General features: G+C 67.4%; 55 protein-coding genes and 1 riboswitch (1 of these 56 only partly in view). Of the genes, 31 read left to right on the forward strand and 24 right to left on the reverse strand.

Features of this window, described 5'->3' with window-relative positions; all coding sequences use genetic code 11:
• The 8 genes from BLS85_RS13105 to metE all read left to right on the forward strand — a co-directional run.
• Positions 1–1,525: autotransporter family protein (locus tag BLS85_RS13105; RefSeq protein WP_176793719.1), on the forward strand; the 1,525-nt coding region annotated here is incomplete at its 5' end.
• Between the two features lie 233 nt (positions 1,526–1,758).
• Complete coding sequence (locus BLS85_RS13110; protein WP_245699223.1) at positions 1,759–2,214, forward strand: acyl-CoA thioesterase; 456 nt, start codon at positions 1,759–1,761, stop codon at positions 2,212–2,214.
• Positions 2,211–3,785: an MmgE/PrpD family protein gene (locus BLS85_RS13115; RefSeq protein ID WP_092787030.1), complete on the forward strand. Its 1,575-nt coding sequence runs from the start codon at positions 2,211–2,213 to the stop codon at positions 3,783–3,785. The genes BLS85_RS13110 and BLS85_RS13115 overlap by 4 nt, the downstream gene beginning before the upstream one ends.
• Before the next feature lie 12 nt (positions 3,786–3,797).
• Positions 3,798–4,979 carry a bifunctional 2-methylcitrate synthase/citrate synthase gene (gene prpC, locus BLS85_RS13120; RefSeq protein ID WP_092787032.1) on the forward strand — a complete coding sequence of 394 codons (1,182 nt, stop codon included), beginning with the start codon at positions 3,798–3,800 and terminating at the stop codon, positions 4,977–4,979.
• Positions 4,980–5,130: 151 nt separating this feature from the next.
• Entirely contained in the window at positions 5,131–6,108 is a 978-nt protein-coding gene (gene prpB, locus BLS85_RS13125; protein ID WP_092787034.1) for a methylisocitrate lyase, read from the forward strand.
• Positions 6,109–6,138: 30 nt separating this feature from the next.
• A complete protein-coding gene (locus tag BLS85_RS13130) occupies positions 6,139–7,020 on the forward strand; it encodes a phosphoribulokinase (protein ID WP_092787036.1) in 882 nt (293 codons plus the stop codon).
• 25 nt (positions 7,021–7,045) lie between these two features.
• Positions 7,046–7,263: riboswitch (cobalamin riboswitch) on the forward strand.
• Positions 7,264–7,425: 162 nt separating this feature from the next.
• Positions 7,426–7,773 carry a hypothetical protein gene (locus BLS85_RS13135; protein WP_092787038.1) on the forward strand — a complete coding sequence of 116 codons (348 nt, stop codon included), beginning with the start codon at positions 7,426–7,428 and terminating at the stop codon, positions 7,771–7,773.
• Positions 7,770–10,046 carry a 5-methyltetrahydropteroyltriglutamate--homocysteine S-methyltransferase gene (metE, locus tag BLS85_RS13140; RefSeq protein WP_092787040.1) on the forward strand — a complete coding sequence of 759 codons (2,277 nt, stop codon included), beginning with the start codon at positions 7,770–7,772 and terminating at the stop codon, positions 10,044–10,046. Before BLS85_RS13135 ends, metE begins: the two co-directional genes overlap by 4 nt.
• Positions 10,047–10,364: 318 nt before the next feature.
• Here the strand turns inward: metE and BLS85_RS13145 are convergent, their stop codons facing one another.
• The 3 genes from BLS85_RS13145 to BLS85_RS19150 form a co-directional block, all read right to left on the reverse strand.
• Positions 10,365–10,880, reverse strand: coding sequence for a DUF2076 domain-containing protein (locus BLS85_RS13145; RefSeq protein ID WP_092787042.1), 516 nt, complete (start codon positions 10,878–10,880; stop codon positions 10,365–10,367).
• A gap of 83 nt (positions 10,881–10,963) precedes the next feature.
• A complete protein-coding gene (locus BLS85_RS19145; protein ID WP_176793721.1) occupies positions 10,964–11,419 on the reverse strand; it encodes a M67 family metallopeptidase in 456 nt (151 codons plus the stop codon).
• Positions 11,420–11,421: 2 nt separating this feature from the next.
• A complete protein-coding gene (locus tag BLS85_RS19150; RefSeq protein WP_176793723.1) occupies positions 11,422–11,730 on the reverse strand; it encodes a hypothetical protein in 309 nt (102 codons plus the stop codon).
• 70 nt (positions 11,731–11,800) lie between these two features.
• Between BLS85_RS19150 and BLS85_RS13155 the strand changes: the two genes are divergently transcribed.
• The 6 genes from BLS85_RS13155 (at position 11,801) to BLS85_RS13180 (ending at position 19,985) form a co-directional block, all read left to right on the forward strand.
• Positions 11,801–12,787, forward strand: a complete 987-nt coding sequence (locus tag BLS85_RS13155; RefSeq protein ID WP_092787044.1) for an RluA family pseudouridine synthase — start codon at positions 11,801–11,803, stop codon at positions 12,785–12,787.
• Between the two features lie 168 nt (positions 12,788–12,955).
• On the forward strand, positions 12,956–13,879 hold the full coding sequence (gene rpoH / locus BLS85_RS13160; protein WP_092787046.1) for an RNA polymerase sigma factor RpoH: 924 nt from the start codon (positions 12,956–12,958) through the stop codon (positions 13,877–13,879).
• Between the two features lie 205 nt (positions 13,880–14,084).
• Complete coding sequence (locus BLS85_RS13165) at positions 14,085–14,912, forward strand: M48 family metallopeptidase (protein WP_218128424.1); 828 nt, start codon at positions 14,085–14,087, stop codon at positions 14,910–14,912.
• Between the two features lie 429 nt (positions 14,913–15,341).
• Positions 15,342–17,618, forward strand: a complete 2,277-nt coding sequence (locus BLS85_RS13170; RefSeq protein WP_092787050.1) for an NADP-dependent malic enzyme — start codon at positions 15,342–15,344, stop codon at positions 17,616–17,618.
• A gap of 42 nt (positions 17,619–17,660) precedes the next feature.
• Positions 17,661–19,196 carry an ATP-binding protein gene (locus BLS85_RS13175; RefSeq protein WP_092787052.1) on the forward strand — a complete coding sequence of 512 codons (1,536 nt, stop codon included), beginning with the start codon at positions 17,661–17,663 and terminating at the stop codon, positions 19,194–19,196.
• A 255-nt stretch (positions 19,197–19,451) separates the two neighbouring features.
• Positions 19,452–19,985, forward strand: a complete 534-nt coding sequence (locus BLS85_RS13180; RefSeq protein ID WP_245699224.1) for an SH3 domain-containing protein — start codon at positions 19,452–19,454, stop codon at positions 19,983–19,985.
• A gap of 27 nt (positions 19,986–20,012) precedes the next feature.
• On the opposite strand, the gene BLS85_RS13185 is transcribed toward BLS85_RS13180, so the two are convergent.
• Entirely contained in the window at positions 20,013–20,213 is a 201-nt protein-coding gene (locus BLS85_RS13185; protein WP_092787240.1) for a zinc-finger domain-containing protein, read from the reverse strand.
• Positions 20,214–20,381: 168 nt separating this feature from the next.
• Here BLS85_RS13185 and BLS85_RS13190 point away from each other — a divergent pair, with 168 nt between their 5' ends.
• The 4 genes from BLS85_RS13190 to BLS85_RS13205 all read left to right on the forward strand — a co-directional run bounded on the left by BLS85_RS13190 (position 20,382) and on the right by BLS85_RS13205 (position 24,566).
• Positions 20,382–21,383 carry an ABC transporter ATP-binding protein gene (locus BLS85_RS13190; RefSeq protein ID WP_245699234.1) on the forward strand — a complete coding sequence of 334 codons (1,002 nt, stop codon included), beginning with the start codon at positions 20,382–20,384 and terminating at the stop codon, positions 21,381–21,383.
• Between the two features lie 88 nt (positions 21,384–21,471).
• Positions 21,472–23,022, forward strand: a complete 1,551-nt coding sequence (gene guaA / locus BLS85_RS13195) for a glutamine-hydrolyzing GMP synthase (protein ID WP_092787058.1) — start codon at positions 21,472–21,474, stop codon at positions 23,020–23,022.
• Between the two features lie 129 nt (positions 23,023–23,151).
• Positions 23,152–23,967 carry a nucleoside triphosphate pyrophosphohydrolase gene (gene mazG / locus BLS85_RS13200; protein ID WP_092787060.1) on the forward strand — a complete coding sequence of 272 codons (816 nt, stop codon included), beginning with the start codon at positions 23,152–23,154 and terminating at the stop codon, positions 23,965–23,967.
• A complete protein-coding gene (locus tag BLS85_RS13205; protein ID WP_092787062.1) occupies positions 23,937–24,566 on the forward strand; it encodes a hypothetical protein in 630 nt (209 codons plus the stop codon). The genes mazG and BLS85_RS13205 overlap by 31 nt, the downstream gene beginning before the upstream one ends.
• A 258-nt stretch (positions 24,567–24,824) precedes the next feature.
• On the opposite strand, the gene BLS85_RS13210 is transcribed toward BLS85_RS13205, so the two are convergent.
• Positions 24,825–25,796: a hypothetical protein gene (locus BLS85_RS13210; RefSeq protein WP_092787064.1), complete on the reverse strand. Its 972-nt coding sequence runs from the start codon at positions 25,794–25,796 to the stop codon at positions 24,825–24,827.
• A 97-nt stretch (positions 25,797–25,893) separates the two neighbouring features.
• Positions 25,894–26,712, reverse strand: a complete 819-nt coding sequence (locus BLS85_RS13215) for a DUF2189 domain-containing protein (RefSeq protein ID WP_176793725.1) — start codon at positions 26,710–26,712, stop codon at positions 25,894–25,896.
• Between the two features lie 220 nt (positions 26,713–26,932).
• Here BLS85_RS13215 and coaBC point away from each other — a divergent pair, with 220 nt between their 5' ends.
• The 5 genes from coaBC (at position 26,933) to BLS85_RS13240 (ending at position 31,847) form a co-directional block, all read left to right on the forward strand.
• On the forward strand, positions 26,933–28,153 hold the full coding sequence (gene coaBC, locus BLS85_RS13220) for a bifunctional phosphopantothenoylcysteine decarboxylase/phosphopantothenate--cysteine ligase CoaBC (protein ID WP_092787068.1): 1,221 nt from the start codon (positions 26,933–26,935) through the stop codon (positions 28,151–28,153).
• On the forward strand, positions 28,150–28,626 hold the full coding sequence (gene dut / locus BLS85_RS13225; RefSeq protein ID WP_092787070.1) for a dUTP diphosphatase: 477 nt from the start codon (positions 28,150–28,152) through the stop codon (positions 28,624–28,626). The genes coaBC and dut overlap by 4 nt, the downstream gene beginning before the upstream one ends.
• 100 nt (positions 28,627–28,726) lie before the next feature.
• Positions 28,727–29,446: a TetR family transcriptional regulator gene (locus BLS85_RS13230; protein ID WP_092787072.1), complete on the forward strand. Its 720-nt coding sequence runs from the start codon at positions 28,727–28,729 to the stop codon at positions 29,444–29,446.
• 229 nt (positions 29,447–29,675) lie between these two features.
• Entirely contained in the window at positions 29,676–30,143 is a 468-nt protein-coding gene (locus BLS85_RS13235) for a phasin family protein (RefSeq protein WP_092787074.1), read from the forward strand.
• Between the two features lie 438 nt (positions 30,144–30,581).
• On the forward strand, positions 30,582–31,847 hold the full coding sequence (locus BLS85_RS13240) for a threonine ammonia-lyase (protein WP_092787076.1): 1,266 nt from the start codon (positions 30,582–30,584) through the stop codon (positions 31,845–31,847).
• Here the strand turns inward: BLS85_RS13240 and BLS85_RS13245 are convergent.
• From BLS85_RS13245 to BLS85_RS13260, 4 genes are all read right to left on the reverse strand, one after another.
• The gene (locus BLS85_RS13245; protein ID WP_245699225.1) at positions 31,844–32,740 is read right to left on the reverse strand and encodes a 50S ribosomal protein L11 methyltransferase; all 897 of its coding nucleotides are present in this window, start codon (positions 32,738–32,740) and stop codon (positions 31,844–31,846) included. The genes BLS85_RS13240 and BLS85_RS13245 overlap by 4 nt on opposite strands.
• Before the next feature lie 64 nt (positions 32,741–32,804).
• Positions 32,805–33,296 (reverse strand): SsrA-binding protein SmpB, encoded by a 492-nt coding sequence (gene smpB / locus BLS85_RS13250; protein ID WP_092787078.1) that lies wholly within the window; start codon positions 33,294–33,296, stop codon positions 32,805–32,807.
• A 56-nt stretch (positions 33,297–33,352) separates the two neighbouring features.
• The gene (gene dapA, locus BLS85_RS13255; RefSeq protein WP_092787080.1) at positions 33,353–34,231 is read right to left on the reverse strand and encodes a 4-hydroxy-tetrahydrodipicolinate synthase; all 879 of its coding nucleotides are present in this window, start codon (positions 34,229–34,231) and stop codon (positions 33,353–33,355) included.
• A gap of 234 nt (positions 34,232–34,465) precedes the next feature.
• Entirely contained in the window at positions 34,466–35,305 is an 840-nt protein-coding gene (locus BLS85_RS13260; RefSeq protein WP_092787082.1) for a hypothetical protein, read from the reverse strand.
• Positions 35,306–35,732: 427 nt separating this feature from the next.
• Here BLS85_RS13260 and trpS point away from each other — a divergent pair, with 427 nt between their 5' ends.
• Entirely contained in the window at positions 35,733–36,731 is a 999-nt protein-coding gene (trpS, locus tag BLS85_RS13265) for a tryptophan--tRNA ligase (RefSeq protein WP_092787084.1), read from the forward strand.
• A 103-nt stretch (positions 36,732–36,834) separates the two neighbouring features.
• Here the strand turns inward: trpS and BLS85_RS13270 are convergent, their stop codons facing one another.
• From BLS85_RS13270 to BLS85_RS13290, 5 genes are all read right to left on the reverse strand, one after another.
• Positions 36,835–38,247 (reverse strand): pyruvate dehydrogenase complex E1 component subunit beta, encoded by a 1,413-nt coding sequence (locus BLS85_RS13270; protein ID WP_092787086.1) that lies wholly within the window; start codon positions 38,245–38,247, stop codon positions 36,835–36,837.
• Between the two features lie 18 nt (positions 38,248–38,265).
• A complete protein-coding gene (gene pdhA, locus BLS85_RS13275) occupies positions 38,266–39,294 on the reverse strand; it encodes a pyruvate dehydrogenase (acetyl-transferring) E1 component subunit alpha (protein WP_143027192.1) in 1,029 nt (342 codons plus the stop codon).
• 165 nt (positions 39,295–39,459) lie between these two features.
• Positions 39,460–39,777, reverse strand: a complete 318-nt coding sequence (locus BLS85_RS13280; RefSeq protein WP_143027193.1) for an FtsB family cell division protein — start codon at positions 39,775–39,777, stop codon at positions 39,460–39,462.
• A 146-nt stretch (positions 39,778–39,923) separates the two neighbouring features.
• Positions 39,924–40,730, reverse strand: a complete 807-nt coding sequence (locus BLS85_RS13285; protein ID WP_143027194.1) for a lysozyme family protein — start codon at positions 40,728–40,730, stop codon at positions 39,924–39,926.
• Positions 40,731–40,810: 80 nt separating this feature from the next.
• Complete coding sequence (locus tag BLS85_RS13290) at positions 40,811–41,692, reverse strand: N-formylglutamate amidohydrolase (protein ID WP_092787089.1); 882 nt, start codon at positions 41,690–41,692, stop codon at positions 40,811–40,813.
• Between the two features lie 660 nt (positions 41,693–42,352).
• On the opposite strand from BLS85_RS13290, the gene BLS85_RS13295 reads away from it, so the two are divergent.
• A complete protein-coding gene (locus tag BLS85_RS13295; RefSeq protein ID WP_092787091.1) occupies positions 42,353–42,796 on the forward strand; it encodes a rhodanese-like domain-containing protein in 444 nt (147 codons plus the stop codon).
• Between the two features lie 15 nt (positions 42,797–42,811).
• On the opposite strand, the gene BLS85_RS13300 is transcribed toward BLS85_RS13295, so the two are convergent.
• Complete coding sequence (locus BLS85_RS13300; protein WP_092787093.1) at positions 42,812–45,562, reverse strand: sensor domain-containing protein; 2,751 nt, start codon at positions 45,560–45,562, stop codon at positions 42,812–42,814.
• Between the two features lie 577 nt (positions 45,563–46,139).
• Between BLS85_RS13300 and BLS85_RS13305 the strand changes: the two genes are divergently transcribed.
• Together BLS85_RS13305 and BLS85_RS13310 are read left to right on the forward strand one after the other, a co-directional pair.
• On the forward strand, positions 46,140–46,943 hold the full coding sequence (locus BLS85_RS13305; protein WP_092787095.1) for a motility protein A: 804 nt from the start codon (positions 46,140–46,142) through the stop codon (positions 46,941–46,943).
• 33 nt (positions 46,944–46,976) lie between these two features.
• On the forward strand, positions 46,977–47,654 hold the full coding sequence (locus tag BLS85_RS13310) for an OmpA/MotB family protein (RefSeq protein WP_092787097.1): 678 nt from the start codon (positions 46,977–46,979) through the stop codon (positions 47,652–47,654).
• A gap of 26 nt (positions 47,655–47,680) precedes the next feature.
• On the opposite strand, the gene BLS85_RS13315 is transcribed toward BLS85_RS13310, so the two are convergent.
• The 3 genes from BLS85_RS13315 to BLS85_RS13325 form a co-directional block, all read right to left on the reverse strand.
• Positions 47,681–48,358 carry a CatB-related O-acetyltransferase gene (locus BLS85_RS13315; protein ID WP_176793727.1) on the reverse strand — a complete coding sequence of 226 codons (678 nt, stop codon included), beginning with the start codon at positions 48,356–48,358 and terminating at the stop codon, positions 47,681–47,683.
• A 41-nt stretch (positions 48,359–48,399) separates the two neighbouring features.
• The gene (locus BLS85_RS13320; protein WP_092787099.1) at positions 48,400–49,227 is read right to left on the reverse strand and encodes an MBL fold metallo-hydrolase; all 828 of its coding nucleotides are present in this window, start codon (positions 49,225–49,227) and stop codon (positions 48,400–48,402) included.
• A gap of 213 nt (positions 49,228–49,440) precedes the next feature.
• Positions 49,441–50,169 (reverse strand): SAM hydrolase/SAM-dependent halogenase family protein, encoded by a 729-nt coding sequence (locus tag BLS85_RS13325; RefSeq protein ID WP_092787101.1) that lies wholly within the window; start codon positions 50,167–50,169, stop codon positions 49,441–49,443.
• A gap of 239 nt (positions 50,170–50,408) precedes the next feature.
• Between BLS85_RS13325 and BLS85_RS13330 the strand changes: the two genes are divergently transcribed.
• The 4 genes from BLS85_RS13330 to BLS85_RS13345 all read left to right on the forward strand — a co-directional run bounded on the left by BLS85_RS13330 (position 50,409) and on the right by BLS85_RS13345 (position 54,033).
• The gene (locus BLS85_RS13330; protein ID WP_092787103.1) at positions 50,409–51,512 is read left to right on the forward strand and encodes a TRAP transporter substrate-binding protein; all 1,104 of its coding nucleotides are present in this window, start codon (positions 50,409–50,411) and stop codon (positions 51,510–51,512) included.
• Between the two features lie 107 nt (positions 51,513–51,619).
• Entirely contained in the window at positions 51,620–52,180 is a 561-nt protein-coding gene (locus BLS85_RS13335; RefSeq protein WP_245699226.1) for a TRAP transporter small permease subunit, read from the forward strand.
• Positions 52,177–53,760 carry a TRAP transporter large permease gene (locus tag BLS85_RS13340; RefSeq protein WP_092787105.1) on the forward strand — a complete coding sequence of 528 codons (1,584 nt, stop codon included), beginning with the start codon at positions 52,177–52,179 and terminating at the stop codon, positions 53,758–53,760. The genes BLS85_RS13335 and BLS85_RS13340 overlap by 4 nt, the downstream gene beginning before the upstream one ends.
• Positions 53,761–53,865: 105 nt before the next feature.
• Positions 53,866–54,033: a nucleotidyltransferase domain-containing protein gene (locus tag BLS85_RS13345; protein WP_092787107.1), complete on the forward strand. Its 168-nt coding sequence runs from the start codon at positions 53,866–53,868 to the stop codon at positions 54,031–54,033.
• Here the strand turns inward: BLS85_RS13345 and BLS85_RS13350 are convergent.
• The 5 genes from BLS85_RS13350 to nifN all read right to left on the reverse strand — a co-directional run.
• A complete protein-coding gene (locus BLS85_RS13350; RefSeq protein ID WP_092787109.1) occupies positions 54,002–54,613 on the reverse strand; it encodes a nitrogen fixation protein NifQ in 612 nt (203 codons plus the stop codon). The two genes, BLS85_RS13345 and BLS85_RS13350, sit on opposite strands and share 32 nt — an antisense overlap.
• 42 nt (positions 54,614–54,655) lie before the next feature.
• A complete protein-coding gene (gene fdxB / locus BLS85_RS13355; RefSeq protein WP_092787111.1) occupies positions 54,656–54,958 on the reverse strand; it encodes a ferredoxin III, nif-specific in 303 nt (100 codons plus the stop codon).
• 37 nt (positions 54,959–54,995) lie between these two features.
• Positions 54,996–55,547, reverse strand: a complete 552-nt coding sequence (locus BLS85_RS13360) for a NifX-associated nitrogen fixation protein (protein WP_245699227.1) — start codon at positions 55,545–55,547, stop codon at positions 54,996–54,998.
• Between the two features lie 3 nt (positions 55,548–55,550).
• Positions 55,551–55,991 (reverse strand): nitrogen fixation protein NifX, encoded by a 441-nt coding sequence (nifX, locus tag BLS85_RS13365; protein ID WP_245699228.1) that lies wholly within the window; start codon positions 55,989–55,991, stop codon positions 55,551–55,553.
• 61 nt (positions 55,992–56,052) lie between these two features.
• Positions 56,053–57,022, reverse strand: the 3' portion of a protein-coding gene (nifN, locus tag BLS85_RS13370) for a nitrogenase iron-molybdenum cofactor biosynthesis protein NifN (protein WP_092787115.1). The gene runs 443 nt beyond the window's last position; the window shows 970 of its 1,413 coding nt (coding positions 444–1,413); its start codon lies beyond the right edge, outside the window — the gene reads right to left on this strand; its stop codon occupies positions 56,053–56,055.

Below are 57,022 nucleotides of genomic sequence, written 5' to 3' on the forward strand. Positions count from 1 at the left end.
AACCCTGGGGTCCCTGACCTTCCAGTCCGGAACCCTTGGCGGCAACACCATTCCGTTCGGCTTCACGGTGCCCTCTGGCAGCGTCCTGGCGCCGGGCAATTCCATTGGAACCATGACGGTCAACGGGGACGTCACCTTGTCCAACGGGTCCACTCTGGAAGTCGAGGTGGACGCCGACGGCAACGCGGACCTTCTGGATGCCAGCGGCGCCGTGACGATCCAGAGCGGCGCCAGCCTGAGCATCAAACCGGAAGACGGCACCGCCAGGGGAACCCGGCATGGCTACGAGACAGAGTATACAATCGTGTCGGCCGACGGCGGCATCACCGGGACCTTCGACACCGTCACCGATCCCTTCGCCTTCCTTGATCCGTCCCTGAGGTATGGCGCCACCGACCTTATCCTGGTGCTGACGCGCAACAACACGGATTTTTCGTCTCTGGCCCACACCCGCAATCAACGGGTCGCCGCCGAAGGCCTGGAAACGATAGACCCCAGCTCCCCGGTCTATGCGGCCGTCATCGTCCTGGAAACGGGCGAGCAGGCACGGGCCGCTTACGACGCCCTGTCCGGAGAGGTTCACGCGACAGCGGCAACCCTGCTCATGGAAGACGGCGGCCTGCTTCGGGACGCCGCCCTAAACCGCCAGCGCGGACCATCTCTCGGGGCCGGCCCTCTGGACGGCGGCCCCGCCGGTCGCCCGGACACCGGCGTCTGGGCGCAGGGATACGGTGCCTGGGGACAGCGCAGCGGCGCGGGTGGCGTCGCGGGCATCGACAGCAAGACCGGGGGCATCCTGGCCGGAGTGGACATCCCCCTTGGGGACGGTTGGTGGGGTGGCGCGATGCTGGGGTACGGCCACACCGCGTTCGACGTTGACGACCGGGCGTCCTCCGGCGACGCCGACCTGTTCCATGTCGGCGTTTATGGTGGAAAAGGATGGGACGGCCTGTCGCTTCGCATGGGGGCGACGTATTCCCGGATCGCCCTGGACACCGAGCGCGCCGTCCGGTTCACCGGGTTTTCCGAAACCCTGACCGCAGATCGGGGCGCCGATCTGGGTCAGACCTTCGTTGAGTTGGGTCAGAGGATCCCCATGGGTCGCGGCGCCATCGAACCCTTCGGCACTGTGGCCATGGCGGTCTTGCGGACGGGCGGGTTCTCCGAGGACGGCGGCGATGCGGCCTTGTCCTCGGATGGCGACGTCGAGGTTCGCGGCTTTTCCACCCTGGGCGTGGCGGGCGAAACATCGTTCGACGTTGGGGGCCTGGACGTGACGGTCAACGGACGCCTCGGCTGGCGCCACCTGTACGGCAGCGGCGCGCCGACCGCCGATCTTCACCTGTCCGGCGGCGACGATTTTGCCGTGGAAGGCGTGGACTTCGCCAGAGACTCCCTGGTCGCGAACCTGGGATTGACGGTGGCCCTTGGGGCTCAGTCGGAGATGAGCGTGTCGTATTCAGGCAACCACGCCTCGGGATCCCACGACCACGGCGGCAGCCTCAGGCTCGTGGGGCGGTTCTAGCCCTCATCTCGACAGCGGATGCGCCCGGCTCTTTCCTCGCGTTCCTCGCGCGACCGCTTCAGACGGCCGCCGATGGAAGCCTTTCGCACACCCAGGATATTCGCAACATTCGCAAAATTTCATGACTTCGCACGCCAATGCGCGCCCTTTCAGCCCTTAACGGCTCATCGAGCCTTGTGAATATTGCGGGTCATCGCCTCCCGGCACAAGCGGATTTCCGCCGAAAGGATGTCATGACCGCCGTCTCCGCCCCGATCCCCGCGCCCGACGCACCGCCGCCGCCGCCGACCACCCGGCTGGTGGAGATGGTGTTCCCGGAGCAGGCCAACCACTACGGCACCCTGTTCGGCGGCACCGCCCTGGCGCTGATGGGCAAGGCGGCGTTCGTCACCGCCAGCCGTCACGCCCGCTGCCCGGTGGTCATGGCCTCGTCGGAACGCATCGACTTCCGCATGCCGGTGCGCGTCGGGCAACTCGTTGAACTGGCCGGTACGGTCGAGCGCGTCGGTCGCAGTTCCCTGACCGTCCTGGTGCGCCTGCACGCCGAGACCCTCGGCTCCGGTGCCCGCGCCCTCGCCGTCGAGGGGCGCTTCCACATGGTGGCCGTCGACGAGACCGGCCGTTCCCGCCCAATTCCGGCCGCCCGTCCGGCCCAGGCCGACACTCTTTTGGAGACCGCCCACCCATGAAGCTGCACAGCGTCAGGACCTCCCCCTCCGCCGCCACGCCCGCCCGCCCGGATCAGTTGGCCTGGAAACTCGCCGCCGTGGCCGCCGACCCGGTGCCGGTGGATGACGACGTGGTGGAGATGATCGGCAACCGCATCATCGACAACGCCGCCGTCGCGGTGGCCTCGCTGAACCGCCGCCCGGTGGCGAGCGCCCGGGGTCAGGCGATCTGCCATGGCCTGCGCCCCGGCGCGACGGTGTTCGGCCTGTCGCCACACCGCCGCCTGTCGCCGGAGTGGGCCGCGTGGGCCAACGGCGTGGCGGTGCGCGAACTGGACTACCACGACACCTTCCTGGCCGCCGACTACTCCCACCCCGGCGACAACATTCCGCCGCTGCTGGCGGTGGCCCAGCATTGCGGGCTGAACGGCGCCGACCTGGTGCGCGGTCTGGCCGCCGCCTATGAACTCCAAGTCAATCTCGTCAAGGGCATCTGCCTGCACGAACACAAGATCGACCACATCGCCCATCTCGGTCCCTCCGCCGCCGCCGGCATCGGCGCGGCGCTGAACCTGCCGGTCGAAACCATCTGGCAGGCGGTTCAACAGGCCCTGCACGTCACCACCACCACGCGCCAGTCCCGCAAGGGCGAGATTTCGAGCTGGAAGGCCTACGCCCCCGCCTTCGCCGGCAAGATGGCCATCGAGGCGGTGGACCGCGTGATGCGCGGGGAGGGCGCGCCGACCCCGATCTATGAGGGCGAGGACGGCGTGATCGCCTGGATGCTGGGCGGCCCCGAGGCCGAGTACCACGTGCCCCTGCCCGAGCCGGGCGAGGCCAAGCGCGCGATCCTGGACACCTATACCAAGGAACACTCGGCCGAGTACCAGAGTCAGGCGCTGATCGACATGGCGCGCCGCCTGGGGCCCCGGATCGGCGACCTGTCGAAGGTCAAGGAGATCGTCATCCACACCAGCCATCACACCCATTTCGTGATCGGCACCGGCGCCAACGACCCGCAGAAGATGGACCCCAACGCCAGCCGCGAAACGCTGGACCACTCCATCATGTACATCTTCGCGGTCGCGCTTCAGGACGGCGGCTGGCACCACGAGGCGTCCTACAGCCCGACTCGCGCCAAACGCCCCGATACCGTGGCCTTGTGGCACAAGATCCGCACCGTCGAGGATGCGGAGTGGACCCGGCGCTACCACAGCCGCGATCCGAACGAAAAGGCGTTCGGCGGCCGGGTCGTGGTGGTGCTGGAGGACGGCCGCACCCTGGAGGATCAGATCGCCGTCGCCGACGCCCACCCCCTGGGCGCCCGACCGTTCGCCCGCGACCAGTACATCGCCAAGTTCCGCGCCCTGGCTGACGGCATCGTCGATGCGCACGAGCAGGACCGGTTCCTCGACACCGTGACCCGCCTGCCGCGCCTGTGCACCGAGGGTCTCACGGGCCTGACCATCTCCGTCCCGCCGGAGCGCCTGACCTGGAGTGAGCGTCGCGGACTGTTCGACGGCACACCCGGCGTCCGGGACACCACCGCCTCCCCTGAGGATGTTTCCCCCGTCGTCGCCAAGATCGCCTGAAGGGAGGGCCCCATGACCGCCTCTGCACCCCAAACCCCGAAGCCGAAGAAGTCCGTCGCCCTGTCGGGCATCGTCGCCGGCCGCACCGCCCTATGCACCGTCGGGCGCAGCGGTCACGACCTGCACTACCGTGGCTATGACATCCTGGATCTGGCCGAGACCTGCACGTTCGAGGAGATCGCCCACCTGCTGGTGTACGGCACCCTGCCGGATCCGATTGAACTGGCGGCCTATGCCCACCGCCTGAAGACGATGCGTGGTCTGCCGGAGGGGGTGCGCCGCGTTCTGGAACTGGTGCCGGCGGCCACCAATCCCATGGACGTCCTGCGCACCGGCGTCTCAGCGCTGGGGTGCGTGCTGCCCGAGGCCCCGGACCACAACCACGCCGGCGCGCGCATGATCGCCGACCGCCTGCTGGCGTCGCTGGGATCCATGCTGCTGTACTGGTACCACTTCACCCACAACGGCCGGCGCGTGGACGTCGAGACCGACGACCCCTCCATCGCCGCCCACTTCCTGCACCTGCTGCACGGCCACCCGCCGTCGGAGATGGTGGAGCGCGCGCTTCAGACCTCGCTGATCCTGTACGCCGAGCACGAGTTCAACGCCTCGACCTTCACGGCGCGCTCGATCGCCAGCACCGGGTCCGACCTGTACTCGGCGGTGGCCGGGGGCATCGGTGCCCTGCGCGGGCCGAAGCATGGCGGCGCCAACGAGGAAGCGTTCGAGATCCAGAGCCGCTATGCCACGCCCGACGACGCCGAGGCGGACATCCGTGCCCGCGTCGCCGCCAAAGAGGTGATCATCGGCTTCGGCCACCCCGTCTACACCATCAGCGACCCGCGCAACGTGGTCATCAAAGACGTGGCCCGACGCCTGTCCATGGCCGACGGGGCCATGCGTCTGTATGCCGTCGCCGAGCGCATCGAGTCCGTGATGTGGGACGCCAAGCAGATGTTCCCGAACCTGGACTGGTTCAGTGCCGTGGCCTATCACCGCATGGGCGTGCCGACCGCCATGTTCACGCCCTTGTTCGTCATGGCGCGAACCGCCGGGTGGTGTGCCCACATCATCGAACAGCGGACCGACAAGAAGATCATCCGGCCGTCCGCCGAGTACATCGGGCCGGAGACCCAAACCTTCGTGCCGCTGCGCGAACGGTCTCATCCAGGGGCGGCCTCCCGCGCGGCGTGATCACGACCGCCGCGCCTATCCTCCCCGGCCCTGTTTCGTCCACCGACCCTTGGTCGGCGCCGGTGGACGATGGGGGGCGCGGGTGGCCCCCCGTTGGCCTTGCGCACAACCGCCCGCGTCCCCCCCCTCCACCCCGTCAAGAGGTTCCTCCATGCCCTACCTCGTCGGCGCCGATGGCGCGTCCGAACCCGCCGGAGACCGGTTCCGCGCCCTGGTGAAACGGGGCGGTGTCCTCGGCATCCCCGGCGCCCACAACGGCATGGCCGCGTTGCAGGCCAAGGACGCCGGGTTCGAGGCGCTGTACCTGTCCGGCGCCGCCATGACCGCGTCCATGGGGCTGCCCGATCTGGGCATCATCACCGTGGACGAGGTGTGTTTCTTCGTCCGTCAGGTGGCGCGGGCCTCGGGCCTGCCGGTCCTGGTGGACGGCGACACCGGCTACGGCGAGGCCCTGAACGTCATGCACATGGTGCGAGCGTTCGAGGACGCTGGCGCCGCCGCCGTCCATATCGAGGACCAACGGCTGCCCAAGAAATGCGGTCACCTGAACGACAAGTCCCTGGTGGACGCGCACGAGATGGCCGCCAAGGTCGCCGCCGCCGCCACGGCGCGCCGCCATCTTTACGTGATCGCCCGCACCGACGCCGCCGCCAGCGAAGGGATTGACGGCGCGGTGGAGCGCGCGCGCCTGTACGTGGAGGCCGGGGCCGACGCCATCTTCCCGGAGGCCCTGACCAGTGCCGAGATGTTCCGCGCCTTCGCCGAGCGCCTGCCGGGCGTACCGCTGCTGGCCAACATGACCGAATTCGGCCGCACGCCCGTGTTCACGGCATCCGAGTTCGAGGCCATGGGCTACCGCATGGTAGTCTGGCCGGTCTCCTCGCTGCGGGTGGCGAACAAGGCCCAGGCGCGGCTTTACGAAACGTTGGCCCGCGACGGCGCCACCGAGGCCATGCTGCCCGCCATGCAGACCCGCGCGGAGTTGTACGACCTGCTCGACCTCGCCGGCTTCGAGGCCTTGGACGCGTCGATCGTGCGCTCGGTGGTGCCGACGGCCAACGATCAGAACCCTGACCACGACAGCAGCCGTGCCCCGCTGTTCGGCACGCGCGGCCTGTTCCGCGTCTGACCGCGTCTCTCGCCAGAAGGACCGTTCCTCTTGTCTCGCCTGCATCCCATCATTTCCGTGACCGGATCGTCCGGCGCCGGGACCTCCACCGTGAAGCACACGTTCGAGGAGATCTTCCGACGCGAGGGCGTGACCGCCGCCATGATCGAGGGCGATGCCTTCCATCGTCACGACCGCGCGGCGATGAAGGCCGAGCTTGAGCGCCGAACGGCGGAGGGCGACCACACCTTCAGCCACTTCAGTCTGGACGCCAACCTTCTGAGCGAACTGGAGGATTGCTTTCGGATCTTCGGCGAGACCGGCCGCACCCGCAGCCGCCACTATGTCCACGACGCCTCCGAGGCGGCGCGGTACGGGGCCGCTCCCGGAACCTTCACCGCGTGGGAGGAGATCGGCGCGGGGTGCGATCTGCTGCTGTACGAAGGGCTTCACGGGGCGGTGACAACCGAAGGAATCAACATCGCCCGGCACGCGGACCTGAAGATCGGTGTCGTCCCGGTCATCAATCTGGAGTGGATCCAGAAGATCCATCGAGATCGTGCCGCCCGGGGGTATTCCGCCGGGGCGGTCCAGGACGTGATCCTGCGCCGGATGCATTCCTACGCCAACGTCATCTGTCCGCAGTTCACGGAGACCGACGTCAATTTCCAGCGGGTGCCGATCGTCGACACGTCCAATCCATTCGTCGCCCGATGGATTCCGACCGCCGACGAATCGATTGTCGTCATCCGCTTCAAGGACCCGCGCGGCATCGACTTTCCCTATCTGACCTCGATGATCCACGATAGCTGGATGTCGCGCGCGAACTCCATCGTCGTGCCCGGGGGCAAGCTGGATCTGGCCATGCAACTCATTCTGACTCCCCTGATTCACAGACTGATCGACCGCGCCCGCACTGCGGCGCGGCCTTGACACCGGCCCATCGGACGGGTTTTGCTCAATCGTCATGCGCGACGGTCCCCGCGAGGGGTCAAAAGGGAATCCGGTGCGCGGCCGCCCCTCATCAAGGGCCGCAAGTCCGGAGCTGTCCCCGCAACTGTCAGCGGTGAAGGGTGCTCATTCCATGCCACTGGGATCCCGGCCAAGGGCCGCCCCGGGAAGGCGAGCCACCCCATGCCCGCGAGCCAGGAGACCTGCCGCCGCGCCTATTCCCCTTTTCGGCCGACCGGGGAAGTCGGTGGAGGCCGCGCCATGACTCCAGCGTTCGTCTTAAACTCGCGATTCGACCGGCCTGGGCCGGCCTAGGCCTTGCGCCCGCCGCGTCTTCGGTCGCGGCCGGTTCGCCTCTCCTGCGCGTCGCCGCCACGGGAGCCCGGCTTGGCCGGGACCGACCGAGGCGAGGCGCGCGTGGTGGCGTTGCGGCCCCGACCATCGGGCGATGCCTGGGATGATCCCGGTCGCCTGATCGACACCTGGATGCACAGCCCCCATCCGCCCGCGCACGACCCCGACACGCTGATCATCGCGTGGCTGGCCGCGCTGCCCCGGTCGGTGCCGCCCCCAAAGGCAGCGCGCTCGCTGCTGCGTCGGTTGGCGCCCGCGTCCTGCCATTCCCTGTCGGCGGCGCACCGCCGGCTGTTTGATTTGCTGGCCCATGTGGCCTCCCACACCCGGGTTCCCAACCCGGCCAACGATCCCCACCGATTGGAGAGCGACCCGTCATGACCCGATCCGCCATTCTCGGCTTCCCCCGCATCGGCGCCCACCGCGACCTCAAGAAGGCCGTCGAGGCCCACTGGAAGGGCCAGCTCGATCATGCCGGCCTGAACCGGGTCGCGGCCGACCTGCGGGCGCGACACTGGACCACGCAAAAGGGCGTCGGCATCGACGTCATCCCGTCCAACGACTTCTCGTTCTATGACCAAGTGCTGGACATGACCGCCGCCCTTGGCGCCGTGCCGGCCCGCTTCGGGCACGACGGCGGCCCGGTCGGCCTGAACACCCTGTTCGCCATGGCGCGCGGGACCGATGACGCGCCGGCCATGGAAATGACCAAGTGGTTCGACACCAACTATCACTACATCGTGCCGGAACTGCACACCGGGCAGCAGTTCACCCTGTCCACGACCAAGGCCGTGGACGAATTCAACGAGGCCAAGGCGCTGGGCATCGAAACGCGGCCCGTTCTGATCGGTCCGGTGACGTGGCTGTCGCTGGGCAAGGCCAAGGAGCCCGGCTTTGATCCGCTGTCCCTGCTGGAAGCGGTGCTGCCGGTCTATGTCGAACTGCTGAGCAGGCTGGCGTCCGCCGGCGCCGAATGGGTGCAAATGGACGAACCGATCCTGGCGCTCGACCTGACCGAGGCGCAGCGGAAGACCCTGAAGCGCGCCTACGGCCTACTCAGTGAGGTAGGGCCGAAGCTGATGCTGGCCACCTACTTCGAGGGCCTGCGCGACAACACCGAGCTGGCCACGGGGTTGCCCGTCTCCGGCCTGCACATCGATCTTGTTCGCGCGCCCGACCAACTCGACGCCGTTCTGGAGGCCCTGCGCGACGACGCCGTGCTGTCGCTGGGCGTGATCGACGGCCGCAACGTGTGGCGCGCCGACCTGGAGGCCGCGCTCGGGCCGGTCGACACCGCCGTGGCCCGCCTGGGGCCGGATCGGGTGCAGGTGGCGCCGTCGTGCTCGCTTCTGCACACGCCGGTCGACCTGGATCTGGAGACGGGTCTGGACGCCGAACTGCGCTCCTGGATGGCGTTCTCGGTGCAGAAGCTGGGCGAGGTGGTGACCCTGGCCACGGCCGCCCGGACAGATCGCGCGGTCGTGGCCGACACGCTGGCGGCGAGTTCGGAAGCGGCCGCCGCGCGCCGGACCTCGACGCGCATCCACGATGCCGCCGTGGCCGCGCGCCTCGCCGCCGTCACCCCGGCCGACACGCGGCGCCACAGCCCGTTCCCGGACCGTCAGGCGGCACAGCGCGCGCGGCTGGGTCTGCCGGCCTTCCCGACCACCACCATCGGCTCGTTCCCGCAGACCACCGAGGTGCGGCAGAAGCGCGCCGCCTTCCGCCGGGGCGACATCGATCAGGCTGCCTACGATGGCTTCCTGAAGGACGAAACCGAACGCACCGTCCGCATCCAGGAAGAGCTGGGCCTGGACGTGCTGGTGCACGGTGAGTTCGAACGCAACGACATGGTGGAGTACTTCGGCGAACACCTGTCCGGCTTCGCCTTCACCCGCAACGGCTGGGTTCAGTCCTACGGCTCGCGGTGCGTCAAACCGCCGGTGATCTTCGGCGACGTCTCGCGGCCGGAACCGATGACCGTGGGTTGGTCGTCCTACGCGCAGTCCCTGACCGCCCGCCCCATGAAAGGCATGCTGACCGGGCCGGTCACCATTCTGAACTGGTCGTTCGTGCGCGACGACGTGCCGCGGTCCCAGACCTGCCGCCAGATCGCCTTGGCCATCCGCGACGAGGTCGTGGACCTGGAAGCTGCGGGCATCGGCGTCATCCAGATCGACGAGCCGGCGCTGCGCGAGGGCCTGCCGCTGCGCACCACCGACTGGGACGCCTATCTGGCCTGGGCGGTGGAGAGCTTCCGGCTGGCGTCGTCGGGGGTGGCGGACGAGACCCAGATCCACACCCACATGTGCTACTGCGAGTTCAACGACATCATGCCGTCCATCGCCGCCCTGGACGCCGACGTGATCTCCATCGAGACCTCGCGGTCGGACATGGAGCTTCTGGACGCTTTCGTGGACTTCCACTACCCGAACGAAATCGGCCCGGGTGTCTGGGATATCCACGCGCCGCGCGTGCCGCCGATGGAGGAGATGCGTCGCATGCTCGAAAAAGCCGCCAAGGTGTTGCCGGCCGATAACCTGTGGGTCAATCCGGACTGCGGCCTGAAAACCCGGGGCTGGCCCGAGGTCAAGGCCAGCCTGGAGAATCTGGTCACGGCGGCGCGCAGCCTGAGGCAGTCGAAGGCGGCGTAACCCGACACCACGCCGCAACAACGGAGGCAGCGGCGGATGCAGACACCCGGTCCAGAGGGCACCACCGGATCGGCGGCGGCCGCCCGCCATGACGCTGGACGGCATCGTGGCGGGCGGCAAGGTCGCGCCAGCGCGCGCTGGCGCGGATGGACAGCTATCCGGACGACGCCCTGACCACGGTTCTCCTGAAGACGGCGTGGCGCGCTCCGCGCGCCCACGTCAGCTTGGAGACCGTCACCCAGCCGTGCGATAACTGAACGCGGGCAGAGCGAGGGAGGAGGTGCCCCCCTCCCCGCGCATGCGGCCACACGAACGGAATCAGAGGAACTCGCCGCCGCCGAGATCACCGAAGTCCCCGAAATCGGCGTCACCGCCGTCGGCCATCTGATCCATGCCGTCCGCCCCGGCCTCGCCGTCACTGAACATCGACGCGATGGCCCCACCCAGCAGCACGCCGCCGGTGACGCCCAGGGCGGTCTGCGCGGCTCCGGCGAGGAAACCGCCGCGCGGGACATCCCGGAACGGCGAGGCCGCCGCCGCGCGGTTGGCGCGCGAGCGGTTGGGCGCCATTCCCCCCAGAAAGCCGGACAGAAAGCCACCGTCGGCGGCCGGGGCGGGGCCGCGCTCCAGGTCATCGATGCGGGCGCGGGCCTCCTTCAGCGCCTGTTCCTGGACCAGGATCGTCTGGGCCATGACATAAGCCGCGTCGGGCTGCGCGGCCATGCGCTCGGAAATGAGCCTCTCGGCCGCCGGATCGCGGGACGAGGCCTGGGCCGCCGCCTCCCGCAGCCGGTCGAACAGATCATTGATCATCGCGCGTTCGGACGAATCCATGTCGTGCCTCCTGCCTGGGTGTGGAACCGATCATCCTGGACGGCAGATGGGGGCGGACCCGGACCACCGCCAGACGGTCGGGATCAGGCTGTCGCGTCGGTCCGCAGGCGCAACGGCCGGAACCCGGCGGCGCCGTTTTCACCGACAGGCCCCTCGACGGCCCAGGCGGTCGCGACCGGGTCGGCATCGTCCGGCCCGCGCAGGGCGACGATCAGCCAGATCAGGTCCGCCTCGAACGCCGCGCGGCGGTCGGTCTCGCTCGGCGCCGCCGCGTGCCCCGGGTGGGAGTGGAAATGTCCGATCACCCGCGACGGTCCGCCGCGCAGGCCTTTCATGAGGGCGATGCGCGCCGCCGGGTCCACCTCGAAGCGGTCGGGCCGGCCGCCAGCGGCCACATTGGGGGTGGGGTGGGCAATCTCGATCCACACCGTCCCGTCAGCCCCATCACGGCCAGAGAGCAGGCCGCACGCCTCGCGCGGCCAGCCGGCGCGAACGTGGGCCAGGATGACCGCGCGCGCTGATTCCGGCAGGATGACCATGCTTACCGCGAAGGCGAGCCGTGGACCGCCACGGTGCCGAGCCGGCGTCCGTCGGCGGGGTCGATCACCACCACGCGATCGGGACGGCCGCCGCCGGTCAGACCCAGAATCACACGCCCCTGTCCGTCGGACATCATGTGGCTGATGCGCGTGCCCTCCGGTTCGTCCAGGCTGGCGCGGTCGAACACCGCGCGGTCGCCGTCGTCCCGCCCCAATTTCCCGGACTGCTGCATCATGCCGTAGCCGAACAGGCCCAGCCCCAGCAGGATGAGCACCCCCATGAAGACGACGAGGCTCTTGACGGCGGCCATGTGGAAATCCCTCGGTGGCGGCGGATATGATCCGGCAAACGACAACGTCCCGCCGATATACGGTTGAATCATGAGCCAAGGCAACGATTCCGCACCCGACGCGGCCCCCTTCACCGCCATCGTGCCCCCGGACGCCCAGGGCCAACGCCTGGATCGCTGGCTGACGGGAACCCATGGCGGACATTCGCGTTCCCGATTGAAGGCCTTGATCGAAGGGGGGGCTTTGACGGTGGACGGCATGACCATGACGGACCCGGCGCGGCGCCTGAAGGCGGGCGAGACGGTGTGTCTCGTTGAACCGCCGCCGGTGGATCCGACCCCGCGTCCCGACGCCGTCCCGCTGACGGTGGTGTTCGAGGACGCCCATGTGATCGTCATCGACAAGCCGGCGGGAATGGTGGTGCATCCGGCCCCGGGCAATCCGGATCGGACGCTCGTCAACGCCCTGCTGGCGCATTGCGGCGACAGCCTGTCGGGCATCGGCGGGGTGCGCCGGCCGGGCATCGTTCACCGGCTGGACAAGGAGACCAGCGGACTCATGGTCGTGGCCAAGACCGACCGGGCGCATCGGGCGTTGGCAGCGCAGTTCGCCGATCGCACCCTGCACCGGGTCTATCACGCGCTTGTCTGGGGTGTGCCGAGCCCGGCCGTCGGCGAGGTCGAGGGCGCCATCGGCCGCCACCCCACCCAGCGCACGCGCATGGCCGTGGTGGCCTCGGGCGGCAAGCCGGCCCTGACGCGCTACCGGACCCTGCGCGCCTGGGGCACGGGCCTTGCTCTGGTCGAATGCCGGCTGGCCACCGGGCGCACCCACCAGATTCGAGTCCACATGTCCCACATAGGCCACTCTCTTGTCGGGGACGCGACCTACGGTAAGGTGCCGCGCCGCCCGCCGCTGCCGCCGGAGGCAATGGCCCCCCTGGTCAGCCTGCCGCGTCAAGCGCTGCATGCGGTGGCCCTGGGATTTTGCCATCCGGAGACCGGTGAACCGATGACCTTCGAGTCCCGTATCCCGGATGTGATCACCGATATCCTGACCCGCCTTAACGAGATGTAACGTTTCGGCCTCATTTCTGACCAATTCGGTACAGTATGATTGGACTCGGACATGCAGGCGGGTTAGGATCGTTCCAATTCATGCTGGAGGATGACACCTCCTTCCTCCGGCGCAGGCAGACATCCACGCCCCACAGACCGGCGGGATCGGCGACAGGGAGAGCGAGACATGGCGAGTGCACGCGGCGGCCTCCTTGGCCTTGAACCGGAGAGCAACCTGTCACGGTACCTTCAGGATATCCGGAAGTACCCGATGTTGACTCCGGACGAAGAGTACATGCTGGCCAAACGCTATCAGGACTCCGAGGACGGCGAGGCCGCCCACCGGCTGGTCTCCAGCCATCTGCGTCTGGTGGCCAAGATCGCCATGGGCTACAGGGGCTACGGCCTGCCCATGGGCGAGGTGATTTCGGAGGGCAACGTCGGTCTGATGCAGGCCGTCAAGCGCTTCGACCCGGATCGCGGCTTCCGGTTGGCCACGTATGCGATGTGGTGGATTCGCGCCTCGATCCAGGAATACATCCTGCATTCCTGGTCCCTGGTGAAGATGGGCACCACGGCGGCGCAGAAGAAGCTGTTCTTCAACCTGCGCAAGATGAAGGGCCAGCTCCAGCTCATGGAGGACGGCGACCTGCCGTTCGAAAGCGTGACCGTGATCGCCACCAAGCTAGGCGTGCCGGAACAGGACGTGGTCAACATGAACCGCCGCCTGGGCAGCCCCGACCACTCACTGAACGCGCCGGTGCGCATGGACGGCGAGGGCGAGTGGCAGGACTGGCTCGTCGATGACGGCGAGAGTCAGGAAGCGATGCTGGCCGACCACGAGGAACTGAGCCAGCGCCGTGACCTGCTGGCCCGCGCCATGGAAACCCTGAACCAGCGTGAGCGCCACATCCTGACCGAACGGCGCCTGAGCGAGGAGCCGATGACGCTGGAGGACCTCTCCCGCGAATACGGTATCTCGCGCGAGCGGGTGCGCCAGATCGAGGTGCGCGCGTTCGAGAAGCTGCAACAGTGGATGCAGCGTGCCGGTCCCGGCGGTCAGGGCGGCCACCACACCGCCCCGAGCGGCGCCATGTCAGCGATGGCGTGACGGTCGGTCACCCAACCCGAAACACAACCAAAACGGCAGGGCGTCGGCGATTCCGTCGGCGCCCTTGCCGTGTCAAAAGGCGCCGCACGGCTCCCCCGGCCATCCGTCCGTTGGCCGACGCCAAATCTCCTTACCGCCTGCGGCGAACCGGAGTATCCTTCCAGGCCGTTCCGGTGTTCCGGGTTTGTCGCCGCAGAACAGGACCATGACGCGCATGCTGGATGACCGCTCCGCCCCCCGAACCGTTACCGTTGATCGATCCCGCCCCGTTCGCCTGACCCGCCGAGGGCTGTTGCAGGGGCTCGCCTCCGGCAGTGTCGTGGCCCTGACCGGGTGCGTCGCCAATCCCCACCTGGGGGGACGCGAGCAGCTCATGCTGGTGAGCGATTCGCAGCTCGCGGCCATGTCCGGCACGACCTGGCAGCAGGTGACGCAACAGTACCGACCCGTGCGCCGGGGACACATGGCGCAGGCGGTGGACCGGGTGGGCCACCGGATCGTCGGCGCCTCCGGTCTGGATCCCAATCGGAACTGGCAGTTCACGTTGCTGGACAGCAACGAGGTCAACGCCTTCGTCCTACCGGGCGGGCAGGTGGCCTTTTTCGAGGGCATCACGCAAAAGTTCCAGAACGAAGATCAGATGGCGACGGTCATGGGCCACGAGGTCGGCCATGTCGCCGGGCGCCATGCCGCCGAGCGGGCCAGCCAGCAGCTTGTCGCCGGGCTCGGCATGACGGTCGCTCAGGTCATCATCGCCAGTTCGGATACGCGCTACGCCGCCGAGATCGCCGGCGTGCTCGGCGCCGGCGTGACCTTCGGCTACATCCTGCCCTATTCCCGCCAGCACGAATACGAGGCCGACGCCCTGGGGCTGCGCTACATGGCGCGGGCCGGATACCAACCCCGGGAATCGGTCCGGTTCTGGCAGAACATGATGGGCTCGGGCCAGCAAGTGACTGAGTTCATGTCCACGCATCCCAGCGACCGCAACCGGATCGCCGCCCTCAACCACCAGATCCAGTCTCTGGGCTGATCCCTGGGCTGACCCAGTTCCCAATCGTTGGAGGGCGGCGGTTTCCACCTGCCCCCTCCTCACTGCATCAACAAATCTGCTTGATTCACATAGATTTGCTTCATCTCGTCATTGCAAGAAGCGTAGCAACGAAGCAATCCAGGACACGGGGCGCGATCCTTCGCTCTGGGTTGCTTCGCCCTCGTCTGGCGACGAGGGCTCGCAATGACGAGTCACGTCGCCGCACGGGCGACGAGATACCGCGTCTTCGGAAAGATAGTGTGATGACGATAAAGCTGAGGGCGCGAACCCCAAGAAATCTCTGGGCAGGCGCGCGCCGAACCGGCACCATGGCGTCCGTCAGGTACCGTGGGCGTTTCCTTCTTGCGTCTCGCCCCGGCCTTCCCTCCCCCACCCGCGATCCCTCAACATCAGGCGAACACGACCGGCATGGACGACACCAAAGACACCGCAGCCAACAACCTGAAGCGCGAGGCGCTGCTGATGCACGCCTCCGGCCGACCCGGCAAGCTGGAGATCACGCCCACCAAGCCCCTGACCACGCAGCGCGACCTGTCGCTGGCCTATTCGCCCGGCGTGGCGGCCCCGTGCCTGGAGATCGAGCGCGATCCCTCGACCGCCTACGACTACACCGCGCGCGGCAACCTCGTCGCGGTGATCTCGAATGGCACCGCCGTGCTTGGCCTGGGCGATCTGGGGGCGTTGGCCTCCAAGCCGGTGATGGAAGGTAAGGCCGTCCTGTTCAAGAAGTTCGCCGACATCGATGCGCTGGACCTGGAGGTGGACACCCGCGACGTCGATGAGTTCATCAACGCCGTGCGATACCTGGGACCGAGCTTCGGTGGCATCAACCTGGAAGACATCAAGGCCCCGGAATGCTTCATCATCGAACAGCGCCTGAAGGAGCTGATGAACATTCCGGTGTTCCACGATGACCAACACGGCACCGCCATCATCGTCGCCGCCGGCCTGACCAACGCCTGTCACCTGACCGGCCGGGCGATGGACGAGATCACTGTCGTGGTCAACGGCGCGGGAGCCGCCGGCGTCGCCTGCGCCGAACTCATCAAGTTCATGGGCGTGCGCCACGACAACGTCATGCTATGCGACACCAAGGGGGTGATCCACCGCGAGCGGTCCAACCTGAACCAATGGAAATCCGCGCACGCGGTCGACACCGACCGGCGGTCCCTGGCTGATGCCCTGGAAGGCGCCGACGTGTTCCTGGGCCTGTCGGTGAAGGGCGCGGTGACGCCGGAGATGGTGGCGTCGATGGCCGACCGGCCGATCATCTTCGCCATGGCCAATCCGGATCCCGAAATCACGCCAGAGGAAGTGGCCACTGTGCGCTCCGACGCCATCATGGCCACCGGGCGCTCCGACTACCCCAACCAGATCAACAACGTGCTGGGCTTCCCCTACATCTTCCGCGGGGCGCTGGACGTACGTGCACGCTCTATCAACATGGAGATGAAGGTGGCCGCAGCCCGCGCCATCGCCATGCTGGCGCGGGAGGACGTGCCCGACGAGGTGGCGGCGGCCTACGCCGGCCGGCGGCTGCGCTACGGGCCGGACTACATCATCCCGGTGCCGTTCGACCCGCGCATGATCTTCGCCATTCCGCCAGCCGTGGCGCGCGCCGCGATGGACACCGGCGTGGCGACCATGCCCATCGTGGACATGGACGGCTATCGGCAGGCGCTGTCGGCCCGCCTCGATCCGACGGCGGCCAGCCTTCAGGCCATCCACAACGAGGTGGCACGGCATCCCCAGCGGGTGGTGTTCGCCGAGGGCGAGGAAGAGAAGTCGATCCGCGCCGCCGTGGCCTTCCGCAACGGCGGATACGGCACGCCCATTCTGGTCGGGCGCGAGGAGCGTATCGCCGAGGCGGTCTCCAGACTGGGACTGGGCAGCTTGGAGGGGATCGAGGTCTACAACGCCCGTGTTTCGTCGCACAACAAAACCTACACGGACTATGTCTACAGCCGCATGAACCGCAAGGGCGCGCTGTACCGCGATGCCCAGCGCTGGGTGAACCAGGATCGCAACGTCTTCGGCGCCTGCATGGTGGCCCTGGGCGACGCCGACGCCATGGTCACCGGCCTGACCCGCCACCAGCACCATGCGCTGGCGCAGATCGCCATGTGCGTCGATCCGACTCCGAGCGAGTTGGTCATGGGGCTGACCATGGTGGTCTCCAAGGGCCGAACGGTGTTCATCGCCGACACCACCGTTCACGAGGCGCCGACGGCCGGCGAGATGGCCGACATCGCCCAACAGGCGGCCCGCGCCGCGCGCCGGCTCGGTCATGAGCCCCGGGTGGCGTTGCTGTCCTACTCCACCTTCGGTGCGCCGGCCGGAGAGAACCCGATTCGCACTCGGGAGGCGGTTCGCATCCTGGAAGAGCGCCACCCCGACTTTGAGTTCGAGGGCGAAATGGGGGCCCATGTCGCGTTGGATGCCGACCTTCTGAAGATGTATCCGTTCTCGCGATTGAGCGGACCGGCCAACGTTCTGATTATGCCCGGCCTGAACTCTGCGAACATTTCATACAAACTTCTTCAGAAACTAGGCGGCGGAACTGTCATTGGTCCCATGTTGCTGGGGTTGTCCCGGCCGGTTCAGATCACCGCCATGGATGCCACGGTCTCCGACATGGTTCATATGGCGGTGATGGCGGCGCACGACGCCCTCAAGCGGGGCTAGCGGGCGCCGTCGGGGTCCGGCGGACGCTGCGAGAGGCATGCCATGATCCGCGACGCCGAGGCCAGGACCGACAACCAGAGGCTCCCGTCCGGCCGCCTGTTCGGCGCGGCGGCCTTGTTGTCGGTGCCCGGTGTAATCGTGGTGGCGGGGCTGGCCATGTTCGGCGGTTTGGATCCGCCGTGGCTGGCGATCCCCGCCGTCGGCGCGATGGTGGCGGGAACGGCGCTGATGGTGCGCCCCTACCTGCGCGACCTCCGGGCCGTGGAGCAGACCGCCCGTGCTTTGGTCGAGACATCGGCGGACCCGTCGGCGCCGCCGATCCCCACCCCGGAGATCGTCTATTCCCGTCTGGCGCGCGGCCATATGGCGGCGGTCCAGGAGTTGCGCCGGGCCTGTGACCGCCGCGTAGAGGCCCTCACCGCGCGCACGGAGTCCGATGCTTTGGTGGTGGAGGGGCTGCCCGATCCGATCCTGCTGATTGATGCCAAGGCCACGGTGACACGGGTCAACGCCGCCGCCCGGGCCCTGTTCGGACGCGACGGGGCGGGCCGCTCGTTGACCGTCCTTCTGCGTGATCCGCGCGTGCTGGAGGCGGTCGAGGCGGTGCTGGCCGGCGGCGGCGGCCGGACCGTTCAGGTCACGCTGGCCGGACCCGTGGAGCGCGAGTGCGAAGTCCGCGTCGGGCCGCTGCCGCAACGCGACCGCGAGGGCGCCGAGGCGATGATCGCCGTCCACGACGTGACCAAGCTGGTGCGGCTGGAACGCATGCGCGCCGACTTCGTCGCCAACGCCAGCCACGAATTGCGCACGCCGCTGTCCAGTCTGGTCGGCTTCATCGAAACCCTGATGGGACCGGCCCGCGAGGACGCCGAGGCCCGCGAGCGCTTCCTGCCGATCATGATGGAGCAGGGCCGGCGCATGCAGCGCCTCGTCGAGGACCTGCTGTCGCTGTCACGCATCGAGATCAATGAACACAGCCCGCCGACGGGCTCGGTGCTGGTGCCGGACCTGATCCGGGATATCGCCACCGGCCTCGAACTGAAAAGTCGGGACAAGGGAATGTCCGTCGTTCTCGACCTGGATCCGGATTTGCCCGCCGTCGCCGGCGAGCCGGACCAGTTGAGCCAAGTCTTCCAGAACCTGCTGGACAACGCCATCAAGTACGGACGTGCCAAAACCGCCATCACGGTTTCCGGGGGCGTGGTGGCGCGGGCGCCGGTCGGCATGCCAGGATCCCGGGGACCGTGCCTGCATGTCGCCGTGCGCGACGAGAGCGAGGGTATTCCGCGCGAACACCTGCCCCGGTTGACCGAGCGGTTCTATCGCGTCGACCGCGCGCGCTCGCGCCAGATGGGCGGCACCGGCCTGGGGTTGGCTATCGTCAAGCATGTGCTGGCGCGCCACCGGGGCCTTCTGGTGCCTGAAAGCGTGGTCGGAGAGGGCAGCACGTTCAATGTCTACTTGCCGTTGTCGGCGCCAGCAGAGGCTCCGGTCCCCGTGCCGCTGGAAGCCCTGCCGCGTCACGCCGTCGAGGCGACCGCGCCACCCGACGCCGAAAGGCGAAAAACCGCATCGTGAGCGGCCTTGGGCCGGGACTTGACCGCGCCGGCCCACGAGCCGCTATAATGCTCATGTAAGATTCGCCGCGCGGGGCGGGTGTTGACCCGGTAGGGTTAAGCGCCAACCCGGCGGGGGTGAGCGCCAAACGACACCCGCAAACAGCACGCGATGAGAGCAGGCCCACGGCCCATGACCTGCAAAACACGACAGATTGGCTCATATCGTCGCGGGCGAGACCGTGCCGGATGGCTTTCGCGCGGTGGCGCGGCAATCGTGGCCCTGAGCGCCTGCTTGGCGCTGCCGCCCGTCGCGGCCACCGCCCAGGACCAGGACACCGTGCCGGACCCCACCGCCGAGGCGGACGCACCGACGCTGGGACCGAGCGGACTGCCGCTGCCGCGTTTCGCCTCGCTGGGGTCGGACCACATCAACATGCGCACCGGGCCGGGCACGCGTTATCCCGTCACCTGGGTTTACAAGCGTCAGGGGCTGCCGGTCGAGGTGGTCCAGGAGACCAATGACTGGCGCCGGGTACGCGACCCGGACGGCGACGAAGGTTGGGTCCACAAGGTCATGCTGTCCAACAGCGCGCGCATGGCCCTGGTGTCGGGCGCGACCCCAGCCGTGCTGCTGCGCCAGCCCGATGCCGCCGCCGAGGGCATCGCCGAGATCGAGGCGGGAGCGCTCGTCAAGGTGCTGCAGTGCCCCGAGAACTCGGACCATTGCCGGGTGGAGGCGCAACGCTTCCAGGGCTGGCTGCCGCGCGCGGCCCTTTGGGGACTCCTCCCCGACGAAGAGGTGGACTGATCCGCCCATCGCCGCCCCGTTTGGCGTTCAGTGCACCGGGTCGGCCGCCGCCTTTTCCGCCAGCACGAAACGACGCGAGCAGTAGGGGCAGACCACGTCGCGCTCCCCGGGCTTGATGTGCAGGAACACGCGGGGATGGCCCAGCGCGGTGCCGATTCCGTCGCACGCCACCTCGTGGCTGGTGACCTCGACCGTTTCCGTCACGGGGAAGGTGGGGGTGTGCTCCATGGTGCGTCTCCTCGATTTTCTGCGGCGCCGTCCTATGTAGGAGGAGGCTGCCGGACTGATTCCCGGGATCATAACCGTCCGGCGGCCCCGCGCAACATCCTGCATCGTTCCTATTCCCGCTCCGACACGAGGCCCGCCGTGACCGCCCCCGCCCTGACCGAGACCGTCCTGAACACGCATGGCGCCCCCGCCCCCAATAACGCCCCCAATAACGCCATCGAGATCGCGCACCTGACCAAGGTCTACCGCTCCCGCGCCAGCCAGTCCGGACGTAAGGGGGCGGACAAGGCCCCGCCCCGAGCGCTGGACGACGTCTCGCTGACCATTCCGCGCGGCAGCTTTTTCGCCCTGCTGGGACCCAACGGCGCCGGCAAGTCCACGCTCATCAACGTCATGGCCGGGCTGGTGATGAAGACGTCCGGCACGGTGCGCATCTGGGACCTGGACATCGACCGCCAAGCCCGCCAATCGCGCGCGGCCATCGGCATCGTACCCCAGGAACTCAACCTCGATCCGTTCTTCACGCCGCGCGAGTTGCTGGAGGTGCAGGCCGGCCTGTACGGGCTGTCCCGCCCGGAGCGGCGCACCATGGAGATCCTGGAGTCCGTTGGGTTGGCCGACAAGGCCGACGCCTACGCCCGCACGCTGTCGGGCGGCATGCGCCGGCGCCTGCTGGTGGCCAAGGCCATGGTTCACAGTCCGCCCGTCCTGGTGCTGGACGAACCCACAGCCGGCGTCGATATCGAACTGCGCCAGCAACTGTGGTCGATGATCAAAGACCTGAACGCGCGCGGCACCACCATCCTGCTGACCACGCACTACCTGGAAGAGGCCGAGACCCTGTGCGACCGCACCGCCATCATCAACAAGGGGCAGGTGGCGGCCTGCGACACCACCCGCAACCTGCTGCGGCGGCTGGATTCCAAGACCGTGAGCGTCACCGTGGCCGGGGGGGCTCCGGACCCGCTGCCGCCGGCGTTGGCGGCGCTGGACGCGTGCGTGCGGCCTGACGGCCAGATCCTGGTGCGCTACAAGCCGAGCGAGACGCCCATCGGCCGCATCCTGGATGCCTTCCGCGCCGCCGGCCTGGAGATCTGCGATCTGGTGACCGAGGAAACCGACCTGGAGGACATCTTCCTTCAGCTCACGCGGGACGGCGGAGGGGTGTAACCGCGCTCCGGATTTCCCCGTGCCCCCGGTGGCGGCCGACTGCTATAAGTCCGGCCTTGGACCCCCGCCACCCGGAGCCCCGCCGCCCATGGACCGCATCCTCATCGTCGATTTCGGATCCCAGGTCACCCAGCTGATCGCGCGGCGGGTGCGCGAGTCCGGCGTCTACTGCGAGATCCACCCGTTCAACCAGGTCACCGGCGACAGCCTACGCGCCTTCGGCCCCCGGGGTGTGATCCTGTCCGGCGGTCCGGCCTCCGTGACCGGCATCGGCACGCCGCGCGCGCCCCAGGACCTGTTCTCCATGGGCCTGCCGGTGCTGGGCATCTGCTACGGCCAGCAGACCATGGTCGAGCAGTTGGGCGGCCGGGTCGGAAGCTCCGACCACCGCGAGTTCGGCCGCGCCTTCCTCGACGTCTCCGGCGACTGCCGCCTGTTCGACGGCGTCTGGCGGCCGGGCGAGCGCCATCAGGTGTGGATGAGCCACGGCGACCGGGTGGACCACCTGCCGCCCGGGTTCTCCGTCGTGGGCACCAGCGACGGCGCGCCGTTCGCCGCCGTCGCCGACGAGACCCGCCACTTCTACGGCGTGCAGTTCCACCCGGAGGTGGTCCACACCCCCGACGGCGCCGCCCTTCTGCGTGCCTTCACCCACGGCGTGTGCGGCTGTTCCGGCGACTGGACCATGGCGGCGTTCAAGGATCAGGCCATCGCCCGCATCCGCGAGCAGGTCGGCACCGGCCGCGTGCTGTGCGGCCTGTCGGGTGGGGTGGACAGCGCCGTGGCCGCCGCCCTGGTCCACGAGGCGGTGGGCGAGCAACTCATCTGCGTCTACGTCGATCACGGCCTGATGCGTCAGGGCGAGACCGAGCAGGTTGAGACTGTATTCCGCGACCGCTTCAACATCCGGTTGGTGGTGCGCCACGCCGACGATCTGTTCCTCGACGCGCTGGAGGGTGTCTCCGACCCCGAGGTCAAGCGCAAGACCATCGGCAAGCTGTTCATCGACGTGTTCGAAGAAGAGGCCAAGAAGATCGGCGGCGCCGATTTCCTCGCCCAGGGCACGCTCTACCCCGACGTGATCGAGAGCGTCTCGTTCCACGGCGGCCCGTCGGTGACCATCAAGTCGCACCACAACGTCGGCGGCCTGCCCGAACGCATGAACATGAAGCTGGTGGAGCCGCTGCGCGAACTGTTCAAAGACGAGGTGCGCGACCTGGGCCGCGAACTTAGGCTGCCCGAGACCATGGTCGGCCGCCACCCCTTCCCCGGGCCGGGGCTGGCCATCCGCCTGCCCGACCAGCCGGTGACGCGGGACAAGCTGGAGATCCTGAGGAAGGCCGACGTGATCTACCTGGAGGAGATCGCCCGCGCCGGCCTGTACGACGCCATCTGGCAGGCCTTCGCTGTGCTGCTGCCGGTGCGCAGCGTCGGCGTGATGGGCGACGGCCGCACCCACGATCACGTCGTGGCCCTGCGCGCGGTGACCGCCACCGACGGCATGACCGCCGACAGTTATCCCTTCGACCACGCGTTCCTGACCCGCACCGCCAGCCGCATCATCAACGAGGTGCGCGGCGTGAACCGGGTGGTCTATGACGTGACCAGCAAGCCGCCGGGGACGATCGAGTGGGAGTGAGAATGGGCCACCCCAGGTGAACCTGCCCTTCGGCTCGGATTAAAACCTGGTGTCGCGGGCGCGAACACGGGACGGCGCGCCCCACCCCGGCCCTTGCGCCCCGCCGGCGAAGCGGCTACCCCAGGGGCCATGAAAGACGACCTCTCCCACGATCCGGCCCAGGCCGGCGACATTCGCCGCCTGCTGACCATCATGGCGCGCCTGCGCGACCCCGACGACGGCTGCCCGTGGGACGTCAAGCAGACGTTCGCCACCATCGCCCCGCACACCCTGGAGGAGGCCTACGAGGTCGCCGACGCCATCGAGCGCGGCGCCATGGCCGAGCTGCGGGACGAACTGGGTGACCTGCTGCTTCAGGTGGTGTTTCACGCCCGCATGGCCGAGGAGGCCGGGCACTTCGCGTTCCCGGACGTGGTCGCGGCGATTTCCGACAAGCTGGAACGCCGCCACCCGCATGTGTTCGGTGACGAGACCATCACCGACGCCGACGCGCAAACCGCCGCCTGGGAGGAGCAGAAAGCGCGCGAACGCGCCGAGAAGGCGCATCACGGCGTGCTCGACGGCCTGACCGTCGGCCTGCCTGCCACCACGCGGTCACAGAAGATGGGCAACCGCGTCGCCCGGGTCGGCTTCGACTGGCCCGACCCCAACCGCCTGATCGACAAGGTCCAGGAGGAACTGGACGAGGTCCGCGTCGAGATCAACGCGAACGCGCCCATCGACCGCCTGACGGACGAGGTCGGCGACCTGATGTTTACCTGCGTCCAACTCGCTCGTAAGCTGTCCGTGGATGCCGAATCGGCGTTGCGACACACCAACGCAAAGTTCGAACGCCGCTTCCGTCATCTGGAGTCCCGGCTGGCCGAGTCCGGCCGCGCACCGTCGGACGCAACGCTGGAGGAGATGGAAGCGCTATGGCAAGAGGCCAAGGGCGTGGTTGGCTGAGGGCGCTGGCGCGGCCGTTTCTGGCCGTGCTCGTCCTGCTGCCCCTGGTGGCGAGTTGCTACGTGCCCGACGACTTCCTGGTCGAGGTGCGGATCAACCGCGCCGGTGAGTTCGGCCTGACCTACAAGGGCACGCTGACCTGGGCGCCTCTGTGGAAGGAAATCCGCGAAGGCGCGCTCAGCGAAGCCGAGATCGCCGAGAAGGTGGAGAACATCCGCCGCGACCTGACCCGCTATCCCGGGTTCAAGATGGTCGAGCACGAGGGCGCGGGGCGGTTCCGCGTGTTCTACCAGACCACCGGCGACGTCGAGGGCGACGAGAGCTACTACTTCCTGCGCGCCAACGCCCGGGTGATCGCCATCATCTCGCGTGCCGACGGCCTGCTGATCGTGCGCACCCACGCCATCTCCGACGAGAACAAGGCCAGCCTGATCGCCGCCGGCATGGACACGCGCGGCAAGATGCGCGTGGTCACCAACTGCGATGTCATCCGCCACAACGCCCGGGACCGCCAAACCGGCCCGGGCGGGTTTGTCTATTACGACTGGGTGATTCGGAGCATCAACGACGAGGCCCCCCGGATCGTGATGTCTCGGTAGCAGAGTCCCGGACGGACGGGGGACTCCCCCCGTCCGGAGGGCTATTGTATTCACACTTCTTTCCGCCGAAGCGGCGGCTCTCCGCTCGCACGGCAACTTGACTCGTCATTGCGAACCCTCGTCGCAAGACGAGGGTGAAGCAATCCAGAGCGTAGAACACCAAGACTCGCCCTGGATTGCTTCGTCGCTCCGCTCCTCGCAATGACGATGGGTAGAGGAGAAGTATGAATCGGATAGGTCCGGTGGGCAGGGTCTTCCTCACCGCGTCCGCAGGTTTTCCGGCTCGTAGACCGGGACGTACCCGAACACGCCCGGCAGATCCGGATCGACCAGCACGCGGACGGCGTGGACGTCCCCGGCGCCATGAACCTGCAACGCCGTCATGGTGTCGATGCGCCCGCCGCCTTCGCCCCGGAACGGCTGGTCGATCTCCAGTTGGTGGGAATCGCCGTACACCAGCAACACCGGCTTGGCGAACGCCTCGCCCTCGGCCTGCAGGGTCTCCACGGTGCGGGTGAAGCCGCTGGAGCTATTCAGGTCGCCCCAGAACATGTCGGCCTGCATGGCGATCACCACAGCGGCGCTGTCGGCCTCCGTGGCGGTCTCGAAGATGTGGCTGATCCAGGCCTGATTGGCCGCGTCGCGGGCGAAGAACTCGGCCACCGCCTCGGGCGAGCGGACCTCGAAGTTGTTGTTGGAGCCGATCACATGGACGGTGCCGAAGATCACGCCGCCATGCTGCCACACGGCATTCTCGACCATGTCGGTGTACTCGGACACGTCGGCCTGACGGGTCAGCGCGATGGGGGCTTGGCCCAGGCTCTCGGCCTCAGGGAAGAACTTGGCCCGCACAGCGGCCAGACGCTCCAGCGGATCGTAGCCACCAGCCGACTCGCGATGGCAGTCGGTCCACTCGTTGTCGCCGGGCGTGTAGACGACAGCGCCGGTGTAGCGCATGAAGTTGTCGGACTCGATCTGGAAGCGGTCGTCGGAGCAGTCCGAGCCGCCGCCCTTGATGTCGCCGACGTGGATGGTGAAGGCGGGTTCAATGGCGTTGACCCGGTCGATCAGGCGCTCATAGGCCGTCTGGGCGACGTCGCCGTAGGGCATGTCGCCCAGAGCGACGAAGCTGAACGCCTTGTCGCCGACGACGGGCGCCTCGGCGGCGGCCGGGACGGCGACGGCGAGGCCCAGCCACAAGGCAAGGGCGGCGGTCTTGATGGGACGCATGGGATTCCCCCTCGGGATGGTTGGTGACACCCGATCAGTTTAATGGACCGCCAAGACACCCCGATTGCGGATCCATGACGCTTTCATGGCCCATGCGTCAATTCCCCGAAGGCTCCCGCACCACCGCGCGGTAGGCGTGCCAACTGGCGTGGCCGATCAGCGGCAGGGTCACGGCAAGCCCCACCAGGCCGATCAGCAGCCCCGATTGCGTGAACACCACGATCAGCCCTGCCCACAGGGCCATGACCTTCCAGTTCCGAATCACGGCGACGATGCTCGTCAGCACGGCCTCGACGGCGTCAACCTCACGGTCCAGCATCATCGGCATGGAGACGGCTGCGCACATGAAGGCGATGGCCGCGAAAACCGCCCCCACCGCCGAGCCCACGGCCAGGAACACAAGCCCATCGAAGGTGAGGGTCTGGTCGAGCATGCTGCCCGAAGACATGCTCACGTAGGGAAAGAAGATGGCGAAGATCAGGGCCGCGAAGCGCATCCAGATCATCAACAGGAAGATGAGCGCAACGCCGATGGAGAGGATATGGTACGGGTTGGCCTTCCAGGCGGTTAGGGTCAAGGCCAGCGTCGGTGTTTCGCCGAGTTCGAACCGGCGGCTGATCTCGTAATAGCCCAGGGCCAACGCCGGGGACACCAGCAGAAAGCCGGCCGTGGCGGAGGTAATGAGATAGGTCAGATCGGCCCACCACAGACCGACTGTCACGCACAGACCGAGCAAGGTGAACAGCGCCCCCAAGCCCAGACTGAGCGGCCACGCGGCCATCATGTCGCGCCAGCCGGCGGCCAGCCAGGCCCAGGGGTCGTCCATGGTCAGGGTATTGACCCGCTGGGCGAGCGGCAGGCCCGCGAATGACTGCCGGCGGGCGGTGGGCGGCGGGGGTTCGGGCGGGGTGGTCATGGACGGGCTCCCTCTTCCATGGCCCGTGCGTCCCGATCCGCGCCGGGACGCCGTGGCTTCTGTTGTCCTTCCGAAAAGGTCGGATGGGCGGAAGAGGAGCGCAAGTCTCCCGACCGTCCGGACGCAGGCTCCGCCACCAAGATCCGGTCCGGCGTGCTTGCGCCTCCGGTCCCGCCTGCCTACCCTGCCCGCTCCCGTCTGTTCCACCGGAGCCCGCGCCATGCCGCTTCAGGGTCGCCGAGTCCTGCTGATCGTCACCGGCGGCATCGCCGCCTGCAAGGTGCCGGAACTGGTGCGCCTGCTGCGCAAGGCCGGCGCCGCCGTCCGCTGCGTCATGACCGGCGCGGCGCAACAGTTCGTCACGCCGCTGACCCTGTCGGCCCTCAGCGGGGACAAGGTCTACACTGACCTGTTCTCGCTCACCGACGAGGCGGAGATGGGTCACATCGAACTGTCGCGGGACGCCGACCTGCTCGTGGTCGCGCCGGCGACGGCGAACCTGCTGGCGAAGATGGCCCACGGGCTGGCGGACGATCTGGCCTCGACGGTGCTGCTGGCCACCGACACCGATGTTCTGGTCGTGCCGGCCATGAATGTGCGCATGTGGGAGCATCCGGCCACGCACGCCAACATGGCGACGCTGCGCACGCGCGGGGTTCATGTGATCGGCCCGGATGAGGGCGACATGGCCTGCGGAGAGTACGGGCCCGGCCGCATGGCGGAACCGGAGGCCATCCTGGAGGCCATCGAACACCACCTTGCCGCGCCGGCGGGTCCGCTGACCGGACGCCGGGTCCTCGTCACCAGCGGCCCGACGCACGAGCCCATCGACCCGGTGCGCTACATCGCCAACCGCAGTTCTGGCAAGCAGGGCCATGCCATCGCCGATGCCCTGGCCCGCCTGGGGGCCGAGGTGACCCTGGTCACCGGGCCGGTGGCCCTGCCCGACCCGCCGGGCGTGCGCGTGGTGGCGGTAGAGAGCGCCCGAGACATGCTGGAGGCCTGCCGGGCCGCCCTGCCGGTGGACGCGGCCGTGTTCGCCGCCGCCGTGGCCGACTGGCGCGTGGCGGCCAGCGCCGACCAGAAGCTCAAGAAACAGCCCGGCGCCGAGACCATGACTCTGGACCTGGCCCAGAACCCGGACATCCTGGCCACCATCTCCGGTCTGACGGAGGGACGCCCCGCCCTGGTGGTGGGCTTCGCCGCCGAGACTGAACGCGTGGTCGAGCACGCCCGCGACAAGCGCGCCCGCAAGGGCTGTGACTGGATCGTGGCCAACGATGTGAGCGCGGCGGCCGGCACCTTCGGCGGCGACGCCAACACCGTCCACCTGATTGCCGGCAGTGAGGATGTCGACTCGTGGCCGCCGCTCAGCAAGGCCGAGGTCGCGGAACGGCTGGCCCACCGCATCGCCGCAACCCTGGGAAGCGCCGCGTCATGACCACACTCGATCACGGCGCGCCGGAAGCCTTGGCCGTCCCCGTCGTCCGGTTGCCCCATGCCGAGGGGCTGGACCTGCCCGCCTATGCCACCGCCGGCGCCGCCGGGCTGGACCTGCTGGCCGCCTTGGACGCGCCCCTGGTGCTGGAACCGGGCGCCTTCGCCACCGTGCCCACCGGCCTCTCCGTGGCCCTGCCGCCGGGATACGAGGGGCAGGTGCGGCCGCGCTCCGGCCTTGCCGCGCGGCAGGGGGTGACGGTGCTCAATGCGCCCGGCACCATCGACGCCGACTATCGGGGCGAGGTCGGCGTGATCCTCATCAACCACGGAGCCGAGCCGGTCACGATTACGCGGGGACTGCGTATCGCCCAGTTCGTCGTCGCCCCGGTGACGCGCGTCACCTGGGCACTCTGTCAACACTTGCCGGAGACGCCGCGCGGCACGGGCGGCTTCGGATCCACTGGCGTGGCATGATCTGATCGGGCGCACGGTTGCGTATGCCTGAAAGAGTCCCCAGATTCGCGGCAGGCAGTGTGCGCCCTGCCGACCTCTTTCACCGAAACGGAAGGCGAGCATGGTTGACCACGACATGTCCCGAACCGAGTCCTCCGCCGGGGAGGGCGCCAGCGTTTCCGACCGCCTGATTGATGCCGCCCTAGGCTTGGCCGGTGAGTCGGGCTGGCGGCGTCTGACCATGGCTGCCGTCGCCGAGCGCGCCGGCGTGCCCCTGAACGAGGCGCTCCAGATCCACGGCTCCCGCAACGAAGTGCTGCGGGCCATGGGGCATCACGTCGATCAGGCGATGCTGCGCGAGGCCTTGGGCTTCACCGACCAGGACAGCCCGCGCGACCGTCTGTTCGACATGCTGATGCGCCGGTATGACACCCTGTCGCGGTGGCGGCCCGGGCTGGCCGCGATCATCCGTGATCTGCCGACGGATCCGGTCAGCTTCATCGTTTCCATGCAGGGGGTCTACCACTCCATGGGGCTGGCGCTGGAAGCCGCCGGGCTGGCCGCTGATGGCGTCAAGGGCATCGCCTCCCGCAAGGGACTGGCGGCCGTCTACCTGTCCACCATGCGGGTGTGGATCAAGGACGACACCGAGGATAACGCCCAGACCATGGCGGCTCTGGACAAGGGTCTGGACCGAGCCGAAAGCGCGGTCGATACCCTGTGCCGGTTCAAGCCAGGGTGTGGACGCCGCCGCCGATCCGGCCATGAGGATGTCTCACCGGTCGAACCGATCACCGAAACCGAAGGCGGCAAGCCGGACACGGGCACCGCGCCGGCGTGAGTCCGTCGGTTGCGGGACCGGATCACGGAGGGCGCGGACCACCCGAACGACTGCGGTGCAGCATTTTTTGTGCAGCGCACAAAATTGTCCGTTGACAGGATGCCTGACGGTTTCTATCGTGATTCTGGAATGATCTTCGCGGCTCCTGTTTTCGGGGGTTAAGGCGGGATCCGGTCGACGCCGCGCTCACACGTCCGTTGGCGCGCCCCAGATGGGATGGAGAGAGACCATGGCCAAGCAGCCCGAATTTTTCGATTTCGACTTCACCAAGTACCTCCAGGACATGAAGATCCCGGGCGTTGACCTGGACGCCGTCGTGGAGAGCCAGAAGAAGAATGTCGAGGCCCTGACCAACGCCAACCGGCTGGCCTTCGAGGGCATGCAGGCGGTGATGCAGCGTCAGGCCGAGCTTCTGCGCCAGAGCATGGAAGAATACGCCAAGACGGCGCAGTCCATGGGCGACATGAAGGACCCGCAGCAGGCGATGGCCCGTCAGACCGACATGGCCAAGCAGGCCTTCGAGCGCATGATCTCCAACATGCGCGAGATGTCCGAACTGATGGCGAAGTCCAACAACGAGGTCTTCGAACTGCTCAACAAGCGCTTCAGCGAAACGCTGGAGGAAATGAAGGGCATGATGGACAAGGCCGAGGCTGCCAAGCCTGCGGCTCGCAAGCCGGCCGGTTCATCGTCCTGATCTCCGAGTCGGGCCGGCCGCGTTCGCGACGGCCCAGCGCGCCAGACACGACCGCCGTCCCGACCCCGGGGCGGCGGTTGTTTTTTGCGGCAGTGCGGGCGCGCCAGAGCAATCGGGTGAAAGGACGTGTGGTCGCAAAGACGCGGGGGATCGTGTATTTTTGGGCAGGACGCCTCACCATCTTTTATAAATGCAGGACGGACTCGACCCGCGAAGCGCGGCAATCCGCCGCGTGGCGGTGATGCGGCGGGTTGCGCCTTTGGCGCGAACACGCCCTACGACGTTTCGCATTGCGTCAATAGTGCATGCACCCGATTGCCCTGGCAAGCGCGTATGCCGTCCTTTCAAAATCCGGGGCGGTCGAAATAAACTGGGGGGCCCGCGCACCGCGCCGTCCCGTCCACCACGCCAAGGTCACCACTCCGGGGAGGCCCATCAATGTCCGACACCGCCGCCCCGCCCCCCTGGACCATCACAGAGGACGACGTGCGCGCCGCCGCCGGCCGCATCGCCGCAGCCGTCCCCCCGACGCCGTTCCTGCACTCGCAAACCCTTTCGGCCGTGGTCGGCGCCGACCTGTTCATCAAATTCGAGAACCTTCAGTTCACCGCCTCGTTCAAGGACCGGGGGGCCTTGAACCGTCTGCTGGACCTGACCCCTGAGCAGCGGCGCGCGGGCGTGATCGCCGTTTCCGCCGGCAATCACGCCCAGGGGGTGGCCCACCACGCCCAGCGGCTGGGTATTCCCGCCGTCATCGTGATGCCGGTCAACACACCGTTCGTGAAGGTCAACAACACCCGCGCGCTAGGAGCCCGGGTCGAACTGGCCGGCGAGACCCTGGCCGAGTCCATGCCCACGGGCCACGAGATCATGGCCCGTGAGGGGCTGATGTTCATTCACCCCTATGACGATCCGCTCATCATGGCCGGGCAAGGCACGGCGGCGCTGGAGATGCTGGGGCAGGTGCCGGACCTGGATACAATGGTGGTGCCGATCGGCGGCGGCGGCCTGATCGGCGGCATGACGGTGGCGGCGCGGGCGTTACGGCCGGACATCGAGATCGTCGGCGTACAGACCAGCTATTACCCGGCCATGGCCGATGCCCTGGCCGGGCGCGCCTCGACCTCTGGTGGTCAGACCGTGGCCGAGGGCATCGCCGTCAAGGCGCCCGGGCCAGCGGCGCGGCATATCCTGTCCAGCCACGGCGTCGACGTGACGGTGGTGGGCGAAGCGGCCATCGAGCGCGCGATCAACCTGTACTTGAACGTCGAAAAGACGGTGGCCGAGGGCGCCGGCGCCGCCAGTCTGGCGGCGGTCATGGCCCACCCGGAGCGGTTCCGGGGCAAGCGCGTGGGCTTGGTGCTCTCGGGCGGCAACATCGACCCGCGCACGTTGGCCTCCGTCATCCTGCGCGGGCTGACCCGCGAGGGGCGCCTGGGCACCCTGTCGGTGGAGGCCACGGACATTCCGGGGCAGCTCGCGGCCGTCGCGGCCATCATCGCCGCCCACGACGGCAACGTCGTCGAACTGGCGCACAACCGCCTGCTGCCCACCATGTCGGCCAAGTGCACCGACCTGTCGTTCACCGTCGAGACCCAGGGCCGCGCCCACCTGGAGGACATCGCCCAGGCCATCCGCGACGCCGGCTATCGGGTCTGGCACATCAGCGACCCGCCGCGCCCGGACGCGGACGCCGACGGTTAAGCCCGGCCCCGGCGCCGCATGACCAGCGTCATCCACTCGGCGATGGGGTAGCGCCGCTCCAGCGCCAAGCCCTGCCGGCGGTAGGCGTTGACCACCCGGGCCTCCTGCGTGGCCAGCAGGCCCGACAGCACGATCCGACCCCCGGGCGCCAGCACGGCGGCGGCGGGGGCTGACATGGCGGTCAGGGGACGCGCGAGAATGTTGGCCAGAATCAGATCATAGGAGCCGCCGGCCGTCACCCGCGCATCCCGGAATCCGTCCGACCGCAGGCACCGCACCCGGGCGGACAGGCCGTTGCGCCGCGTGTTGTGGCGCGCCACGCGCACAGCCTCCGCGTCGTTGTCCACGGCCAGAACGGGGCATCGCCAGTGCGCGGCGGCGGCCAGCGCCAGCACGGCGGTGCCGCACCCCATGTCGAGCACACGGCGCGGCCAGCGCGGGCGCCGCGCCAGATCGTCCAGGGCCATCAGGCAGCCTCGGGTGGTGGCGTGCTCGCCGGAGCCGAACGCGGTGGCCGCATCCACGACCAGCGCATGCCGGCCCGGCGGCGGCGGGTCGGACACGTGCGATCCGCGCACATGAAAGCGGCCGATGTCCAGGGGCGGGAAGCCGGCCATCGTCTCCGTCAGCCAATCGCGCGGGGCCATGCGCTCGACCGAGACGGCCGGTTCGGCGATGTTGGCAGCGCGCGCCGCCAGGGCCAGGGCGGCGGTCAGGCGGGCGCGATCAGGCGGCCGCTCGCACAGCCCCTCGACACGCCAAAGGCCCTGGTCGGGACCCGGCGCTTCGATCTCGAAGCACAGCAGGGCATCGGTGAGGCCGTCCAGCGCGGCCTCGACCATCGGCACGGCGGCCGCCGGCACCAGCAGTTCGATCCGCCACGTCTCCGTCACGGTCGCGGTCTCCTTTTGGTTTGCTGTTCGCGCGAGGTGATCCGGCACCCTGACAGGGCGTCGCTCAGCCCTTGTCCCGCAGCAGGCGCTGTTTCTGGCGGTTCCAATCGCGTTCCTTGGTGCTTTCGCGCTTGTCCACCTTGGTCTTGCCCTGCCCCAGGCCCAGTTGCACCTTGGCGATTCCCCGGGAGTTGAAATACAGGTTGAGGGGAACCAGGGTCATGCCCTTGCGGCTGACCGCGCCCAGGACCTTGCGGATTTCGCGTTTGTGCATCAACAGCTTGCGCGGGCGCCGGGGTTCGTGCCCGAAATGTTTGGCGTTGCCGTATTCCGGGATGTGGCAGTTGAACAGGTAGAGGTCCTCGTCCTTGCCGCCGGCATAGGACTCGCTGAGGTTCGCCCGGCCCTGCCGCAACGACTTGACCTCCGTACCCTGCAACACCAGGCCGGCCTCGAAGGTCTCGCCGATGGCATAGTCGTGCCGCGCGCGGCGGTTCTCCGAGACGCGCCCCGTGGAGATCAGACCGGATCGGATGTTCTTGTTCTTGTTTGCCATGACCGTGCCGATATGGGGTCGCCGATCCGCCCCGCGCAAGCCCGCGCGGGGAAGGATCAGTCGAGCACGCCCACCTTGCGCATGGCCGCCTCGACGACGACACGGGTTGTCTCGGCGATGGGCACCAGCGGCAGGCGTGTGGCCGGCGAACACCGCCCCAGAAGCGAGGCGGCGTACTTGACCGGCCCGGGACTGGTCTCCTTGAACAACGCCGCGTGCAGGGGCAGCATGCGGTCCCGAAGCGCGGCGAAGGTGGCCAGATCGCCCTCCGCCCAGGCGCGGTGCAAGGCGGCGCACTGCGCCGGAGCCACGTTGGCCGTCACCGAAATGCAGCCGTGCCCGCCCTGGGCCAGGAAAGCGGCAATGGTGGCGTCCTCACCCGACAGCAGGCAGAAGTCCTCGCCGATGGCCAGCCGCGTCGCCAGCGGACGCACCAGATCGTTGGTGGCGTCCTTGACCCCGACGATGTTCGGAAGCTCGGCCAGACGCGCCATGGTCTCGATGGACATGTCCACAACACACCGGCCCGGGATGTTGTAGATCAGGATGGGCAGGTCCGTCGCGTCGTGGATGGCCTTGAAGTGCTGGTACAGGCCCTCCTGCGTGGGCTTGTTGTAGTACGGCGTGACCACCAGCGCGGCGTCGGCCCCGGCCTGCTTGGCATGGCGGGTGAAGTCGATGGCCTCGTGGGTGGAATTCGACCCGGTCCCGGCGATCACAGGGACCCGCCCGGCCGTCGCCTCCACGCACAGCTCCACCACCCGTTTGTGTTCGTCGTGGGTCAGGGTGGGCGACTCGCCCGTCGTGCCGACGGGGATGAGGCCCTGGGTGCCCTGCTGGATCTGCCAGTCGACGAAGGCCTGGAATGCGGCGTCATCGACGGCGCCGCTGGCGGAAAACGGGGTCACGAGGGCGGTCAGCGAGCCCTTGAACATCGGTCTGTCTCTCCTGGGAGCGCTCGGCCGGTGGCGGCACCGGTCACGGAGGGGTCAACGGCGTGGCGAGAGGGGTGGTCCCGCCACGGGGCGAGGCGACGTGGCCTTCTGGCAGGAAGACCACGCCCCCGCGGCGGGACCTTCTATTTGTATCATAATCGTTTGCCGGGACAAGGAATCCCCGACGCGGCCACAGCCGACCGCCCATGGCGCCGATTTCGGATCACGGGGTCATCACGACGGATCGGTCGCCGGTCCCAACGCCAGATCAGCCGGACTGTCGTCGGATGCACTGTAGCCCTTCAGCCAGCCGCCGATGACGCGGTGGCGCACGTCGTGCAGCAGGCGTTCCTCCGGCTTGGGGGCGATGCGCCACCACCACGCGGAGCCCTCCACCTCCGGCTCCACGCCGTGAAGCAGGTCCTCCGCCGCCGTCGGACGCTCGGCGGTCATCTCCTGACGCTCGGTATCGGTGATCAGGCACACCGGGCACGGCGCCTCGCTCAGCACGCGCAGATGATCGGCGATCAGGGCGCGGCGGAACGCCTCCAGCGTGGCCTCGTCGGTATGATGATGCTGTGCCAGCCAGCGCGCGGGCGCGTGAGCCAGTTGCGACAGCGTGTTGCAGGAGATCACGAGATCGGCGCTCTCGATGGCCGGCACGGCCGCGCGCGGTTCGGGCAGCGGCGCGCCGGGAGGCAACACCCGCACCGCCTCCAGCACCCCCGTGACGTCAGCGGGCGCCAGTTCCACGGCGGTCATGCGCATCGCCGACAGCCGCACCGACGGCATGAACATCAGGTCCACCAACACTACCCGCCGGAACAGCAGGGCCAGACTCATCAGCGGCACATCCTTGGCCAGCCCGGCGCCGATGACCACCACCGTGTCCCAGCGGTCCAGCCGGGCGGCGCAATCCAGAATGACGCCGTGGGTGGCGCGCAAATGAGGGGTCCAGGCCCGCCGGTTGCGGCGCCGACGAGCGTCGATGGCGATCAGGTCATGCAGAACGCCCATCCGTCGCAACGGGCGCGGCGCCGGGGTGATGGTGTGACGGATCCACTCGACGATCATGGAGGCGCGTGTCTTCGGCTTGGAGGGCAAAGATTGGCGGGGCCGGAGATCCCCGTCCGCGTATCACCGTTTCTTAACATGACCGGGCACCGCGAGGGCAGCGGGAAAACGAGCCCATGCCGTCGCGAATACCCCACCCCCGCTGGGGCAATCGGGTGAAAGGGCCTGTGGTCGCGACGCGGAGCGCCCCACCCGCTGTTAGTAAGGTCGGGCGGATTCGACCCGCGAAGCGGGGCAATCCGCCGCGTGGCGGCGATGCGGCGGATTGCGCCTTCAGCACGACCCCGCCCTACGACGTTTCGCATTTCGTCAACAGTGCTTTCACCCGATTGCCCTGCACTCCCGCCCTGCCCCGTTGACCGGCGGCGGGGATTGGGCTACGCCCGCGCCGACACCATCCCCTTTTCTCTCCGCACAGGCTCTCGCGATGAAGCGCATCTTCTCGGGCGTCCAGCCCACCGGCAACCTGCACCTCGGCAACTACCTGGGCGCGATCCGCAATTGGGTGCGCCTTCAGAAGGACTACGAGAGCATCTTCTGCGTGGTGGACATGCACGCCATCACCCAGTGGCAGGACCCGGCCGAACTGTCGAAGAGCACGCGGGAGGTGACCGCCGCCTTCATCGCCGCCGGCATCGACCCGGAGGCCTGCGTCATCTTCCACCAGTCGGCCGTGCCCGGGCACGCGCAACTGGCCTGGGTGTTCAATTGCGTGGCCCGCATAGGCTGGCTGAACCGCATGACGCAGTTCAAGGAGAAGGCCGGCAAGCACAAGGAGAACGCCTCCGTCGGCCTGTTCGCCTATCCGGCGCTGATGGCCGCCGACATTCTTCTGTACAAGGGCACCCACGTGCCGGTCGGCGAGGACCAAAAGCAGCACCTGGAACTGACCCGCGACATCGCCCAGAAGTTCAACAACGACTTCGGCCGCGAGGTGTTCCCGATCACCGAGCCCCTGATCCTGGGCGCGGCCACCCGCGTCATGTCGCTGCGCGACGGCTCCAAGAAGATGAGCAAGTCCGACACCTCTGACTTCTCGCGCATCAACCTGACCGACGACGCCGACCTGATCGCGCAGAAGATCCGCAAGGCCAAGACCGATCCGGAGCCGCTGCCCAGCGAGGTTGCCGGTCTGGAGGGCCGGCCGGAGGCCGCCAATCTGGTGGGCATCTTCGCCGCCCTGTCGGATCGGACGCGCGACGACGTGCTGACCGAGGCCGGCGGCCAGCCCTTCAGCACCTTCAAACAGAGCCTGACCGATCTGGCGGTTGAGACCCTGGGGCCGATGAACGCCGAAATGAACCGCCTGCTCGCCAATCCCGGCGAGATCGACGCCATCCTGAAGCGCGGCGCCGAACGCGCCCAGGCCATCGCCGGCCCGGTGCTGGACGAGGTCTACGACACGGTCGGGTTCCTGCGGGTATAGGGGGGCGCGGGCGGGTGATCGTAGGCCCCCCGCAGCCCATCGATGTCCCGGCGGCTGTCCTCCTTCGGCCAGCCGCCCTACACCTTTTGTCCCAGGGTCCGTCTCAGCCCTGTGAGGAGGCGTAGCAGACCGCCCGGGCGGCCTCGACCACCTGGGCGGGTTGCGGCAGCGCCAGCTTTTCCAGGTTGGCGGCGTAGGGCATGGGGACGTCCGCGCCAGCCACACGGGTGACCGGTGCATCCAGCCAGTCGAACGCCTGTTCCATGCACAGTTGGCCGATCTCGGCGCCGATGCCGGCGAAGGGCCAGCCCTCCTCGACCGTCACCACGCGATTGGTCTTGCGCACCGACCGGAGGATGGTCGCGGTATCCAGCGGGCGCAGGGTCCGCAGGTTGATGACCTCGGCACTGATCCCCTCGCCGGCCAGCGTTTCCGCCGCCTCCATGCAGTGGCCGACCATGCGGGAGAAGGCGACCAGCGTGACGTCGGTGCCACGCCGCTCCACCTTCGCCTTGCCGATGGGCAGCACGAAGTCCTCGACATCGGGCACGTCGAAGGTCTGGCCGTAGAGGATCTCGTTTTCCAGGAACACCACCGGGTTGGGGTCGCGGATCGCGGCCTTGAGCAGCCCCTTGGCGTCGGCGGCCGACCATGGGGCGATCACCTTCAGGCCGGGCACATGCGCGTACCACGAGGCATAGCACTGGCTGTGCTGGGCGGCGACGCGGGCGGCGGCCCCGTTGGGGCCGCGGAAGACGATGGGACAGCCCATCTTGCCGCCGGCCATGTACAGGGTCTTGGCGGCGGAATTGATGATCTGGTCGATGGCCTGCATGGAGAAATTGAAGGTCATGAACTCGACGATGGGTTTCAGTTGAGCGAACGCGGCGCCCACCCCCAGGCCGGCGAATCCCATCTCTGTGATCGGCGTATCGACCACCCGCTTGTCGCCGAACTCGGCCAGCAGCCCCTGGGTGATCTTGTAGGCCCCCTCATACTGCGCCACCTCCTCGCCCATGACGAAGACGTCGGGGTCGCGGCGCATCTCCTCGGCCATGGCATCGCGCAGGGCCTCGCGCACGGACTGGCGCTTGAAGGAGTCGTAGGTCGGTTCGGGATCCTCGTCCGATTCCTCTTGGGCCGGAGCCGGAGCCGCCTCCGGCTTGGGCGACGATGGCGGCTCGGCCTCGGCCGGGGCGGAAGCGGGTTCGGATTTCGGCCCGGACTTCGATTCGGCCGCCTTCACGGCGTCCTCCAGGGCGCTTTCGTCCTCGCCTTCCGCCAGCAGAATGCCGATGGGCTGGTTGACCTTCACCCCGTCCGTGCCGCCGGGCACGAGGATCTTGCCCAGGACGCCCTCGTCCACGGCCTCGAATTCCATCGTGGCCTTGTCGGTTTCGATCTCGGCGATGACATCGCCGGCCTCGATGGTATCGCCTTCCGCCTTCAGCCAGCGGGCCAGAGTGCCCTCCTCCATCGTCGGCGACAGGGCGGGCATCAGGATTTGTGTCGGCATGTGTCGCTTCCCCCCGCCTCAGGCGTCCACCAGGATGTCGGTCCACAACTCGGCCGGATCGGGTTCCGGGCTGTTCTGGGCGAACTCCGCCGCCTCGCCGACGATCTCCTTGACCTGCTTGTCAATGTCCTTGAGGTGCGCCTCGTCGAACACGCCGTCCTCCAGCAACCGCTTCTTGAGCTGGTCGATCGGGTCGCTTTCCGAGCGCATCTTCGAGACCTCGTCCTTGCTGCGGTACTTGGCCGGATCGGACATGGAATGGCCCCGGTACCGATACGTCTTGACGTCAAGCAGATAGGGGCCGTTGCCGCCACGCACGTGGTCGACAGCCTCGGCTGCGCCCTCGATCACCTCCAGCACGTTCATGCCGTTGACGCCCTTGCCGGGAATGCCGTAGGCGGCACCGCGCTGCGACAGGTCCCCGGCGGCGGCGGCCCGCTCGACGGAGGTTCCCATGCCGTATCTGTTGTTCTCGATGACATAGACCACGGGCAGCTTCCACAGCGCGGCCATGTTGAAGCTTTCGTAGACTTGGCCCTGGTTGGTCGCGCCGTCCCCGAAGTAACAGAAACAGATGCCGCCATCCTCGTTGTATTGGTGGGCGAACGCCAGACCGGTGCCAAGGGGCACGGCGGCGCCGACGATGCCGTGACCGCCGAAGAACCGCTTCTCGCGGCTGAACATGTGCATCGAGCCGCCCTTGCCCTTCGAGTAGCCGCCGATGCGCCCCGTCAGTTCGGCCATCACGCCCTTCGGGTCCATGCCGGTGGCCAGCATGTGGCCGTGATCGCGGTAGCTGGTGATGATGGAATCGCCCTCCCGCGCCAGCGCCTGCAGGCCGACGACCACCGCTTCCTGTCCGATGTACAGGTGGCAGAACCCGCCGATCAGGCCCATGCCATATAGCTGCCCTGCCCGTTCCTCGAACCGACGGATCAGCAGCATGGACCGGTAATAATGTTCCAAATCAGCGGGCTCGAACCGGTGGGCGTCAACGGCCGGTTCGGAGTCCTTGGAGGATGCGCGGTCGCGCCGTGATGCCACCATGCTGTTGTCTCCCCTCGGATGACCGATCCGTCCGTGGGTCAGGACATGCTCGGCTGGACGGACGTCACACACGTAACCGTTCACCGTGCGAATTCAAGGGAAATCAGGCGGAAGGTGGGACTCCCGAACGCTGCGATGTCCCTGGACGTACCCGGATCCGAACCGCTACCCTTCGGGCGGCAGGACGATCACCTCGTCAGGGCCGATCAAGTTCAGCATGTCCCGAGCCCGTTCGTCCAGCATGTCGGGGCGGAGTTGATGATCGTACAGAAGTCCGACCCGATGCTCCAGCCAAGCCCGTTCCGCCTCCAGCGCGGCCTGATCCGCCCGGGCGATCTGGATATCTTGACGCACCTGCCACCACGCCAAGAGGCCGCGCTCGCCATTGACGGCGTGATACGAAAAATAGGCGACCGTCGCCAGCAAGAGCAGCGGCACGATGACCGAACGGACACGGTGGTGTCGGACGGATTCCTCTGACATGAAACGACTGCCGATCAAAAAACACTTGACTCCTTGAAGCAGTGAGTCAGAGGCGAGTCGCGCTGTCAAGAGTCGCGGGAGATGGTTCGCGACGCGGCGAGGACATGTGATCTTTTGGACTCACATCATCCTGAAGGCGCCGCCGTTCAGGACGCATCCCGGGTACCCCGCGTGGCGGCCCGCGCCTCGCGCTGGGCCCTGTATTCGCGCAGCCGCTCGGCGCGCCAGCTTTCCGCGAACGCCCGGGCGGCGGCCCTCTCGACCTCCTGTTCGGCCTCAAGGCGCTGCCGCTCGGCCTGACGCGCGGCCTCGATCTCGGCGGCGCGAGCGACAATATCATGCACCGGCGGCAGGCCAGCGACGACCGCGTTCTCCTGAGCCTCCTGCCAGGCGATGCGGAACTTGTTCATGTACCGCTCGGCATAGACCGGCGTGGCGGAGTGGTAGCGCGCCACCGCCCGGGTCCACGATCCTGTCTCGGCGTGCAGACGGGTCAGGAAGCCCACCGCGTACCGGACGTTGGCCGCCGGTTCGAACGCCTTGTCGAGCGTGGGGAAGGCGTCGCCGTGATAGTACAGGTTGATCTGCATGCACCCGACGTCGATGTTGGTTTCGCCGCGCGCCTGCAAGGCCCGCACGTGGGCGATGGCCTCGGCCTTGGTCTGGAAGAACCTGCCGTCCTTGCCGTTGGTGACCGTCCAGGGCCAGGCAATTCTTGCCCCGCGCCGTTCGTTCCAGCGACCGGACTCGACCATCGAGATGGCCGTCAGAACCTGGGCGGGAATGCCGTTGACCTGTTCCTGGGTCGAGGTCTGCTCGTAACAGACATCATCGGCATACGACGGCGCACGCGGCGGGGCGTCCGCCAAAACCGGGCTCGCGCCCAGGCCGAGAGCCATCAGGGCCGAGAGCACAACACTCAAACGATGAGAACGGAACATGGCGGCGAACATGGCGGTGACCCGTTTCGGTGACGCCCCTCAGAGGCAACCCACGGGCCTTTCCAAGCAAACGCCGCGCCAGAATGTCTCCCCTACTCCGCGGCCTGAGACATTCCGCACGTCTCGGACACAGCCCGCAGCAGCAGCGGGACCGCCCGCGCCAGTCGCTCCAGCCCCGCCGTCGGCTCTCTGGTCCGCTCGTCCATGTACAACGCCCGATTGAACTCGATCTGCAGGGCGTGCGTGCCCTCAGCGGGGCAGCCGTAGTGGGATGTCGTAAAACCGCCCGCGTACGGCTTGTTGCGCCGCACGCGCAGGCCGTGCGCGGTCAACGCCGCTTCGGCTGCATCGGTGATCGTGGCGTCGCAGGCGGTGCCGTGTCGGTCGCCCAGCACAACGTCCGGCTTGCCATCGCGCCCCCCCTCGACGGCGGTGCTTGGCATGGAATGACAGTCCAGCAAGATGCAGTGGCCGAACCGGCGTCGTGTCTCCCGCAGGAGACCAGCCAGCGCCGTGTGATAGGGGTGATAGCATCGTGTCAGCCGGCGAGCCGCCTCCGAAAACGGCAGTTTGCGGCGATAGATATGCTGCCCGTCACCGGCAATACGCGGCAGGGTGCCAAGCCCCGCCCTCACCCTCGTCGACTCCGGATTGGCGTGCGCGGGAAGCGGATCGCTGAACATGCCGGGGTCCAGTTCCAGTGGTTCCCGGTTGACGTCAAGGTAAACCCTCGGGAACAGGGCGCACAGCAGGGGAACGCCCAGAGACGGCGCGGCGGCGAAAATGGCATCGACATGAGTGTCCTCGCTGGCCCGCAACTCGCTCGTCGACAGCCGCGACACCGCCAGGAAATCGGATGGATACCGCGTCCCAGAATGCGGCGAAGCCAAGACGAGCGGGCGCGTCCATCGTTCCGGCCGGATCAGCTTCAACAGATCCTCGGACTCGAAGGCCTCTTGCTCGCGCCTTGACATGGTCGGGGCATCCTTGTGGCCGGTCGTCGGGTCGGCCCCCGACACTGCGCGCCCTGCAATCCGAGCCTCGGAACCGCGAAGGCTGGAGATCCGCATTCTAGATCACATGGCGTCCGTGGGGAACATCCCGCTTGGCGGCCCCAGGGCCCCGAACTCGGACAAAAGAACCGTTTCAATACGTCCCTTGCCTACCGTTGGAGATCTCGCGGTCGCCGCGCTCCCGTCGAAGCAACGTTCTTATGAGTCGATCATCTCATCCTGAACGCCCGCAGGGCGTGAAGGATCTCCCTCGACGGGCCGCGACCTTCCCGACATGTCATTGATCGATCATCCGGGTTCGGAGCCTTGATGCCGATCCCGCAGGGCAATCGGGTGAAAGGGTGTGTGGTCGCAAAGACGCGGGGGATCGTGTGGCTTGGGGCGGAACACCCCACCATCATTTATCTAGGTAGGGCGGATTCGACCCGCGAAGCGGGGCAATCCGCCGCGTGGCGGTGATGCGGCGGGTTGCGCCTTCGGCGCGAACCCGCCCTACGACGCTTCGCTTTTCGTCAACCGTGCATTCACCCGATTGCCCTGGCCGATCCCGTGGTTCACCTTGACACATCCCGGACACGCGATTAACTCCGGCTCACCTGACACCGCCGGAGATGGCGCGCCGTGGACGGCCTGAATTTCATCTCAATGGATTTCCTGCTGCCCGTGCTGATCGGCATGGGGGCGGTTTTGCTGTTCCGGATGATGCCCCGCCTGATGGCCGGCGGCGTGCCCTTCGTCGCGCCGGTCGAGTTGCGCAAACGCCTGGACCAGGGCGACGACGTTCTGGTGCTGGATGTGCGCACATCGCGCGAGTTTTCGGATCGGCACGGACACATTCCGGGTGCCCTGAACCTGCCGCTGGACCAACTGGGTCAGCGTCTGGGCGAGGTGAGCGCGGATCTGCGCCAGCACCAGGACACGCCCGTGTTCATCGTCTGCCAGACCTCGAGCCGTGCCGCGCATGCGGCCCGCTTGTTCCGCAAAGCCGGCTTCCGCAACCTGTCGATCATCAGCGGCGGCATGTCCGCGTGGCGCTCCCGGGGGCTCCCCACCCAGAAACGCTGACGGGCACTCAGCGACTCAGGGCAGAGACGAAGACCGTCTGGCTGTCAGGCGCCCGGTCTCCGTACGCAACAGAGTCTCCATCTCATCCTTGGGCATCGGCTTGCCGAACAGATACCCCTGAACCGCGTCGGCGCCTTCCTGGCGAAGATAGTCGAATTGCCCCTCGGTCTCGACACCCTCGGCGAGGACCGTCAGGCCCAGACTGTGGCCAAGATTGATGATCGCGCGCACCAGGATGGCGTCGTTGTTGTCGGTGGTCAGATGCTGGACGAACGACTGGTCGATCTTCAGCTTGTGAACGGGAAACCGCTTCAGGTAGCTGAGGGAGGAGTATCCGGTGCCGAAATCGTCAATGGCGATCCGGAACCCCTCCTCCGACAATCGGTTGAGAAAGCCCTGGGCGCTGACATGATCGGCCATCAGCACGCTTTCCGTGATTTCGAGCTCCAGGGCGTCCGTGGGCAGGCCGTGGGCGTCCAGCGCGGCCCGGATGCGCTCCACGAGTCCCCCGTCCCGGAACTGGGCCGCCGACACATTCACCGCGACCGGAATGACCGGCAGTCCCCGGCTCCGCCAGTCGTCGATGTCGGCGAGGGCCCGACGGAAAACCGCCTCGCCCAGGGGCATGATAAGACCGGAGTCCTCGGCGACACCGATGAACTGACCGGGCGGAACAAGCCCTCGGGTCGGATGGCGCCAGCGCACAAGGGCTTCCATGCCGACCAGCATGCCGTGTATGTCATATTGCGGCTGATAGAAATTCTCCAGTTCGTGACGGTCCAAAGCCCGGCGCAGATCGGTTTCGAGATCCAGGCGAATCTGGGCGTCGTTGTTCATGTCGTTGGAGAAGAATCGGTAATCCTCGCCCTGCCCCTTGGTGACCCGGTGCATCGCCAGATCGGCGTTCCGGATCAGGTGATCGGGGTCGGTTCCGTCGTCCGGATACATGGCGATCCCGACGGTGGCCCGCAACGAGACGATGTTCGCGCCCACTTCCACCGGAGTCGCGATGATGCTGGCGACCCGGCGCGCCAGCGCGGCGGCGGCGTCGGCGCCGCTGTCTCCGCTCTGGATGAGCGCGAACTCGTCACCGCCGATGCGGGCGACGGCCTCGACGTCCTGGGCCACGGCCGCGTTGATGCGTGATCCCACGGTCATCAGAATCTGGTCGCCGAGATCGTGCCCCAGGGTGTCGTTCACGCGGCTGAACTTGGTCAGATCAATAAAGAGAACTGCCACCGTTCCGCCACCCCGCCGCGCGTGCTGAACCGCATGATGCAGGTGCTCCCGAAACAGGGCCCGATTGGGCAGGCGCGTCAGGGTATCGTAGTTGGAGAGATAGCGGATTCTCTCCTCGGCACGCTTGCGTTCGGTGATGTCCTCTTGCACGGCAACGTAGTGGATGGAGTGGCCGTCCGGTCCCTGGATGGGCGTGATGGTCTGGTGCACGGTATAAAGGCCGCCGTCCCGGCGTCGCTCCACCAGTTCGCCCGACCAGACTGCGCCGCGTTGAATGGTGTGCCACAGATCGGTGTACGTCGCCGCGTCCTGATGCCCGGAGAATAGCACATGCGGCGTCTTGCCGATCACCTCCCGGGCGCTGAACCCCGACAGGCGGGTGAAGGCCGCGTTGATCCATTCGATCCGGCCCTGCTCGTCGGTGATGAAGACGGCGTTGACCGTCACCGACATGGCGGACGACTGGAGCCGCAGAAGCATCGTGTCTCGCAGCAGCGCGGTCATGTTGGCGAGGCGACGGGCGGTGACATCGATGCGCATGCGCGCACCTCGATCCAGGGTATCCCGTAGGGGATGAACCGCCAGAACCCCCTGAACGGCATCGCCCGCCACGAGCGGAAACGCCAAGCCGGGGCTCAAGCGGTCGAGCGCCGCCCGGACAGACTCTTCGGGCGTCAAGTCGCCCGACCGGCCCGCAGGCCCCTTGAAGCCGGGCAGGGTCCGGATGGTCGAGAGGCTCAGGACCGGATCAAGAGTATGACATAGATCATCCGGCAGGGCGGTGCGCAGGTGCTCCGTCAGAGGACCGGCCTCAGGCCCGGCCGCCGCAGTCAGGATCATGTCTCCTGTCTCTTTGTCCGCCAACGCGATCCACGCCGCGGCCAGCCCTTCCAGCCGCGGCAAGCGCTGGCACGCCAGGGCGCAGATATCCTCGACCCGATCGCCGGACAGAACACACGCATCGAAATCAAGCGACAGGCGGCCCATCGCCGTCAGAGGACCGACGTCAGAGGACGTTGCGGCCATCATCAGGATGGCCGGCCGGTCGGTATCCTGAACGGCATCGATCCGGGACAGTTCAAGGCGGATGTCTCGGCCATCAACGGTCACCCCCCGCACGGACAGGCACTCCGGAACGGCGGACGGCAACACCGGATCCACGCCCCCGCGCGGCAGGTCGGCCAACGTCAACCCTTGGTCGGCCAACTCGGGAAACAGCGTTTCCCAGTGGACTCCGATCAGGGAGACCTCATCCTCCGACGCGCCGAAAACCCTGTTGGCTGCCGGATTGGCCCAGGTAACGCGATCCTTGGCATCGACGACGAGGACAGCCTGCTCGGTCGCGTGGGCAACGGCCCGCGCCCACGCCCCCTCGTCATCCCCCTTCAACACCCTGCCCGACCGGCCTTCGTCGGAGAGAGTCGGCGACACGCGCCGCTCACGCCGCGCCCGGAGAAACAGGCCTAGGACCAGGAGAGCGATGGTCAGCGTGGCGCCGACAGAAAGGATCAGAGGGATTGTATCCATCAGCCGAATCCGTACTCCCTGCGGACAGGTGAACCCTCTGTTGGCGCGTGCCAGCCACCAAGGCACGCAGTTGCCAACGCGGCGACCCTTGGGTCCGCCATACGCCCGGCGACCGGACCCGATCCGGGCTCAGAAACCGCCTGAACGGAACTCAGGGTGGACACGATGGCAGGATTACGAACGTCGGCCAACCATGGTCAGAAAAGGACGTGATCAGACCAGCGAGACCCGTATCTGGGGATGGTCTGAATCCACTCGATACGCACGGCGTTTCCCCGATATCCTGCTTGCATGTCAGGCATTGTGCCATGTTAAAGTATCGTGAAGACCGGAAGTGTAAAGAATTGTTGCCTGACTCAACATGATGGATTCAACATGGCGGGTCGTCTTTCCCAACGTCGGGGATGGAGGGGGTGGATTGCCGTCGACGATCCGTGTAGGTTCGGGTCGGGGAGCCTGGGACGATACGATCCTGCAGGGTGGGCGGTCAAGCCGGGGCATCCCGTTCGGTTGTTCGGGCCTGCCCGCCTAAGACGACCCGTCCGGCTAAGCGCTTAAGTATTGGGGTCCTGCCCGAATGTCCATAGCCACTATTCTGGGGGTCATCTTCGGTTTTGGCCTGTTCGTGGGCTCGATTTTCCTGAGCACGGACAACGTCTTTATTTTCCTCAATCTACCCAGCTTTATTATGGTGATGGGTGGAACTCTGGCGGCGACCTTCATTTCGTTCGAACCGCGCTTCGTCATTCACTCTCTGCGGACTATGGCGGGCATTCTGCTGGCGCACGACGTCGGACGCGCCATCCTGACGCACGAGGTGGGCCGGGTGATCCGGTGGGGTTACGTGATCCAGAAGGGCGGACTGGCCGGTCTGGAAGGCGATGCCGCCAAGGCCCGCAAGCTTGACCGGTTCCTCAGTTACGGGATCGATCTCGTGATCACCGGCTACACCGGCCAGGAAGTCCGTGACATTCTGGCCAACACGGTCGAAACGACCTTCAACCGGAACACGGTCTACTCCGACATTCTGCGCAACATGGGCTCGACCGCGCCGGCGTTCGGTATGATCGGCACCCTGGTCGGCCTGATCATCATGCTGGACAAGATGGGCGATGATCCGTCCGCGCTCGGCCCGGGCATGGCCGTCGCATTGGTGACGACGCTGTACGGTGTTCTGATCGCGCGACTGATCTTCCTGCCTGCCGCCAACAAGGTCCAGCAACGCGAGGAAATCGTGCGCTTCCGGAACTATCTGCTGGCGGAGGGGCTGGCGCTGCTGGCCGAACGCAAGAGCCCCCGCTACATCCAGGACAAGATGAACAGCTACCTGGATCCCGCGCTGCACTTCAGCATCGACAGCATGATGCGCGACAAGAGCTGACGGTAAACGCGTACGCCGCGGCGGAGATACAGGATGTTCGACAACCTCGGCAACAGATGGGCCAAGAAGGAGAAAAAGGGAGAAAGCGAGGACGACTGGATCACAACCTTCGCTGATATGGCGACCCTCTTGCTCGCTTTCTTCGTTCTTCTGGCTGCGATTTCAAAGGTTGACCCGGTTCTCTTCGAACAGGTCAAGGCCGGCATGGCCAAGGGAATCGGCAATCGGGAAATCGAAACGCCCATTCAGGCTTTGCGGACCGACGTCACGTCGGCTGTGGAAATGATGCAGCTCGACGATTCCATCAGCATCGGCATGGACCAGCAGGGCATGGTCATCGAGTTCGCCAGCGCCGCCTTCTACGAACCGGGGCAGGCGAAGCTGAGGCCGGAGGCGATCCCCGCGTTCCAGCGCATCGCCAACACGCTGGAAGCCCCGAAGTACCACAACTTCCAGATCGAAGTGCAGGGGCACACCGACGACACCCCGGTCAATTCCGACCGCTTCCCGTCAAATTGGGAACTGTCGTCGGCCCGAGCCTCCGGCGTGGTGCGGTTGTTCGTTGACGAAGGGCTGGAAGCCGAGCGGTTGAAGGCCATCGGGTTCGCACATACGGCGCCCAAGGTTCCGAACACCGGGCCGGACGGCACCCCCCTGCCAAACAACAGGGAAATCAACCGGCGCGTGACGGTGCGCGTGATGCCCCGGTGAGACGCTCCCGGCAAGGCGCCGCGACGTCAGGGCGCCAGGGCCTCAAGGGCAGCGACGTCACCCCGCACAAGCGCCGGCACCGCCGCCGTCACATGCTCAACCGGCCAGTCCCACCAGGACAGCGCCAGAAGGTGGTCAACCGTCCGCCTGTCGAAGCGGATCCGCGCCACCCGGGCCGGATTGCCGACCACCACGGCATACGGCGGCACCGGCTCGTGCACCACGGCGCGCGCGCCCACGATGGCACCGTGCCCGACGCCGACGCCGGGCAGGATCAGGCTTTCGTAGCCCAGCCAGACGTCATTGCCGATCACGGTGTCGCCCTTGCGGGGAAAGGGCATTTCCGCGAGCGGCAGCGTCTCGGCCCACGCGCCGCCCATGATCGGAAACGGATAGGTGCTGAGGCCGTCAAGACCATGGTTGGCGCTGGCCATGATGAGAGTGGCGCCATGGGCCAGCGCGCAGTATCGGCCGATGATCAGACGCTCTTCCGAAAAGGGAAAATGGTAACGCACATTCCGGGAGAAAAACCGGGTCGGGTCTTGGAAATCGCTGTAGTACGAGTAGGCGCCCACCTCCGTTGGCCCCGCGCTGCCCGGCGGCGCATGCACCCTCAACAAAGGCCGCAGAAACACTGTACCAGTGTGGTCCGCAATCGGATACAGGACATCGGGATCCGGCGGCATTCCAGGAGGCACGGGCATGGCAATCTCCAGGGCCGGTCGCGGGTCCGCCGAGTCGGCCCTCAGAGCCGCAACGTCACTTCCATACCGTCGCGGGCGACCAGGGCCGATGGGAGAACGCCGCGCACCTGATCCTCAATCCGCTCCATGATGGTGTCGTCATGATCCGGATCATGGTGAAAAAGGACAAGCCGCTTGGCACCGGAGGCCTCGCACAGACGCACCCCTTCCTCCCATGTGGAATGCCCCCACCCCACCCGCGCGGGGAACTCTTCCTCAGTATAGCTGGTATCATAAATGAACAGGTCGGTCCCCGCGATCAACTCCAGCACATCGGGATCGAGCCGGCCCGGGGTGTGCTCCGTGTCCGTGACGTAGCACACGCTCATGCCTTCGTAATCCAGACGGTACCCCACGGCCCCGTTGGGATGCTTGAGAGGCGCTGTGTGAACCGTGACGGCATCCTCGATAACCAATGGGTCCTTTGGCCTGAAGTCCTTGAACGAAATGGTGGCCATCAACGCATCCAGAGGAACCGGAAACATCGGGTCGGACATCTGGCTTAAGAACGGACGCCGGATGCCGCCGTTCTCCGCCACATGGCCGGCGAGAACATCCAGGCTGAAGGTCGGACGATAGGCCGGCGCGAAAAAGGGAAACCCGATGATGTGATCCCAATGGGTGTGAGTCATCAAAAGAGTGGCTGAATTCACGCCGCGCTCATTCAAGGATGCGCCAAGGCCTCGCAGGCCGGTGCCCGCATCCAGGATAATGTGGCGGCCGTCGAAATGGACTTCAACGCAACTTGTATTGCCACCGTAAACAACGTGGCTTGGGGATGGACAGGGAATGCTTCCCCGAACGCCCCAGAACTTGACCCAACACGCCATTATCTTAACCCAGTCTCGCCGACCTATTTCAGCGTTCCTCGCCAACCCGATCAGGGCAGACGATATGCAGAACAAGGATATGTCAGAACAGAGACACCTTCGACCCTTTTTTTACAGATTTCTTCTGATTGGAGACAGGCGTGACTCATCCGCCCGCCTTGGCGGAACTTGACCGGTTCGATCCGACCGGGCGCGGAGGACCGCCGCGCCTTGTCACCGAACCCCGACCCCGTTGCCGATGCGCGCGCCCAGGGCCACGTCGGCCCGACCCTGATTGACCGCCAGTTCGGCGAGTCCATTCGCATTCTCGTACCAGAACGCTTGGCCAACCGGCACGTCCGAGAAGGTCCGGGCGCGGCGCGCGGTCGATCCGTGAACGACAATCTCGGCCGTTTCGGGCAGGAACGCGGCCCGCATGCCGGTCATCGCGTTCCCGTACCGGTCGATATAGACGATGCGGGGCAGATCATCGGGCCAGTCCGGTCGATCGGCGGCAGTCATGGGGCGCACGGTGGACTCCGGCGGCCGCTCCCCCCGCGCCAGACGGGCGGCGGTCGGCGCGAACAGGTCACGGCCGTGGAAGCTGGCGCTGATCGGGCCGGACGCCGGGAACACCGGGTACACCGCACCGGTGGTGGCCCGTCGGGCCACCATGGCGAATAGGCCGTTGTCCGGCCCGACATACCAGCGTCCGTCCGCGTTCAGCATCAGGGTTCCCCGGTCGGACCCGACCCCCGGATCGACCACACCCACAACGACCGTCCCGGCCGGCAGCCACGGCACCAGCGCGGCCAGCAGGTAGGCGGAGGCCATGGCATCGAACACGGGGGCGTCCGCGCACAGGTCGATGACCGCTACGCCCGGAGCATCGCGGTGCAGCACGGCCTTCATCTGGCCGGTATAGGGGCCTTCCAGGCCGAAATCGGTGAACAGCGCGAGCAAGCCTCGTTCTCTCCCTGGGTGGATTCGCGGGACCGGGACTTTGGCCTACCGCCCGCGCGGGCGCAACAGGTGGTCAAATACCTGACCAAATTGATCCTTCCGTTCCCAGGTGTCTTGGGATACTCATGGACCTTCGCTTGGCACCGTGGGCAGGATTGAGGCCTTGCTGTCTCCCGATGCTCCGGCCAAGTCACCCGGGCTCCGAACCTGAAACAGGGTAACGAGGGAGAAAACGTCTCATGAAACGTCGCGAGTTCATCTCTGGCGCCGCCGTCGCTGGCGCCGGCGCCGCCGCCTCCACGCTGGCCACGCCGGCGATCGCGCAGGACATGCGCGAGTTGAAGATGGTCACCACCTGGCCGAAGAACTTCCCCGGCCTGGGCACCAGTGCCGAACGTCTGGCCCAGCGCATCACCGCCATGTCCGGCGGCCGCCTGACCGTGAAGGTGTTCGCGGCCGGCGAACTGGTGCCGCCCTTCGAGGCCTTCGACGCGGTGTCGTCCGGTACGGCGGAAATGTACCACGGCGCCGAGTACTATTGGCAGGGCAAGTCCAAGGCGTTCAACTTTTTCGCAGCCGTGCCGTTCGGCCTAACGGCGACCGAGATGAGCGCCTGGATCCACCACGCCGGCGGTCAAGCCCTGTGGGACGAACTATCGGCCGACTTCAACATCAAGCCGATGATGGTGGCCAACACCGGCGTTCAGATGGGCGGTTGGTTCAACAAGGAAATCAACAGCCTTGAGGATTACAAGGGCCTGAAGATCCGCATGCCCGGCCTGGGCGGAGAGGTGCTGCGCCGCATCGGCGCCGCCGCCGTCTCGCTGCCCGGCGGCGAGATCTTCCCCGCCCTTCAGTCCGGCGCCATCGACGCCACCGAGTGGGTCGGACCGTGGAACGATCTGGCGTTCGGCTTCTACAAGGTCGCCAAGTTCTACTACTACCCGGGCTTCCACGAACCGGGCACCACGCTGTCGGGCGGCGTCAACCTGGACGTCTGGAACAGCCTGAGCAGCGAGGACAAGGCCATCATCGAGGCCGCCGCCACGGCCGAGAACGACTACTCGCTGGCCGAGTTCAACGCCCGCAACGGCGATGCGCTGGACACGCTGGTGAACGAGCACGGCGTGGAACTGCGCAAGTTCTCCGACGACGTGATGACCGCCATCGGCGGGGCCGCCGGCGAAGTGGTGGCCGAGGTGGCCGCCGAAGACCCGATGACCCAGAAAATCTACGAGTCCTTCCTGGACTTCCGGACCAAGGCCATGGGCTGGGCCCGCATCGCGGATCAGGCCTACTGGAACGCCCGCGAGCTGCCGTACACCTACGTCAAGGGCGAGTAACCGTCCGCCGTGACGAGCCGGGGGTCCCCGAATCGGGGACCCCCGCGCCGTTGAGGACGATCCTGTGCCCCCGCATCCGTCCGTTCCCCGAACCACAGGAGTTCCGGGTGTCGTTTCTCCATGCTCTTGCGCGATGGATCGACCGGATCAATACCGCCGTCGGGCAGGCCACGGCCTGGCTGGCACTGATCATGGTCCTGGTCCAATTCCTGGTCGTCGTGCTGCGCTACGTCTTCGGGCTCGGGTTCATCTGGATGCAAGAAAGCATCACATACATGCACGGCCTGCTGTTCATGGTCGGAGCGGGCTATACACTGCTCCAGGATGGGCATGTGCGGGTGGACGTGTTCTACCGGGAGGTCTCGCCGCGCCGGAAAGCGCTGGTGAACCTTCTGGGCTCGGTGCTGTTCCTGATCCCCTTCTGCACTCTGATCCTCTGGGTGTCCTGGGACTACGTCATGAATTCCTGGAGGGTCCTGGAGGGCTCCAAGGAAACCAGTGGCATCCAGGGCATCTATCTCCTCAAGACGGTGATTCTGGTGTTCGGCGGTCTGGTGATCCTGCAGGGCCTTTCGGTGGTGGCCCGCTCCATCCTGACTCTGGCCGGGTGGGACGGCGCGGAGGCCGACGACGACAAGGGCGGCGTCCCGGCGGAGGTCGGCCGATGACCCTGTTCGAGCGCGAAATCTTCGCCATCATCATGTTCGCCGGCACCTGCCTGTTCCTGGTCGCCGGCTTTCCGGTCGCCTTCACCCTGGGCGGATCGGCGCTGCTGTTCGGCATCATCGGGTGGTTCATCGGCGCCTTCGACATGAGCTTCGTCGCCGCGATGCCGCAGCGCATCTTCGGCACCATGACCAACGAGGTGCTGATCGCGGTCCCCTTGTTCGTGTTCATGGGGGTGATGCTGGAACGCTCCCGCGTGGCCGAAGAGTTACTGGACAGCATGGGCAAGCTGTTCGGCACCCTGCGCGGCGGCCTGGGGATCTCGGTCTGCATCGTCGGTGCCCTGCTGGCGGCCTCCACCGGCATCGTCGGCGCCACCGTGGTGACCATGGGCCTGCTCAGCCTGCCCACCATGCTGCGCCGGGGCTACGATCCAGCGCTGTCCTGCGGCACCATCTGCGCCGCCGGCACCCTGGGCCAGATCATCCCGCCGTCCATCGTGCTGGTGCTGCTGGGCGATCAGATCTCCAACGCCTACACCGACGCGCAACGGGCCATCGGCAACTGGTCTCCGGAGCCGGTGTCGGTGGGCGACCTGTTCGCTGGCGCGCTCCTCCCCGGATTGGGGCTGGTGGTGCTGTATATCCTCTACGTCGCCGCCGTGGCTTGGCTGCGCCCGCGCGCCTGTCCCTCGATTCAGGACGAGGCCGACGCCGACCTGAGTGCGTGGGAGACCTTCCGCACTTTGGCCAACGCCCTGTTACCCCCCGTGATCCTGATCGTCGCCGTGCTGGGATCGATCCTGACCGGCGTGGCGACCCCCACCGAAGCCGCCGCCGTCGGCGCTGTGGGCGCCCTGCTGCTGGGCGGGCTGAAGCTGGAGAACAGCCGGCGCTGGCCCATCCTGACAACGTTCGCCGCGCTCGTGGTGATGCTCGTGCTGGCGCGGTTCGTGGACCTGCGCGTGGCCCGCGACACCATCGGCGCCGGCGACATGGCGGCCATCTGGCTGGCCTTGGCCTGTACCGGCGTGGTGTTCCTGGGCATCGGCGAAAGCCTGCGCCGGGTCTGGTCCATGGGCATCCTCAACGAAGTCATGCGCCAGACCCTGATGATCTCCTCGATGGTGTTCGTCATCATCGTGGGCGCCGGGCTGTTCTCGCTGGTGTTCCGGGGCCTGGGCGGCGAGGAGATGGTGCACGAGTTCCTGACCAACCTGCCGGGCGGCGTGTTCGGCGCCATGCTAGTGGTCATGCTGGTGATGTTCGTGCTGGGATTCTTCCTCGACTTCATCGAGATCATTTTCGTGGTCGTGCCCATCGTCGGGCCGGTGCTGCTGAGGATGGACGTCGATCCGGTCTGGCTGGGCGTCATGATCGCCATGAACCTGCAGACCTCGTTCCTGACGCCGCCGTTCGGGTTCGCGCTGTTCTACCTGCGCGGCGTGGCGCCGCCATCGATCCGCACCATGTCGATCTACAAGGGGGTGGCGCCGTTCATCCTGATCCAGTTGATCGGCTTGGCCGTGCTGGCGGCGTTCCCCGAACTGGCGACCTGGCTGCCGGATGTGATCTTCGGATAGGCCTGCGCGGCGCTTTTGTGGGATCAATGCGGCGACGCACGGACAGGCGAGCGCGACCCATGAGCCGTCCGCCAGACGTGCAGCGGATCCGGGACAGGGTGCGTCTTGAGATCATCGCCCGCCTTGCGCGCGGCCTGCGCGCGGGCGGTGCGGGACCCGGCCCGCATTGAGGCCGTGGTGCTGTTCGGCTCCCTGGCGCGCGGCGATTTCGATGGCCTGTCGGACGCCGATCTTGCCGTCATCAGACGCGAGGCGATTCCGGTGTGGCCGTGAGCGGCAGGGTCGCCGGATGCGGTGCCTCGTCGGGGACGAAACACAGCGCGTAGTCCTCGCAGACCTCGCAATTCGGGGCCTTGCACAGCAACACGCCGTCCCTCTCGCACATCGACCGATAGAAGAACTTCTTCCACCGCATGCCGGGATTCCGGGCGGCCAGCGGCGCGAAATGGCGATCCATCAGGCGAACCAGATCGGCCCGACTGGAGAGCCCCAGGTCCTCCCAAAGATGCGCCGCGCCCAGCGACCGCCGCGTGATGATCCGCGTCAGCCACCGCGCCATGGTCGGATCGCCGCCCAGGGTGCGGCCCTCGTACAGCAACGCGCGCAGATCCGGCTCCTCCGGTTCGTCGGCCTGGGGACCGCGCCACGGCGGATGCACGTCCAGCAGGCCCAGCGCGTGCGGGAACAGAGTCTCCAGCAGCAGCCGTAGGTCCGTCAGGGACAGGGCCAGCGTATTGGTCAGAAGGCGATCCGGCGGCGCGAACCCGGAGGCGATGGCGCAGGCCAACACATGACGGTCGAAGGGATCCCCCGTCCCGCCGGACATGAGCATGGCGTGAAGACTGTCGGACATGATCCCTTCTCCTTCGTGCGCGGTCCGCTCCGCCGAACGGTCTTACGCGGCGTCCTCGACGGGGGCGTGACTCTGCGCGCCGGTGCCGCACACCGTGGCGCAGGATCCGCAGCCCACGCAATCACCGCCCTTGGCCACGACCGAGACCTTGCGCACGATTTCCTCATCGTCGTCAAACGGATCGCACATTTCGTCGTCCTCGTTGATGCCCTTGAGTTCGATCACGTCGCGAGCACACACCTTCACGCAGCGGCCGCAGCCGATGCACACGTCGGGGTCAATGGATTGGATGTAGGAGGGAACCCAGGGGCTGCCATCCTGGGTGACGAGCGTACGAACGGCCATGACGTGTCCTTTCTTTGGCTTCGGAAGGATCGGAAGGTTACGACTCGAGAACGACGAGGCCCGGATGCGCGGCGATCATGCCGACCCCTTCCTCGACCAGGGCGGCGCCGGCGGCATCCAGGGCGGCGAGGCTGTCGAAGCCGAAGCGGTGGACATCCCGCACTGCGCGGGAGACGGCCACCAGACGCCCGGCGATCAGAACCACGCGGCCGAAGCCCTCTTCATGCAGATCGATAAGGGGTGTGGCGACGTGGCCGCTGCGGCGGCCGATGGTCGTGCCGACGGCGTGATAGAATGTGTGCAGGCGGCGCAGCACGCGCGGGTCCGGGTTGCCGACGACGGGGATCGCCCGCCGCTCCTCCTGCGAGAGCACGTAGCCCTTCAACAGGCGGGCATCGGTCTTGCCGTCCCACAAGCCGCAGCAGTCGCCGGCCCGGATCAGCGCCGCCAGTTCAGGCAGGAAGGTGGGCGCGTCGGGCCAGGGCGGATCGGGCTGGGCGACCGCCATGGCCCGCAGCCGGGCGACCTTGCTGAGCGGCTTGGCGGGACCGGCGGGGCGTTCCGCCATGTCACGAACGGCTGCGGCCATGGCTCAGCCCTCCCCCTCGTCGTCATCGTCCATGAAATCGGTGCGCGCGGGTTCACTGCCGTCCCGGTTCATCATCGCCTTGCGCAGCCACGGCGGCGGCGAGCCGGCCAGCATGGTCCGCACCCGCTCCAACACTTGATCGACGGGCTCGTCGGACTGGAGCTTGACCGGATGAATGCGCGCGGCCACAACCCGCGCCGCCGCCGGTCCGCCGATGGCGCGCACGAACAGCAGGGTACAGCCCTCCATGGCGGCCAGCCGGGGCGCCACCCGGTCGTCCTCGTGCCCGCCGCCGCTGCCGTCCTGGGCGGTGACGTCGTCGAACTGGACCGCCTCGACGAGGCTCCAGTCCTCGGCGGAGACCTCGTAGACGGCCAGCGTGCGTGCCCCCGCGAAGTGGGCGTTGACGGCGCTCATGTCCTGGGTGGCGAGGGCGACCTTCACGGCGGGACTCTCCTTTGAGACGGTCGGGGAACGCACGGCGGACGGCTCGGCGCCGCCCGACTCAACCAGCCGCAACCGGCGCATCGCTGTCATGGCGAACCTCGGACGTATGGGGCATTTCGGGGGACATAGGGTGGGGCGGGCGCAGGTGGTGTTCGGCGTGGCTCTCGGTGATGGCGTTGGCGATGGCGAAGGCCATCTGGCGCGTGCCCCGATAGCCGGCGAACAAATCGTGCTGGCTGCCGACCCGGTCCACCTGGGGGAACCCGACGCGAACCAGCGGCGCGTGCAGGGCCTTGGCGGCGCGGATGGCCGGCGAGGGGCCGATCACCAGATCGCAGCCGCCGGCCTCCAGCGTCGCTGTCTCCAGGTCGTCCAGATCGCCGACGATCAGGCGATCAACCGGCAGCGTCTCCAGGCCGGGCGCCCTGGTGGTGGTCACCGCCACCGGCACCTGGCATCCCAGGTCGGTGGCGATGGTGACCATGGCGCGCAACAGGTCCGGTTCGGCGGCGATGGCCACGCGCTGCCCGACGGCGGCGAAGTGGCTGTCGATGAGCGCGTCCAGCAACCGCGAGCGGTCGCGGCGCAGCTTCGGCGGGGCCGAACGCCCGGACATCTCGGACAAAAAGGCGATCAGGCGATCGCAGCCTTTGAGGCCGGTCAGGGTTTCCAGAACCGTGACCGGTAGGCTGGTCCGCGCGCCCAGCAGCTCGGCCGGGGCGCGCATGTGCTCGCCGATGGCCAGCACCGCGCTGGCCTCGCCCAGGGCCTCCAACTCGGCCCGGGAGGTGCCGCCGAGACTGACCGGCCGCCAGTTGTCAGGGACATGCCCATCAAGGGACCCGGACAGATCCGGCAGCAGGGTGCAGGTCAGGTCGAAGGCCTCAATGGTGTCGCGCAGATCGTCCAGGTCGGCGGCGGTCAGGTGCGCGCCCGTCAGCACGGTCAGATGGTCCGCGCGGCGCGGGCGCGGCCGGGCCACGACGTCGATGATGCCGGTGACGGCGGCGGCCCAGCCCTCTTGCAGG

Source organism: Rhodospira trueperi (assembly GCF_900101965.1).
Classification (GTDB): Bacteria; Pseudomonadota; Alphaproteobacteria; order Rhodospirillales; family Rhodospirillaceae; genus Rhodospira; species Rhodospira trueperi.

Coding starts and splice junctions, on each gene's coding strand:
- BLS85_RS13110 (WP_245699223.1), top strand. CDS start 1,759: ATGACCGCCGTCTCCGCCCCGATCCCCGCGCCCGACGCACCGCCGCCG.
- BLS85_RS13115 (WP_092787030.1), top strand. CDS start 2,211: ATGAAGCTGCACAGCGTCAGGACCTCCCCCTCCGCCGCCACGCCCGCC.
- prpC (WP_092787032.1), top strand. CDS start 3,798: ATGACCGCCTCTGCACCCCAAACCCCGAAGCCGAAGAAGTCCGTCGCC.
- prpB (WP_092787034.1), top strand. CDS start 5,131: ATGCCCTACCTCGTCGGCGCCGATGGCGCGTCCGAACCCGCCGGAGAC.
- metE (WP_092787040.1), top strand. CDS start 7,770: ATGACCCGATCCGCCATTCTCGGCTTCCCCCGCATCGGCGCCCACCGC.
- BLS85_RS13145 (WP_092787042.1), bottom strand. CDS start 10,880: ATGGATTCGTCCGAACGCGCGATGATCAATGATCTGTTCGACCGGCTG.
- BLS85_RS19145 (WP_176793721.1), bottom strand. CDS start 11,419: ATGGTCATCCTGCCGGAATCAGCGCGCGCGGTCATCCTGGCCCACGTT.
- BLS85_RS19150 (WP_176793723.1), bottom strand. CDS start 11,730: ATGGCCGCCGTCAAGAGCCTCGTCGTCTTCATGGGGGTGCTCATCCTG.
- BLS85_RS13155 (WP_092787044.1), top strand. CDS start 11,801: ATGAGCCAAGGCAACGATTCCGCACCCGACGCGGCCCCCTTCACCGCC.
- rpoH (WP_092787046.1), top strand. CDS start 12,956: ATGGCGAGTGCACGCGGCGGCCTCCTTGGCCTTGAACCGGAGAGCAAC.
- BLS85_RS13165 (WP_218128424.1), top strand. CDS start 14,085: ATGACGCGCATGCTGGATGACCGCTCCGCCCCCCGAACCGTTACCGTT.
- BLS85_RS13170 (WP_092787050.1), top strand. CDS start 15,342: ATGGACGACACCAAAGACACCGCAGCCAACAACCTGAAGCGCGAGGCG.
- BLS85_RS13175 (WP_092787052.1), top strand. CDS start 17,661: ATGATCCGCGACGCCGAGGCCAGGACCGACAACCAGAGGCTCCCGTCC.
- BLS85_RS13185 (WP_092787240.1), bottom strand. CDS start 20,213: ATGGAGCACACCCCCACCTTCCCCGTGACGGAAACGGTCGAGGTCACC.
- guaA (WP_092787058.1), top strand. CDS start 21,472: ATGGACCGCATCCTCATCGTCGATTTCGGATCCCAGGTCACCCAGCTG.
- mazG (WP_092787060.1), top strand. CDS start 23,152: ATGAAAGACGACCTCTCCCACGATCCGGCCCAGGCCGGCGACATTCGC.
- BLS85_RS13205 (WP_092787062.1), top strand. CDS start 23,937: ATGGCAAGAGGCCAAGGGCGTGGTTGGCTGAGGGCGCTGGCGCGGCCG.
- BLS85_RS13210 (WP_092787064.1), bottom strand. CDS start 25,796: ATGCGTCCCATCAAGACCGCCGCCCTTGCCTTGTGGCTGGGCCTCGCC.
- BLS85_RS13215 (WP_176793725.1), bottom strand. CDS start 26,712: ATGACCACCCCGCCCGAACCCCCGCCGCCCACCGCCCGCCGGCAGTCA.
- coaBC (WP_092787068.1), top strand. CDS start 26,933: ATGCCGCTTCAGGGTCGCCGAGTCCTGCTGATCGTCACCGGCGGCATC.
- dut (WP_092787070.1), top strand. CDS start 28,150: ATGACCACACTCGATCACGGCGCGCCGGAAGCCTTGGCCGTCCCCGTC.
- BLS85_RS13230 (WP_092787072.1), top strand. CDS start 28,727: ATGGTTGACCACGACATGTCCCGAACCGAGTCCTCCGCCGGGGAGGGC.
- BLS85_RS13235 (WP_092787074.1), top strand. CDS start 29,676: ATGGCCAAGCAGCCCGAATTTTTCGATTTCGACTTCACCAAGTACCTC.
- BLS85_RS13240 (WP_092787076.1), top strand. CDS start 30,582: ATGTCCGACACCGCCGCCCCGCCCCCCTGGACCATCACAGAGGACGAC.
- smpB (WP_092787078.1), bottom strand. CDS start 33,296: ATGGCAAACAAGAACAAGAACATCCGATCCGGTCTGATCTCCACGGGG.
- dapA (WP_092787080.1), bottom strand. CDS start 34,231: ATGTTCAAGGGCTCGCTGACCGCCCTCGTGACCCCGTTTTCCGCCAGC.
- BLS85_RS13260 (WP_092787082.1), bottom strand. CDS start 35,305: ATGATCGTCGAGTGGATCCGTCACACCATCACCCCGGCGCCGCGCCCG.
- trpS (WP_092787084.1), top strand. CDS start 35,733: ATGAAGCGCATCTTCTCGGGCGTCCAGCCCACCGGCAACCTGCACCTC.
- BLS85_RS13270 (WP_092787086.1), bottom strand. CDS start 38,247: ATGCCGACACAAATCCTGATGCCCGCCCTGTCGCCGACGATGGAGGAG.
- pdhA (WP_143027192.1), bottom strand. CDS start 39,294: ATGGTGGCATCACGGCGCGACCGCGCATCCTCCAAGGACTCCGAACCG.
- BLS85_RS13280 (WP_143027193.1), bottom strand. CDS start 39,777: ATGTCAGAGGAATCCGTCCGACACCACCGTGTCCGTTCGGTCATCGTG.
- BLS85_RS13285 (WP_143027194.1), bottom strand. CDS start 40,730: ATGTTCGCCGCCATGTTCCGTTCTCATCGTTTGAGTGTTGTGCTCTCG.
- BLS85_RS13290 (WP_092787089.1), bottom strand. CDS start 41,692: ATGTCAAGGCGCGAGCAAGAGGCCTTCGAGTCCGAGGATCTGTTGAAG.
- BLS85_RS13300 (WP_092787093.1), bottom strand. CDS start 45,562: ATGGATACAATCCCTCTGATCCTTTCTGTCGGCGCCACGCTGACCATC.
- BLS85_RS13305 (WP_092787095.1), top strand. CDS start 46,140: ATGTCCATAGCCACTATTCTGGGGGTCATCTTCGGTTTTGGCCTGTTC.
- BLS85_RS13310 (WP_092787097.1), top strand. CDS start 46,977: ATGTTCGACAACCTCGGCAACAGATGGGCCAAGAAGGAGAAAAAGGGA.
- BLS85_RS13315 (WP_176793727.1), bottom strand. CDS start 48,358: ATGCCCGTGCCTCCTGGAATGCCGCCGGATCCCGATGTCCTGTATCCG.
- BLS85_RS13320 (WP_092787099.1), bottom strand. CDS start 49,227: ATGGCGTGTTGGGTCAAGTTCTGGGGCGTTCGGGGAAGCATTCCCTGT.
- BLS85_RS13330 (WP_092787103.1), top strand. CDS start 50,409: ATGAAACGTCGCGAGTTCATCTCTGGCGCCGCCGTCGCTGGCGCCGGC.
- BLS85_RS13340 (WP_092787105.1), top strand. CDS start 52,177: ATGACCCTGTTCGAGCGCGAAATCTTCGCCATCATCATGTTCGCCGGC.
- BLS85_RS13350 (WP_092787109.1), bottom strand. CDS start 54,613: ATGTCCGACAGTCTTCACGCCATGCTCATGTCCGGCGGGACGGGGGAT.
- fdxB (WP_092787111.1), bottom strand. CDS start 54,958: ATGGCCGTTCGTACGCTCGTCACCCAGGATGGCAGCCCCTGGGTTCCC.
- BLS85_RS13360 (WP_245699227.1), bottom strand. CDS start 55,547: ATGGCCGCAGCCGTTCGTGACATGGCGGAACGCCCCGCCGGTCCCGCC.